At 75.0% G+C, this 40,404-nt stretch carries 34 protein-coding genes; 22 read left to right on the plus strand and 12 right to left on the minus strand.

Annotation, left to right across the window (positions count from 1 at the left end; genetic code table 11):
• Positions 1-189 precede the first annotated feature (189 nt).
• From ACFU0Y_RS03160 to ACFU0Y_RS03175, 4 genes are all read left to right on the plus strand, one after another.
• Complete coding sequence (locus ACFU0Y_RS03160) at positions 190-453, plus strand: type B 50S ribosomal protein L31 (RefSeq protein ID WP_380212992.1); 264 nt, start codon at positions 190-192, stop codon at positions 451-453.
• A gap of 134 nt (positions 454-587) precedes the next feature.
• On the plus strand, positions 588-1,652 hold the full coding sequence (locus tag ACFU0Y_RS03165) for a biotin/lipoate A/B protein ligase family protein (protein WP_380212993.1): 1,065 nt from the start codon (positions 588-590) through the stop codon (positions 1,650-1,652).
• A 122-nt stretch (positions 1,653-1,774) separates the two neighbouring features.
• The gene (locus ACFU0Y_RS03170) at positions 1,775-2,851 is read left to right on the plus strand and encodes an LCP family protein (protein ID WP_380212994.1); all 1,077 of its coding nucleotides are present in this window, start codon (positions 1,775-1,777) and stop codon (positions 2,849-2,851) included.
• Positions 2,852-2,952: 101 nt separating this feature from the next.
• Positions 2,953-4,722 (plus strand): glycosyltransferase family 4 protein, encoded by a 1,770-nt coding sequence (locus ACFU0Y_RS03175; RefSeq protein WP_380212995.1) that lies wholly within the window; start codon positions 2,953-2,955, stop codon positions 4,720-4,722.
• Positions 4,723-4,735: 13 nt separating this feature from the next.
• Here the strand turns inward: ACFU0Y_RS03175 and ACFU0Y_RS03180 are convergent, their stop codons facing one another.
• The 3 genes from ACFU0Y_RS03180 to ACFU0Y_RS03190 form a co-directional block, all read right to left on the minus strand.
• Positions 4,736-5,626 (minus strand): oxygenase MpaB family protein, encoded by an 891-nt coding sequence (locus tag ACFU0Y_RS03180; RefSeq protein WP_380213025.1) that lies wholly within the window; start codon positions 5,624-5,626, stop codon positions 4,736-4,738.
• Between the two features lie 132 nt (positions 5,627-5,758).
• On the minus strand, positions 5,759-6,424 hold the full coding sequence (locus tag ACFU0Y_RS03185) for a hypothetical protein (protein WP_380212996.1): 666 nt from the start codon (positions 6,422-6,424) through the stop codon (positions 5,759-5,761).
• 182 nt (positions 6,425-6,606) lie between these two features.
• Positions 6,607-7,308 carry an SDR family oxidoreductase gene (locus tag ACFU0Y_RS03190; RefSeq protein WP_380212997.1) on the minus strand — a complete coding sequence of 234 codons (702 nt, stop codon included), beginning with the start codon at positions 7,306-7,308 and terminating at the stop codon, positions 6,607-6,609.
• Between the two features lie 220 nt (positions 7,309-7,528).
• Here ACFU0Y_RS03190 and ACFU0Y_RS03195 point away from each other — a divergent pair, with 220 nt between their 5' ends.
• Complete coding sequence (locus ACFU0Y_RS03195; RefSeq protein ID WP_380212998.1) at positions 7,529-8,923, plus strand: aldehyde dehydrogenase family protein; 1,395 nt, start codon at positions 7,529-7,531, stop codon at positions 8,921-8,923.
• A 493-nt stretch (positions 8,924-9,416) separates the two neighbouring features.
• On the opposite strand, the gene ACFU0Y_RS03200 is transcribed toward ACFU0Y_RS03195, so the two are convergent.
• The 3 genes from ACFU0Y_RS03200 to ACFU0Y_RS03210 form a co-directional block, all read right to left on the minus strand.
• A complete protein-coding gene (locus ACFU0Y_RS03200; protein ID WP_380212999.1) occupies positions 9,417-10,178 on the minus strand; it encodes a BTAD domain-containing putative transcriptional regulator in 762 nt (253 codons plus the stop codon).
• Positions 10,179-10,331: 153 nt separating this feature from the next.
• Positions 10,332-12,014 carry an ABC1 kinase family protein gene (locus tag ACFU0Y_RS03205; RefSeq protein ID WP_380213000.1) on the minus strand — a complete coding sequence of 561 codons (1,683 nt, stop codon included), beginning with the start codon at positions 12,012-12,014 and terminating at the stop codon, positions 10,332-10,334.
• Positions 12,011-13,165, minus strand: coding sequence for a hypothetical protein (locus ACFU0Y_RS03210; protein WP_380213001.1), 1,155 nt, complete (start codon positions 13,163-13,165; stop codon positions 12,011-12,013). Before ACFU0Y_RS03210 ends, ACFU0Y_RS03205 begins: the two co-directional genes overlap by 4 nt.
• A 192-nt stretch (positions 13,166-13,357) precedes the next feature.
• On the opposite strand from ACFU0Y_RS03210, the gene ACFU0Y_RS03215 reads away from it, so the two are divergent.
• Together ACFU0Y_RS03215 and ACFU0Y_RS03220 are read left to right on the plus strand one after the other, a co-directional pair.
• Positions 13,358-14,782 (plus strand): hypothetical protein, encoded by a 1,425-nt coding sequence (locus tag ACFU0Y_RS03215; protein ID WP_380213002.1) that lies wholly within the window; start codon positions 13,358-13,360, stop codon positions 14,780-14,782.
• A 66-nt stretch (positions 14,783-14,848) separates the two neighbouring features.
• A complete protein-coding gene (locus ACFU0Y_RS03220; RefSeq protein ID WP_380213003.1) occupies positions 14,849-15,052 on the plus strand; it encodes a hypothetical protein in 204 nt (67 codons plus the stop codon).
• A gap of 104 nt (positions 15,053-15,156) precedes the next feature.
• On the opposite strand, the gene pepN is transcribed toward ACFU0Y_RS03220, so the two are convergent.
• Positions 15,157-17,781 carry an aminopeptidase N gene (gene pepN, locus ACFU0Y_RS03225; protein ID WP_380213004.1) on the minus strand — a complete coding sequence of 875 codons (2,625 nt, stop codon included), beginning with the start codon at positions 17,779-17,781 and terminating at the stop codon, positions 15,157-15,159.
• Between the two features lie 144 nt (positions 17,782-17,925).
• Between pepN and ACFU0Y_RS03230 the strand changes: the two genes are divergently transcribed.
• The gene (locus ACFU0Y_RS03230; protein ID WP_380213005.1) at positions 17,926-18,384 is read left to right on the plus strand and encodes a DUF2243 domain-containing protein; all 459 of its coding nucleotides are present in this window, start codon (positions 17,926-17,928) and stop codon (positions 18,382-18,384) included.
• Entirely contained in the window at positions 18,381-19,166 is a 786-nt protein-coding gene (locus tag ACFU0Y_RS03235) for a cytochrome c oxidase assembly protein (RefSeq protein ID WP_380213006.1), read from the plus strand. The genes ACFU0Y_RS03230 and ACFU0Y_RS03235 overlap by 4 nt, the downstream gene beginning before the upstream one ends.
• Here the strand turns inward: ACFU0Y_RS03235 and ACFU0Y_RS03240 are convergent.
• Complete coding sequence (locus ACFU0Y_RS03240) at positions 19,064-19,450, minus strand: hypothetical protein (protein ID WP_380213007.1); 387 nt, start codon at positions 19,448-19,450, stop codon at positions 19,064-19,066. The two genes, ACFU0Y_RS03235 and ACFU0Y_RS03240, sit on opposite strands and share 103 nt — an antisense overlap.
• Positions 19,447-19,818: a hypothetical protein gene (locus ACFU0Y_RS03245; protein ID WP_380213008.1), complete on the minus strand. Its 372-nt coding sequence runs from the start codon at positions 19,816-19,818 to the stop codon at positions 19,447-19,449. Before ACFU0Y_RS03245 ends, ACFU0Y_RS03240 begins: the two co-directional genes overlap by 4 nt.
• Before the next feature lie 176 nt (positions 19,819-19,994).
• Here ACFU0Y_RS03245 and ACFU0Y_RS03250 point away from each other — a divergent pair, with 176 nt between their 5' ends.
• The 9 genes from ACFU0Y_RS03250 (at position 19,995) to ACFU0Y_RS03290 (ending at position 31,743) form a co-directional block, all read left to right on the plus strand.
• Positions 19,995-20,978 carry a polysaccharide pyruvyl transferase family protein gene (locus ACFU0Y_RS03250; protein ID WP_380213009.1) on the plus strand — a complete coding sequence of 328 codons (984 nt, stop codon included), beginning with the start codon at positions 19,995-19,997 and terminating at the stop codon, positions 20,976-20,978.
• Between the two features lie 48 nt (positions 20,979-21,026).
• The gene (locus tag ACFU0Y_RS03255) at positions 21,027-22,664 is read left to right on the plus strand and encodes a carbamoyltransferase (RefSeq protein ID WP_380213010.1); all 1,638 of its coding nucleotides are present in this window, start codon (positions 21,027-21,029) and stop codon (positions 22,662-22,664) included.
• Positions 22,661-24,307 (plus strand): HAD-IIIA family hydrolase, encoded by a 1,647-nt coding sequence (locus tag ACFU0Y_RS03260; RefSeq protein WP_380213011.1) that lies wholly within the window; start codon positions 22,661-22,663, stop codon positions 24,305-24,307. The genes ACFU0Y_RS03255 and ACFU0Y_RS03260 overlap by 4 nt, the downstream gene beginning before the upstream one ends.
• 2 nt (positions 24,308-24,309) lie before the next feature.
• The gene (locus ACFU0Y_RS03265) at positions 24,310-25,428 is read left to right on the plus strand and encodes a glycosyltransferase family 9 protein (RefSeq protein WP_380213012.1); all 1,119 of its coding nucleotides are present in this window, start codon (positions 24,310-24,312) and stop codon (positions 25,426-25,428) included.
• On the plus strand, positions 25,416-26,375 hold the full coding sequence (locus ACFU0Y_RS03270) for a glycosyltransferase (RefSeq protein WP_380213013.1): 960 nt from the start codon (positions 25,416-25,418) through the stop codon (positions 26,373-26,375). Before ACFU0Y_RS03265 ends, ACFU0Y_RS03270 begins: the two co-directional genes overlap by 13 nt.
• A complete protein-coding gene (locus tag ACFU0Y_RS03275; protein ID WP_380213014.1) occupies positions 26,372-28,222 on the plus strand; it encodes a glycosyltransferase in 1,851 nt (616 codons plus the stop codon). The genes ACFU0Y_RS03270 and ACFU0Y_RS03275 overlap by 4 nt, the downstream gene beginning before the upstream one ends.
• Positions 28,219-29,631, plus strand: a complete 1,413-nt coding sequence (locus ACFU0Y_RS03280; protein WP_380213015.1) for a PfkB family carbohydrate kinase — start codon at positions 28,219-28,221, stop codon at positions 29,629-29,631. The genes ACFU0Y_RS03275 and ACFU0Y_RS03280 overlap by 4 nt, the downstream gene beginning before the upstream one ends.
• Positions 29,621-30,664, plus strand: coding sequence for a glycosyltransferase family 9 protein (locus tag ACFU0Y_RS03285; RefSeq protein ID WP_380213016.1), 1,044 nt, complete (start codon positions 29,621-29,623; stop codon positions 30,662-30,664). The genes ACFU0Y_RS03280 and ACFU0Y_RS03285 overlap by 11 nt, the downstream gene beginning before the upstream one ends.
• A gap of 68 nt (positions 30,665-30,732) precedes the next feature.
• Positions 30,733-31,743 carry a UDP-glucuronic acid decarboxylase family protein gene (locus ACFU0Y_RS03290; RefSeq protein WP_380213017.1) on the plus strand — a complete coding sequence of 337 codons (1,011 nt, stop codon included), beginning with the start codon at positions 30,733-30,735 and terminating at the stop codon, positions 31,741-31,743.
• 84 nt (positions 31,744-31,827) lie between these two features.
• Here ACFU0Y_RS03290 and ACFU0Y_RS03295 read toward each other — a convergent pair whose 3' ends face one another.
• Together ACFU0Y_RS03295 and ACFU0Y_RS03300 are read right to left on the minus strand one after the other, a co-directional pair.
• Positions 31,828-32,754, minus strand: a complete 927-nt coding sequence (locus ACFU0Y_RS03295; protein ID WP_380213018.1) for a glycosyltransferase family 2 protein — start codon at positions 32,752-32,754, stop codon at positions 31,828-31,830.
• The gene (locus tag ACFU0Y_RS03300) at positions 32,751-33,641 is read right to left on the minus strand and encodes a glycosyltransferase family 2 protein (protein WP_380213019.1); all 891 of its coding nucleotides are present in this window, start codon (positions 33,639-33,641) and stop codon (positions 32,751-32,753) included. The genes ACFU0Y_RS03295 and ACFU0Y_RS03300 overlap by 4 nt, the downstream gene beginning before the upstream one ends.
• A gap of 228 nt (positions 33,642-33,869) precedes the next feature.
• On the opposite strand from ACFU0Y_RS03300, the gene ACFU0Y_RS03305 reads away from it, so the two are divergent.
• From ACFU0Y_RS03305 to ACFU0Y_RS03315, 3 genes are read left to right on the plus strand one after another with little or no spacing between them, the layout of a single operon-like run.
• Positions 33,870-35,555 carry a circularly permuted type 2 ATP-grasp protein gene (locus tag ACFU0Y_RS03305; protein ID WP_380213020.1) on the plus strand — a complete coding sequence of 562 codons (1,686 nt, stop codon included), beginning with the start codon at positions 33,870-33,872 and terminating at the stop codon, positions 35,553-35,555.
• Positions 35,549-36,475 carry an alpha-E domain-containing protein gene (locus tag ACFU0Y_RS03310; protein ID WP_380213021.1) on the plus strand — a complete coding sequence of 309 codons (927 nt, stop codon included), beginning with the start codon at positions 35,549-35,551 and terminating at the stop codon, positions 36,473-36,475. The genes ACFU0Y_RS03305 and ACFU0Y_RS03310 overlap by 7 nt, the downstream gene beginning before the upstream one ends.
• Positions 36,472-37,326, plus strand: a complete 855-nt coding sequence (locus ACFU0Y_RS03315; RefSeq protein WP_380213022.1) for a transglutaminase N-terminal domain-containing protein — start codon at positions 36,472-36,474, stop codon at positions 37,324-37,326. Before ACFU0Y_RS03310 ends, ACFU0Y_RS03315 begins: the two co-directional genes overlap by 4 nt.
• Positions 37,327-37,382: 56 nt before the next feature.
• Here ACFU0Y_RS03315 and glgC read toward each other — a convergent pair whose 3' ends face one another.
• Entirely contained in the window at positions 37,383-38,627 is a 1,245-nt protein-coding gene (glgC, locus tag ACFU0Y_RS03320; RefSeq protein ID WP_380213023.1) for a glucose-1-phosphate adenylyltransferase, read from the minus strand.
• Between the two features lie 212 nt (positions 38,628-38,839).
• Between glgC and glgA the strand changes: the two genes are divergently transcribed.
• Positions 38,840-40,033 carry a glycogen synthase gene (gene glgA / locus ACFU0Y_RS03325; RefSeq protein ID WP_380213024.1) on the plus strand — a complete coding sequence of 398 codons (1,194 nt, stop codon included), beginning with the start codon at positions 38,840-38,842 and terminating at the stop codon, positions 40,031-40,033.
• Positions 40,034-40,404: the final 371 nt, after the last annotated feature.

The raw sequence follows: 40,404 nt of genomic DNA on the forward strand, positions 1-40,404 counted from the left end.
GCGCGCGCCGGGCCCTCCGAGCGGCGGCACCGCGCGTGAACTCTTCCCCGGAATCCGGTACGCTGGACCGCTGGTGCCCGATGCCCCCGCCCTGCTCGGACCGCGCGGACGGACGACGACGGCGCACCGCCCACCGAGCGAAACCGTGGCTGGCAAAATCCAGGCACCGACGACGAAGGTTTGAACCCCATGAAGACTGACATCCACCCGGACTACCACCCGGTCCTCTTCCGCGACCTGGCCTCCGGCAAGACGATCCTGACCCGGTCCACCGCGACCTCGCAGAAGACGGAGACGTGGGAGGACGGCAACGAGTACCCGATCATCGAGGTCGAGATCTCCTCGGAGTCCCACCCGTTCTACACCGGCAAGCAGCGCATCATGGACTCCGCCGGCCGCGTGGAGCGCTTCAACGCCCGCTTCAAGAACTTCGGCGGCAAGACCAGCAGCTGACAGCCCGTCCCGTTCGCGGGGCCCCGCAGCACCGCCCGCAGGCCCGGACCGCATCGGTCCGGGCCTGCGGCGTGCCCGCGGGTCCCCGCGTAGGCTGACCCGGGACCACCAGCACGGACGAGGGAAGGACACGGATGGCGCAGGAGCGGCGGCACGGGGAGTTCAAGGTGCAGGGCGGCAAGCTCGTGGTCGCGGACCTGGGCGTGGTCGACGGCCGGCTGGCCGACGTCTCCGTCAACGGGGACTTCTTCCTCGAGCCCGACGAGGCCCTCGAGGACATCAACGCCGCGCTGACCGGGCTCAGCGAGCACGCCTCCCAGCAGGAGATCGTCGCGGCCGTCGAGGCCGCCCTCGCACCCGGGGTGGTGCTGTTCGGCTTCTCCCCGCAGGCGATCGCCACCGCGGTCCGCCGGGCCCTGGCCCACGCCACCACGTGGGAGGACCACGTGTGGGAGGTCATCCCGCCCAGGGTGCGGCCCACCCTGGAGAACCTGGCGCTGGACGAGGTCCTCGCCCGCGAGGTGGGTGCGGGCCGGCGCCCGCCCGCGCTGCGGCTGTGGGACTGGGAGGAGCCGTCCGTGGTGATCGGCTCCTTCCAGTCCCTGCGCAACGAGGTGGACGCGGACGGCGCCCGGCGGCACGGCATCTCCGTGGTCCGGCGGGTCTCCGGGGGCGGGGCCATGTTCATGGAGGCGGGCAACTGCATCACCTACTCGCTGTACCTGCCGCAGACCCTCGTCGACGGCCTCAGCTTCTCGGAGTCCTACCCGTTCCTCGACCAGTGGGTCATGCAGGCGTTCCAGCAGATGGGCCTCGAGGCGTTCTACGTCCCGCTCAACGACATCGCCACCGAGCACGGCAAGATCGGCGGCGCCGCCCAGAAGCGCTTCGCGGGGGGCGGCATGGTCCACCACGTGACCATGAGCTACGACATCGACGCGCAGAAGATGACCGAGGTCCTGCGGATCGGCAAGGAGAAGCTCTCGGACAAGGGGCACCGCTCGGCCAAGAAGCGCGTGGACCCGTTGCGCCGGCAGACCGGCATGGCCCGCGCCGACGTGGTGGACAAGCTCATGGAGGTCTTCGCGGAACGCTACGGGGCCGTGCCCGGCGAGGTCCGCGACGCCGAGCTCGCCGCCGCCCGGGAGCTCGTCGCCACGAAGTTCGCCACCCCGGGGTGGATCGCCCGCGTGCCCTGAGCCGCCCGTCCACGGGGCCTGTCCCGGCGCTCCCAGCCGGCTCCGAGCGGCCTCCGAGGCACGGCGGCCTAGCATGAGCGGCAGTCCGCCGCCCCGCCCGCCCCACCGAACGGGAGCCTCCCATGTCCGTCCACGACGACGACCACCGCCACGTCGGCCACGGCACGTACCACGGCGCCGACCGCAGCACCGGGCGCCCGGGCGCCGTCCCGCGGCGCCGGCACCCGTTCCGGCGCGTCCTCCTGGTGCTCCTCGGCCTCGTGCTCGTCCTCGCCCTGGCGGCCGGGCTGTTCGTCTGGAACCTGGGGCGGACCTTCGACGCCCGGCGGCAGGTCCTCGAGGACGCGTTCCCGGCCGAGAGCGAGCGGCCCGCCGCCGGCTCGGCCCAGGACCGGGGCACCACCGTGCTGCTCCTGGGCGCGGACAGCCAGCCCGGCGGGCGGGCCGACGTGGGCGTCGCGGGGGAGCGGGCCGACACCATCATGCTGGTGCACGTGCCCGAGGACGGCGGGGAGGCCTTCGTCGTGTCCGTCCTGCGGGACACGTGGGTGCCGATCCCCGGGGTGGGGGAGGCCAAGATCAACGCGGCGCTCGATCTCGGTGGGGTCCCGCTGATGGTCCGCACGGTCGAGGATCTCGTGGGCACCCGGATCGACCAGGTCGCCGAGGTGGACTTCGCCGGCTTCCAGGCCCTCACCGACGCCCTGGGCGGGGTCACGATCGACGTGCCCCAGGACTTCGTGTCCAACGAGGGCATGACCTTCGAGCAGGGCCCCGAGCACATGGGCGGGGAACGGGCACTCGAGTTCGTCCGGGAGCGCAAGGCCTTCGAGGACGGGGACTTCCAGCGGGTGGAGAACCAGCGCAGCTACGTGCAGGCGGTGCTCCAGCGGCTGCTCGGTCCCCGGACGCTGCTGAATCCCGTCCGGCTGCACACCGTGGTCAGCGACTTCTCGCCGTACCTGACGGTCAGCGAGGGACTCGACGCCGCGTGGATCGCCGGGCTGACCCCCGACCTGGCCGGTCTCTCGGCCGGCGACCTGCGGATGTCCACGGCGCCCGACCTCGGCCTCGGCGTGTCCGCGGACGGGCAGTCCGTCGTGGTGCCCGACCTCGAGGCGATGGCCGGCATCGGCGCGGCGGTCTCTGCCGACGATCTCGGCGGATATCTTGCTACGCTGAACCCTGACGATCAGTAGTTCCCCGCCGGTCCCCCGATCCGGCCCGGAACGACTTCCCCCGCCCGCAGCACGCCCCGCGATCGACCGGGACGGCCCCTCTTGACCCCCGCGAGAAGGCCATGCCGCACACCCCCCGCCCCTTCAGTCCGGACGACGAGCCCGAGGCCTTCTGGCTGCCCGCGGCCCGCGCCCTTCCCACCGGCGCGGCGCGTCCCGCCGCGCGCGCCCTGCTCCGCAGCCCCTGGCCCGAGGCCGGTGCCGCCGTGGCCCGCGCCCTGGGCCCGGACCCCCGCGCGGAGCGGCAGCTCGAGAACCGGCTCCGCCGGGCCGGCCGCGGACGCCCCGCACCGGCCGCGGCCCGCCGGCTCGCGGAGGCGGCCCTGTCCGCAGGACGCATGGCCGAGGCGGACCGGTTCCTGGCGCAGGTGCCGCCCGGCACGAAGGACCTCGCGGGCACGAGAGCCCGCCGGCACCGCCAGGTCGGGCGGATCTCCGAGGCCGTGGTCGAGCTGCGGCGCGCCGTGGCCGCCGGCCGGGCCACCCCGGGGGAACGGCACCGGCTGGTGCACTACGCGGACGAGCTGCGGCTGCTCTCCGGCTGGCGGCCGGCACTCACCCCCGTGGTGGGCTACGGCCCGGAGCCCACGTCCGTGCTGCACGTGCTGGCCGGGACCCCCGCGCGCACCCGCAGCCGCCGCGCCCCGCGCCGCCACTCCCTGCTCTCCGCGACCGTGGCCCAGGGCTGGACCGTGACCGCCGTGACGCGCCCCGGACCCGCGCTGCCCGACGCCCGGCCGCACGGGCCGGCCGCCGAGGTCCTCGACGGCGTGGCGTACCACCGGATCCTGGCTCCGCACCGCGCGCTCCTGCCCACGGCACAGCTCCAGCAGGAGGCCCAGGCGCTGCTCGAGCTCGCGCTGCGCGCCCGGCCCGCGGTGCTGCACACCACGAGCCGGCCCGGCAACGCCCTCGTGACCCGCGCGGTGGCGGAGGCCCTGGGGATCCCGTGGGTCTACGAGGTGCGCGAGCTGCCCGCCGACCGGTGGGCGTCCGCCCGGCCCGCCGAGGCCGCCACGAGCGAGCGCCACCGGCTCGACTGCGCCCGCGAGGCCGAGCTCCTCACCGCCGCGGCCGACGTCGTGACCACGAGCCGCGCCATGGCCGAGCGGGTGCGGACCCTGACCCGCACCCTGCCCGCCGGCCCGGTGCCCGTCCGCGTGGCCCCTGCCGCCGTGGACGGACCGTATCTGGCCGACCCCCGCCCCCTGCGGGAGGCGCGGCGGGTCCTCGGCCTGCCCGAGTCGGCCCGGGTGGTCGGGGCCGTCGCGGACCTGGTGGAGCACGAGGGGCTCGACGACCTCCTGCGCGCGGCGGCCCTGGTGCTGCCGGACGTCCCGGAGCTGCTCGTGGTCCTCGTGGGCGACGGACCGGCGCGGCGGGAGCTCGAGGAGCTGGCCGCGGAGCTCGGGCTGGCCGGCCGGGTCCGCTTCGCGGGACGGGTGCCGGACGAGCAGGTCGTGCAGTACCACCAGGCCTTCGACGTGTTCGTGGTCGCCCGCAAGGACCGTCCGGTCACGCGCTCCGCGGCGCCGACCGAGTCCGTGGAGGCCATGGCCACGGGCACCCCCGTGGTCGCCTCCCGGCTGCCCGTGCTCGCGGAGACCGTGGCCGACGGCATCACGGGGATGCTCACGCCGCCGGAGGAGCCGGAGATCCTCGCCACGGTGCTGCGGATGATGCTCGATTGCCCGGCGGTCCGCCGGTGCCTGGGCGTGGAGGGCCGGCGCCGGGTGGTGCCCGGACGGACGTGGCACGGCGTGGCCTCGGCCGCCGCCGAGGCCTACGACCACGTCACCGGTCGCGCCCGGTCCGACGAGGCGTCGGCCTGAGCACGGTGGGGGCTCAGAGCCGGCCGAGGCGCGCGAGCCGGCGGCGTGCGGCCGCCTCGCTCGGTCCGGTCTCGCCGAGGGCCTTGCCGACCACCGCGAGGGTGAGCCCGGCGGCGCCCCGCACCGGCAGGGGGACCGGGCCCAGCCGGGGGCGCCCGAGGCCGAGCAGCTCCAGCCGGTCCTCGGGCAAGGAGTCCACGACGGCGGCGAACAGGGCGCGGTAGCCCGGCAGCAGCACCGGGTCCAGGGGCGGACGGCGCAGGAACACCACGACCTCGTCCACCCGGGGACCTCCGCTGAGCTGCGGGCCGAAGGACCGGAGGCGCTCGTCGAGCTCGGCCTCGGAGCGCGGCGGCCGCTCCACGCCCATCAGCCGGCCGGCCACGGCCCACTCCCGCACGTAGGCGTCCGGCCCGCCGGGGATGGGTCCGCCCCACCGCTGGTGGCAGCGCAGGAAGGCGTCGGTGAACGCCAGGTGGACCCACTCGGCGAGGTCGGGGTCGTTCGCACAGTACGGGCGCCGCACGCCGTCGGCCCCGGTGTAGCTGCCGCGCACGCTCTCGTGGATCCGGCGGACGTGCGCCGAGGCCCGTCGCGCGGCGGCGGTGTCCCCGTAGGTGACGGTGAAGATCCACCGGATGGTCCCGGCCAGGCGGCCCAGCGGGTCGTGGCGGTAGTCGGAGTGCTCGACGACGCCGGCCAGGGCCCCGGGGTGCAGCGCCTGGGTGAGCAGGGCGCGCACGCCGGCGGGGATGGTGGTCATCGACCCGTGCACCGCCCACACGGCCGAGCCCGGCCGGAAGTGCCCGGCGTCCTGGCCGTCGGCCAGGGCCAGCTCCCACTCCGGCACGTGGTCCGCCTGCCCGGCGAACGTCGTGCGCAGCCTGTCCTGCAGCGGCGCCATCAGCCCCACGTCGCGCTCCTCCCGTCCCGGGTGCTCGGTCGCGACCAGCATGGCCGCCGCCTCCGACATCCGCTCAGCGGCTCCGAGCGCGGGGGCCGCGCCGGCGGGCGGCTCCGGTCAGCGCCGCTCCGGTCAGGACGGCTCCGCGCCGGCCAGAGCCGTGAGGGGCGCGCCCTCGAGGAAGCGCACCAGGCCGGGCGAACGGGTCACCACCGTCTCCTGGTAGCGGCCCGGCAGCTCGGGGTCCTTGCCGATGACCAGCTGCTCGACGTCGTCGAGGAACATCCCCAGCGTCCCGCGCAGCAGCTCCAGCACGGCGTCGTCGCGGAGCATGTCCCGGACGGCGCCGGGCACCCGGAGGATGCGGGTGCCGTCGAGCACCAGGTCGGCGAAGTCCGGGGTGTCGCCCTCCGACCAGCGGGCGGTGCCGGCGGCCGCGACCGCCCCGACCGCCTCGACGGCGAGGGTCACGACGATCGTGGCCTCCGTCAGCGCCGCCTGGGCGGCCTCGTCGCGGCGCCGGACGCGGGGCCTGCGCCAGCGGTTCGGTCGCGCGGGGCCGACCACCAGGTACTCCAGCTGCAGCTTGCCCCGGCAGTCCTCCAGGAAGGAGACGGTGACGGTCTCGGCGGGGGACTCGTCCCGGACGGCGGCGTAGGCCCCGCGCAGGAGGTCCTGCAGGTCGGTCGAGCCCCGGCCGAGGGTGCGCGCCGAGAGGCTCACGGGCCGGCCGTGGTCGTCGAGGCAGCGGACGGTGATCGGCACGCGGGCCACCGTGGTGTCGGGAGGGGATTCCACGCTGACGTCGGGCCTTCCTGCTGGATCGGGGAGTGCTCCTCATTCTAGATGCGCACGCATCGTACCGCTCCGGCACACCGCGTCCACCGTTGTGGGGACGGGAGCGCTCCCACCAGCGGCGACGGCCGGCCGGGCGGGTGCGCGCACCCTCCCGGCCGGCCGTTCCCCGGCTCCGGCGCGGCTCAGGGCCAGGAGCCCTCCTCGGCGTGGGCGACGAACAGCTCGCGGACCTCACACCCGCGGGGCTGGGCGAGGGCGAACAGGACGGCGTTCGCGACGTTCTCCGGGTCGTTGAGCTGGGAGTCGTCCTGGGGCTTGTACTGCTCGTCCCGGTCGTCGAAGAAGCGAGTCTTCATGCCGCCGGGGATGAGCTGGGTGACGCCGACCTCGCCCTTGAGCTCAGCGGCCAGGGCCTGGCTGAAGCCCAGCACGCCAAACTTCGACGCGCAGTACGCCGTGGCGTCCGAGACGCCCTTGAGCGCGAGGGTCGAGGCCACCGTGACCACACGGCCACCCGACTCCCGCAGCGCGGGCAGCGCCGCGCGCACCGTGGAGACGGTGCCGAACAGGTTGACCTGCACGACCTTCTCCCACTCGGTGCTCGCCACGTCCTCGAGCCGGCCGCAGCGGTCGATGCCGGCCGCGGTGACCACCGCGTCCAGGCCGCCTGCCGCCTCCGCAGCCCGGCGCACCGTCTCGGTCACCGCCGCGGTGTCCGCGACGTCGACCTCGTAGGCGGTCACCCCGGTGAGCGCGCTGATGTCCCGGTCCAGGACGATGGGGGTGCCGCCGTTCTCGCGGACGGCCTCCGCCACGGCGGCGCCGAGCCCGGAGGCACCGCCGGTGATCAGCACCCGGCCGGGGTTGGTGGACTGGAAACTCATGCAACTTCCTCTCTGCTGGACACGGCCGCGCCCGCGGCCGGTGCCGCGGGCGGGCGTGCTGCTCCTGGTGGGAACAGGGGCAGGCCCCGCGGATGCGGCGGCCTGGTCACTGCTACGGTAACCGGTCCCGGCCGGTTCATCAGTATGCTCATCAGGACGGCCCGGGGGTGTCCGCCCGCACCCGCCCGGGAGACGCCCGCCCGAACGGAGAAGGAGTTCCATGACCACCGCAGCACCCGCCACCGCCCCGAGGACCGAGCTCACCGTGCTGGACCCCCGGGACGGGTCCACGGTCGGCACCGTGGCCGCGGCCACGGAGGAGGAGGTCCGCGCCGCGGTCGCCGCCGCCCGCGGCGCCGCCCGGGACTGGGCGCGGACCGCCCCCGAGGAGCGGGGGCAGGCCCTGCGCGCCGCCGCGGACCGCCTGGCCGAGCACGCCCAGGAGCTGGCCGAGCTCAACGCCCGCGAGACCGGCAAGCCCGTGGGGGAGTCCCTGGGCGGGGTCATGGCCGGGGTCGGCACGCTGCGCCAGTACGCGGAGCTCGCCCCGGTGCACCGGGGCCACAGCCTGCGCGGCAGCGTGCTGGCGGCCGACTACACCGTCGCGGAGCCGCGCGGCGTCGTCGTCGCCCTCACGCCCTGGAACGACCCCGTGGCCGTGGCCGCCGGCCTGCTGGGCGCGGCGGTCGTCACCGGAAACACCGTGGTCCACAAGCCCAGCGAGCGCTGCCCGCACGTCGGGGCCCGGCTCGGGGAGATCCTCGCGGCGGCGCTGCCCGCGGGCGTGCTCGGCACCGTCACCGGCGGCGCCGCCGTGGGCGAGCTGCTCACGGCGCTGCCCGGCGTCGACGTCCTCGCCCACGTCGGCTCCACCGCCACCGGGGAGGCCGTCGCCCGCGCCGCGGTGGGCACCGGCGCCCACGTGATCCGGGAGAACGGCGGCAACGACGCCCTCGTGGTCGACGACGACGTGGACCCGGCCTGGGCCGCGGCGCAGGCGGCCCTGGGGGCCTTCGCCAACTCGGGACAGATCTGCGTGGCCGTCGAGCGGATCTACGTCCACCGCGGCATCGCCGAGCCCTTCCTCGAGGCCCTGGCCGAGGAGGCGCGCCGGCGCAACACCGACGGCGCCCTCGCCCCGCTGGTCGACGAGCGGATGCGCGCGGAGGTCCACCGCCAGGTCGCCGACAGTGTCGCCCAGGGGGCGGTCGTGCTCGAGGGCGCCGAGGTCCCCGAGGGCCCCGGCGCGCACTACCCGGCCACCGTGCTGCGCGGGTGCACCCCCGGGATGACCGTGATGACCGAGGAGACGTTCGGGCCCGTGGCACCGGTCCAGGTGGTCGACAGCTTCGACGAGGGGCTCCGGCTGGCCGCCGAGGACCGCTACGGGCTGGCCGCGACCGTGCTGACCGGACGGATCGCCCACGCCCAGCGTGCCGTGGCCGAGCTGCCGGTGGGCACGCTGAAGGTCAACAACGTCTTCGGCGGCGCCCCGGGTGGTGCCGCGCAGCCGCGCCGGGCCTCCGGGGCGGGCTTCGGCTACGGCCCGGAGCTCCTGGACGAGATGACGCAGGTCAAGGTGGTGCACCTCGAGATGCCGCCCGCCGCAGGCTGAGCCCGACAGGTCCCGTCACGGTCCGTCCTGGGCGCCGGCCGCTCTGGCACGGCGCTGTGAGCGGCGCTCAGAATGAGCCGTGGACCTGCGCCCACGGTCACGTGCGCTGACCGGAATCCTCGTGCTCATCGGGGCCGCGGTGGGCAGCGTCTGGGGAGTGCTGCCGCTGCCACCGTGTCGCTGGGAGCGGCTCCGCTGCTGGCCCAGGGGGCTGTGGCTTCTCCTCATGGCCCTGCGCCCGGGCCATGCCCAGATGCTCGACCTCTGGTAGCCAGCAGACTGAGCGGGAGCGGAGCGGCCTCGATCCGCGTTCTCGACATCAGTCACGGTCCGGAGGGGGACCGGGGTGCCGCGCTCGGCCGCCCGGTGTCGGCGTCGGTGGAGACCGCACCGCCGATGCAGCGGTCGTCGGTCTGACAGAACTCCACTGACCGTGCGCGCCTTCTCTCCAGCCTGCCGGCGTGAGCCGATGCCGCTGCAGCGGCCCCACCAGTCAGGACCGTTGCAGTGCGGAGACCATGCCGGTGATCCGTGCCGAGGGCAGCGTCCCGAGCTCGTGGGCGAGCGTGGTCTGGAAACACCGGAACGCGTGCAGAGCCGCCGCTTCGTTGTCGAGCGCCAGGTGCCCCTGGACGAGGATCCGGACCGCGCTCTCCCGCAGCGGATCCAGGTCCCGGACCGTCTGGGCCAGGGTCAGCGCCCGGTAGACGTCGCGCCGATCCAGGGCGGCTTGCGCGAGCTGTTCCAGGGCGTTGGCGTACAGGCCGCGCAAACGCTCCTGCTCGGCCAGGACCCAGTCGTCGTACCATCCGGGCAACAGCTCCACCCGGGATCGGTCGATGCACCACCGGTCGTCCGGGATCGGAGCGGTCAAAGGGCCCGCCAGGAAGTCCAGCAGCCGGTGGAGATCCACGTCGACCGATGTGGCCAGGGCCAGGTCGTGGCCGCGGACGGCGATGAGTCCTGGAAGCCGGCGGGAGATGGTGAAGACCGAGGCACGCAGGCTGCCCATGGCATGGGCCTCTGTGCACTCGGGCCACAGGAGTCCGCCGAGGAAGTGCCGTGACCTCTCGCCGTGCACCGCGAGGGCGGCCAGCAGACGCTGCTGCCGGTGCCCCAGAAGAACGGCCGTGCCGCCGACCGACAGATCCCAGCCGCCCAGCAGGCGCAGACGTGTGACGTGCTTCTCGTGGTGCATGGCCGGTCCCCCTGCTGAGTGGCTGCCCGCGGTGAAGAGGTCGATGACTGTCAGCATCGAATGCGGACAGTGGCATGTCAAAGAAATGACATAGATCTTCGCCGGAGGTCCGTACGGCAACGATTGAGCATCGTCCCACGTCGTCACGTCATGGCGCCCACCGGGTCGGCAGAACTCGGCGCTTCCCGCGAGCACCTGGACGCGCCGGGTTCAGAAGCGGCGGCGGACCCGGATGGTGTTGGCCAGGCGCCGGACCTTGGGCACGTTCGTGGAGAGCACCAGGTAGCCGGTGAGGGTGCCCACGGTGGTCGCCCCGCCGGCGATGAGCGGGACGTGGAACCTCCGCCACCGCTCCGGGTCGGAGGCGAGGATGTGGGCCATGCCGTTGATGGACGCGGCGATCACCGCCCCGGCCACCACCTGGTGGCCGATCTTCTCGCCGCGCTTGAGCAGCGGCTCGAACTCGTCGGCGCGCAGGTGGACGTCGAAGCCGCCGCGCTCCAGGACCACGATCAGCCGCCGCAGGTACTCGGGGGCCTCGACGCCCATCTGCACCGCGTCCTGCAGGATGTCGCGCACCCGCTTGGCGAGGATCTCGGGGGAGAGCCGGTGCAGCACGAACCGCTGCGCGTACGGGGTGAGGACGGTGACGAGGTCGAAGTCGGGGTCCAGGCCGGTGCCCACGGACTCCGCGGTGACGAGCATCCGCAGGAACAGGGCGGACTCGCGCGGCAGGTGCATCCGGTAGCGGCGCAGCATCCCGATGAGGTCGCCCATCAGGTGGCCCACCCGCACCTGGTGCAGGGGCTTGTTCGCGTAGCGGCGCAGCATGATCGCCACGTCCCGCTCGAGCTCCTTCTTGTTGACGTCCTGCTCCTGCGAGGTCAGCCCGAGCAGCCCCGCGGCGATCCGTCGCGGGTTCTCCTGCACCACCCCGAGCATCAGGGTCACCAGGTGGTCCCGGAAGTCGTCGGTGAGGGTGCCCATCATGCCGAAGTCGATGATGCCGATCCGCCCGCCCGTCTCCACGAAGAGGTTGCCGGGGTGCGGGTCCGCGTGGAAGAAGCCGTGCTCGAAGATCATCCGGCAGATGGCCTCGGTCGAGTCCACGGCCAGCAGGTGCCGGTCGAGCCCGGCGTCCTCGAGCGCGGGGTAGTCGTTGATCTTGATGCCCCGGATCCGCTCCATCGTCAGGATCCGGGAGGTCGAGGCCTCCCAGAAGATCTCCGGGATGTGCACGCGGGGGTCGCCCCGGAAGTTCTCGGCCATCCGCTGGGCGTTGCGGGCCTCCGTGAGGTAGTCGAGCTCGTCCCGGAGGGACTGGGCGAACTCGTCCGCGAGCCCCTCGAGGTCGAAGTGCTGCACCGCCGGCCAGTAGGTGGACATCAGCTTGGCCAGCTCCGAGAGGATCTCGAGGTCGCGGTTGACCTCCTCGACGACGCCGGGGCGGCGCACCTTCACGATGACGTCCACGCCCTTGTAGACGGCCGCGTGGGCCTGGCCGATCGAGCCGGTGGCGAGGGGCACCGGGTCGATCTCGGCGAGGATCTCCTCCGCCGCGGAGTCCGGCTCCGACTCGATCATGGCCCGGATCCGCTCCGGGGGCACCGGCGGCGAGTTGTCCTGCAGCCGCGTCAGCTCCTGCACGTACCGCGGCGGCAGCAGGTCCGGCCGGGTCGAGACCACCTGGCCCAGCTTCACGAAGGTGGGGCCGAGCTCCTCGAGCGCCTGCCGCAGGTGGACGGGCTGGCTGTAGAGCTTGTCGGGGTCGATGAGCCGGACCCGGGCCAGCGGCGCGCGCCACTCCTCCTTGATCCCGCCGAGGGCGAAGCCGAAGCCGTGCTTGGAGAGGACCTCGAGGATCTGGAGGAAGCGCTCGCGGCGGCTGATCATCGGCGGGCCGCTCCGGTGCTCATCCGGGCCAGGTAGAAGGACATGAACCCGGTGGCGACGGCCACGATGAAGCTCAGCGCGCTCACCAGCGGCTCGATGCCGAGGAAGACCACGCACACGGCGCCCAGGGCCACGGTCAGGACGAGCAGCACCCACACGGCCACGTGCACCCGCCCGAGCACGCCGGCCCCCGGGCCGGCGGAGGAGCGCTGGGCGGACACGTCGTCGTCCTGCGGGGCGCGCTCGGCGCCGGAGGCCGCGGCGGACACCGCCAGGCCCTTGCGCCACTTCTTCGCGTTGCGCGAGCGGTCGGCCTCGGCCGGGACGTAGGCGTCGGGCACGGCGAAGCTGCCGCCGGGCGGCAGGAGCTCGGGGACGTCGTTGGGCAGCTGCTCGAACCACTCCGCAGGGATGTCCTCCGGACGCGCGGCCTGGAGCGTCATCGAGACCTCGAAGGCCGAGCCCCGGATGGTGCCCCACACGGCCGTCAGCCTGTCCCGCTGGAAGGCGTGGTCGATGATCGGGATGAACTGCTGGGACATCTGGGTGGAGAGCCGGCCCACCTGACGGCGCTCGTAGAGCACGTCCACGATGTCCAGGGTCTGCCCGTGGTGGTTGCGGACCTTGTTGGTCTCCAGGGTCAGCATCACGCGGCCCTCCCCGGACGGCGGGATGACGCTGTGCAGGTACTCGGCGAACTCCTGCTCGTCCAGGACCTTGATCGACGGGCCCTGCGGGAGCACCGCGGCCTGCGCCGGGGGCGTGTTGAGCGGGAACAGCAGGTCGGGGGCCGCGATCGACAGCCGCGCCGTGGCGTCGACCTCCGCCTGCCCGTCCTGGCGCAGGACCGTGGCCTCCAGCTTCAGCGGCGCCACCGGGGTGTACCCGGAGGCGATGACCCGCGCCAGGTAGGGCCAGTACCGCTGCGCGTCCTGCTGGGCGAGGTGCCCGATCTTGTTGGGCCCGATCCGCACCGAGACCGTGTGCGGGTCGAAGGGGTTGTCCGGTTCCGGGACCAGCGCCGCGTTGCCCGTCCAGGTGCGCAGCTTGCCGAAGGACAGACCGCCGAACACCCGCATGATCTCGGTGTCGTAGAAGTTCTCCGTGACGATCTCCAGAGAGCCGCGGTCGTTGAGCGCGTAGTCGGTCATGGTCTCCCTCGATGGAGGCGGGGCATCAAGTCGTCAATAGCTTCTCACGATTCCCCCGGCACCCGGTCCACCGCCGGGCCGCTGCGGTGTCCGCGCTGACTGGTGCAATGATGACCGATCAGGACACCGGGCGGGCCCCGGTGGAACGCCCCGGGACGAGAGCCGGCCCGGGCCCGCAGAGGAGGCGCACGGATGCCCGAGGGCCAGGTCCCCCCGCCCGAGCCCGGCCGCCCGGCGGTGGACGTCGACGTGCTGCGCACGCTGTTCCTCAGCCCCGCGGACTGGATCCACCGCCGCGTGGAGTCCGTGCTCCTGAGCCCCGACGGCGTCACCCGCCGGAAGGTCTCCCTCGACGTCGACCTCGCCGCGCGCGCCCCCTGGCCGACCGACGCCGCCGGCCGGCTGCTGGTGCCGGTGACCATCCAGGCCAAGCAGCCCCTGCGCAACTTCGACGCCGTCTGCCAGGGCGATCCCGTCCCGGTGCTCAGCACGGAGGACAACGGCGCGCTCGCCGAGCTGCTGCTGCGCGGGCTGATCCCGGAGCAGCTGCCGCCGGCGGAGGCGGCCGTGCTGGCGGAGGACCTCGTGCCGGCGATCGTGCACGCCCCGGAGCTGCTCGTGGAGGACGCGCTGGACGGCTTCTGGGCCTACTGCGAGCACCTGCGCGAGGTGGTGCAGGAGCTCGTCGAGCGCGGGCGGCTGCCGGTGGAGGACGCCGAGCACTGGGAGGCCGACCTCGCCCTGTTCACCACGGTGGCCGACCAGCTGGCCCGCGGCTTCCTGCTGACCTTCGCGCTGCCCGCGGAGTTCGCGGGGCGCCGGCTCGTGCTCAAGTACGCGATGGACGAGCAGTACGCCGCCGGCCGCCGGCCGCGCGCCCGGGACCGGCTGCGGCACTGCTGGATGCCCTGGGTGGGCCGGGTGGGCCTGCACGACCTCGCCTCCTGCCGCAGCTTCCACCTGGAGCTGACGGTGCCCGCGGAGGTCCGGCTGCACGAGTTCACGGTCCTCTCGCACGAGGGCGGCCGCACCGGCGGCCCGGGGGGTTCGCACCGGGCGGTGGACCGGGTGCTCGCCGAGGACCGCACCGTGCGGCGGTGGCCCGGGGCGGTGCGCGGCCATCTGGCGCTGCGGCCGACGTCCCGCTTCGACGACGCCTTCTGCGAGATGGTGATCCTGCCGGCACGGCAGGGGATCACGGCGTTCGCCTCGGTGGCGGTCAGTCTCATCACGGCGGTCCTGCTGCTCGTGGGGCTCGTGGCCACCGGGCGGGAGCACGTCCTGGGCCCCGGCTGGCAGGTGCCCTCCGCGGCGGCCTCGATCGTGATGTCCGTGGTGGCGGTGCTGCTGTCCTGGATCAACCGGCAGCCGGAGCACGACCTCTCGGTGCGCGTGATGCGCCCCCTGCGCTACGCGCTCAACCTGGAGGCCCTGGTCATGCTGATGCTCGCCGGCGCGGCCTCGGTTCCGCTCACCCCGGGCGCCGCCGCGGCGTACTGGTCGGTGCTCGTGCTGCTGCACGTGCTGTCCCTCGTGCTCGTGGCGCGCACCTGGTGGGTGCGGCGGTCCGTGGACCGGGGCTGGTACACCTCCCGGGCCCGGCGGCACGGCCGATGACCGGCGGCGCTCTGTTCAGTGCGGCGGCGGCCTCCTACACTGGAGAGGTCACGGAAAGGATCCACCATGGCCTATGACGCCCGGACCGGCCCGCAGGCGCCCCAGCCGCGCCGCGAGCACCGCAACGACTCCAAGGTGAACCTGCTGCAGATGGGCAACTCGTCGATGTCGCTCGGCCAGAGCCTCGACCGCCGGGTCTTCAAGTCCAACGAGGACGCCCAGCGCGCCGTCGACCGCGTGCTGCGCCGCTCGGGGCGCCCCGCGACCTGACGCCGCGTCCTCCCCGGGGCCGCGATCCCGGTCCCGTCCCGCGAGTCCTTCCGATGCCCCCGGCCCCGGCCGGGGGCATCGCCGCTGCCGGGGGCGGGAGGGTCTCAGGCGCGCGCCGCCGCCTGCGCCCGCAGCGCCCGCAGCAGGTGGTCCCGCTCCTCGACCAGGATCCGGCGCAGGGCCGCGGGCGCCCCGGCGTGGTTGCTCAGCCACAGCTCCGTGCGGGCGAGCACCGGGTGGTGCTCGGGGTCGTGGCCCGGCTCGAGGTCGGCGCCCGCCGGGTAGAGGCCGGCCACGATGCGGGTGGCCATCCCGATGGACCGGCGCGCCCACACCTCCGCCAGCATCGCGAAGTACTGCTCGCGGTAGGGCTCCAGCAGCTCGGCCGGGCCCAGCCGGAAGCCCTCGATCGTGGCGCTCAGCAGGTCGTTGGACAGCTCGTCACCGGTGATCGCCTCCCACGCCTCGGTCTTCGCCCGGGGGAGCGGGCGGGCGGCGCGGGTGCGGGCCCAGCCCACCTGCCCCGTGCGGGTCCGGTCCGCGGCGCGCTCCCGCTCCAGGGCGGCGTCCAGCCCGGGGTCCTCGCCGCGGCCGGTGGCCGCGAGCGCCGTCCACAGCGCCCAGCGCAGATCCGGGCCCAGTCGCAGCCCGGGCAGGGCGTCCCGCCCGCCGAGCAGGTCGCGCAGCCATCCGGCGTGGCTCCCGTCGCGGCGGGCCGTGCGGGCGGTGAGCCGGGCGAGGGCCAGCTGCCGGTCGCTGCCGGGGTCGGCCCGGCGCAGCTCCCGCACGGCGGCGTCGAGCAGCCGCCCCCGCAGCCGGTCCCGCCGGGCGGCCGGGGTGAAGCGCTCGACGGCCTCCACGGCGTGGTCCACGGCGGTGACGAACATCCCGGTCCGCGGTTCGGCGAAGCCGTGGTCGAGGACGGCGCCCACCCAGTCCCCCGGGTCGAGCTCGGCGTCCCGGGTGGCGTTCCACAGCCCCGACCACAGCTGGGCGCGGGCCATGTCGTCCTCCACGGAGGACAGGGAGCTCAGGGCCGTGGTCAGCGAGAGGGGGTCCAGGCGGGTCTTGGCGTAGGTGAGGTCCTCGTCGTTGACCACCAGCAGCGGCGCGGTCGAGCCCACGAGCTCGGGGACCTCCACGCAGGACTCCGCGGGCAGGTCCACGCTGACCGTCCCGGTGCGCACCAGGACGTCCCCGGGCCCGCGCTCGTAGCCGCCCAGCAGCAGCCGGTGCGGGCGCAGCACCCCGGCCCCCGGGTCCTGGAGCAGCGCCGCGAAGCGCACGGCGCCGTCCTCGTCCCGGGCCAGGTCCAGGGTCAGGGAGCTGACGCCGGAGGTGCCCAGCCAGGCCTCCGCCCAACCGCGCACGTCCCGCCCGGAGGCCTCCTCGAGCACGGCCAGGAAGTCCTCCAGGGTGGTGGAGCCGTAGGCGTGGCGGCGGAAGTAGGCGCGGCAGGCCTCGACGAACGGGCCGTAGCCCACGAACGCGACGAGCTGCTTGAGCACGGCGGCGCCCTTGGCGTAGGTGATGCCGTCGAAGTTCTGCCGGGCGGCCTCCAGGTCCTGGACGTCGGCGACCACCGGGTGGGTGGTGGGCAGCTGGTCCTGCCGGTAGGCCCAGGCCTTCCGGCGGTCCGCGAACGCGATCCAGGCCTCCTCGAAATCCGTGGCCTGCACGGACGCGTGCGCCCCCATGAACTCGGCGAAGGACTCCTTGAGCCACAGGTCGTCCCACCAGGTCATGGTGACGAGGTCCCCGAACCACATGTGGGACATCTCGTGCATCAGGGTGTTCGCCCGCCCCTGGTGCTGGGCGCGGGTGGCCCCGTCCGGGAACAGGTACTCCTCGGTGAAGGTCACCAGCCCGGGGTTCTCCATGGCGCCCAGATTGTACTCGGGCACGAACGCCTGTTCGTACTTGCCGAACGGGTACGGGTAGCCGAACAGCTCCGTGAAGAACGTCAGGCCCTGCCGGGTGAGGTCGAACAGCTCCCGGGCCCCGGTGGCCGCGTCCAGGTGCTCCGCCAGCGAGGCGCGGCAGTACAGGGCCAGCGGCACGGACATGCGGCTGCCGTCCTCGAAGGAGTGCCGCCACTCGCCCGCGACCCGGTGGTACGGACCCGCCAGCACCGTGGTGATGTACGTGGAGATCCGCTCCGTGGCGGCGAACTCGTGGCGCGCGGCCCCGGGCCGCTCGGCCTCCGGAGCGGGGGACACGGCCATGCGCACCCCGTTGGAGGAGACCTGCCAGTCCTCCGGGGCCAGCACCGTGAACCGGAAGGACGCCTTGAGGTCGGGCTGCTCGAAGTTCGCGAAGACCCGGCGGGCGTCCGCCGGCTCGTACTGCGTGTACAGGTAGACCCGGCCGTCGGCCGGGTCCGCGAACCGGTGCATCCCCTCGCCCGAGCGGGAGTACAGCCCCCGCCCGGCCACCCGGACCTCGTTGGCCGCCTCCAGCGACGGCAGGCGGATCCGCGCGCCCTCGACGACGTCGTCCGGGTCCAGCGCCCGGCCGTTGACCGTCACCGACTCCACGGAGTGCCCGATGAAGTCCAGGAACGTCTGGGCGCCCTCCTCGGCGCCGAAGCGCACGGTGGTCACGGACCGGAACGAGTCCTCCTCCGGGTCCGGCGCGGTGGACAGGTCCAGCAGGACGTCGTAGCTCTCCACGGAGACGAGCTCGGAGCGGTCGGCGGTCTCGCGGCGGGTCAGGTTGTCGTTGCGCACCGTGCCATTGAACCACCCGGGCCACCCGGGCCTCCCGGTCCCCGAGTACCCGGCGGTCCCGGTCCCTGGACACCCGGCCGTGCCCCCGTAGGCTGGACGGCGACCCGCCCGCCCGTCCGCACGAGCCGCCCGCAGGAGGAGCCCATGGCCGACCAGGACCGCCGGACCCTGCTCTCCGGGGCGCTGCTCGGGGCGGGCGTCGCCGCCTCCGTGGTGGACCTCGCCGTCTTCCACCTGCTCCTGCACTGGCACCACTTCTACGACCTGTCCACCACCGGGGTGGCCCTCGCGTCCGACGGAATCTTCCACGCCTTCGGCTGGTTCGTCACCGTGGGCTCCCTCTTCCTGCTGGCCGACATCCGGCGTCGCGGCACCGTCTCCTGGGGTCGCTGGAGCGGGGCGCTGCTCGCCGGCCTCGGCGCGTTCCAGCTCTTCGACGGCGTGGTCCTGCACAAGGTGCTCCGGATCCACCAGATCCGCTACGACGTGGACCTGCTGGTCTACGACGCCACCTGGATCGGCGCGGCCGTGCTCGCGCTCGCCGCGGGCCTGGTGCTGCTGCGCCGGGCCCGCCCCGCCGGCCCCGCCCGCCCGGGGCGATGACGCACCACCACGGCACCACCGGGTGGGCCCTGCTCGAGGGGGCCGTGCTGGTCCTGCTCGCCCTGGCCGCCGTCGGCTGGGCGGCGGGCCTGTGGGCGGCACGGCACCGCGGCCCGTGGCCGGTGCACCGGACGGTGCTGTGGTTCGCGGGCCTGCTTTGCGCCGGAACGGCGCTCGTCGGTCCCCTGGCGCAGGCCGCGCGCACCGGCTTCACCGCCCACATGGCCGGGCACCTGCTGCTGGGGATGCTCGCCCCGCTGCTGCTGGTGCTCGCCGCCCCCGTGACCCTCGCGCTGCGCGCCCTGCCCGTGGCCCGGGCCCGGGCCGTGTCGCGGGCGCTGCGCCGGCCGCCCGTCCGGGCGGTGGCGCACCCGGTGACGGCCGGCGCGCTCAACGCGGGCGGGCTCTGGGTGCTCTACGGCACGGGGCTGTACGGCCAGCTGCACGCCTCCGTGGCCGTGCACGCGGCGGTGCACCTGCACGTGCTCCTCGCGGGCTGCGTGTTCACGGCGGCCGTGGCCGGGGTGGACCCGAATCCGCACCGGGGCTCCTTCCGGCTGCGCGCGGCGGTGCTGGTCGGCTTCGTGGCGGCCCACTCGGCGCTCGCCAAGCACCTGTACGGGCATCCCCCGGACGGGGTGGAGGCGTCCGACGCCCGCGCGGGCGCCCAGCTCATGTACTACGGCGGGGACGTGGTGGACGTGGCGCTCATCGTGGTGCTGTTCGCGCAGTGGTACGCCGCTCGCGGGCCGCGGGAGCGCGCCGCCCGGCCGGTGGCCTGAGCGGACCGGGTCACGCCCCCGGGGTCCGGGTCCCGGCGGGCCTCCAGCTCGGCCACGAGCTCCTCGTGGCGGTCCTGGGTGACGGGGTGCGGGCCGTCGGGGTTCACCAGGTACTCGTGCTCCAGCTGGCACACGATCCTGCTGTGCAGCACCTGCAGGTCCACGAGGGACAGCGCGGAGAGCTCCGCGGGGAAGTCGCCGTCCGGTCCCAGGCACGTGTCGCAGTCCCGGTGCCCTCCGTCGCCGGTGTCCGGCCGGGACGGGACGACGTCGACGCCGCTCACGCCGCCACCCCGCCCAGCCCGGCGCCGCTCCACGGCGCGGGGGCCGGTGGCTGCGGCCGGGGGCCCGGGCCGGGCGGCTCGGCGAGGCCGAACGGCACCGGCCGGGTGAGGACCTGCACGGCGTCCCCCGGCTCCGCACCGGGTCCGAGGTCGAGGGACCACCGCAGCAGCTCCAGGCCGCCCGGGTCGACGTGCTGGGCTCCCGTGAGGTCCACGGTCACGGCCGCACCCGGGAACAGGGCGCGGGCCCGGCCGACGAGCGGGCCCAGGGCCCGGTGGTTGCGCTCGGTGAGATCGCCGGTGACGACGAGGCGCACGCGGCGGGAGTCCAGCTCGATGCGCACGACGACGGACAGGGAGTGTTCCATGCGGGGTCCTTCTACGACAGGACGTCACGGCCGGCTGCTCGACCCGTGCCCAGAAGCATAGACCTCCGTGACCCGGGTCACCAGTGACCGTGCCGAGTCGTTATCGGGCGTGAGGGTGCGCACAGTCGGCCCCGGGAGCGGGCGCGCGGACGGATCCGGCCGGTAGCGTCGGGGCCATGCGCTCACTCGTGGTCGGTTGGTCCAGCGTCCTGCACGGCGAGGCGACGGCCGGCGACGTCCTCGCCATGGAGGCCGTCGCCGACGCCCTCGGCACGGCGGGAGTTCCGCACGACGTCGCCTGGAGCGCGGTCATGTGCCCGCCCGGCGGCCTGCGCCTCGAGCACGTCCGGCCGGAGTCCTACTCCCACCTGCTGTTCGTGTGCGGGCCCGCGACCGGTCGCTCGATCGCCGAGCTGCACGAGCGGTTCGCCCACTGCCGTCGGATCGCCGTCGGCGTCAGCGTCCTCGACCCCGAGGACCCGGTGACGGCCGGGTTCCACCGGGTGATCGCCCGCGACCGCCCCGGTGCCGACGCCCGCCGGGACCTCGCGGCCCGGGTCGAGCCCCGGCTCGCGCCCGTCCTGGGCGTCTACCTCACCTCCGGCCAGCACGAGTACGGGGCCCGGCGCCGGCACGAGGGCGTCCGGACCGGGCTGGAGCGGTGGCTGGGCGGGCTCGACGCCGCCCGGCTGCCGCTGGACACCCGGCTGGACCCGCGGGACTGGCGGCTGCCCGCCACCGCGGCGCAGGCGGGTGCGGTGATCGCCCGCCTCGACACGGTGGTGAGCATGCGCATGCACGGTCTCGTCCTGGCGCTGCGGGCGGGGGTGCCCGTGCTCGCCGTCGACCCCGTGGCGGGCGGCGGGAAGGTCACCGCGCAGGCGCGCGCCTGGGACTGGCCGGCCGTGGTGGGCGCGGACGGGCTCACCCCGGACCGGCTCGACGAGCTGCTGCGCTGGTGCCTGTCGCCGGCGGGGCGCGCGGCGGCCGAGGAGCGGGCGGCGATGGCCCCGAGCGGCTTCGAGCAGCTCGACGAGCTCCTCGGGGAGCTGCTCGCGGACCTGTCCCGCGAGCCGGGCCGGGACCCCGACGGCGAGTTCGACCGGGAGCTCGGCGCGGAGCTGGCCCAGGCGGCGGAGACCGGGCGGTACGGCGCCTGACACGGCCCTAGATCAGTCGCCTGATCATTTTGTGCCATACTCCGATCCATGAACTACCTGGGCATCAACGCGATCTTTCACGACCCCGCGGCGGCTCTCGTCGTGGACGGCCGAGTGGTGGCGGCGGCGGAGGAGGAGCGCTTCTCCCGCCGCAAGCACGGCAAGCGTCCCGTCCCGTTCTCGGCGTGGGAGCTGCCCGAGCAGGCGATGCGCTGGTGCCTCGCCGAGGCCGGTTTGACGGCCGCGGACCTGGACGCCGTCGGCTACTCCTTCGACCCGGCGACTGCCGTCGAGATGCCGGACGACCCGTACGACCCGGTGCGCGTGGACTACGCCCGGCGCGCACCCGGGTTCCTCGCCGAGGCCCTGCCCGGCCTGGACCGCGACAAGGTCCGCTTCGTGGAGCACCACGTGGCCCACGCCGCCTCCGCCGGTCTCGCGGCCCCCACCCGCACGAGCAGCGTCCTGGTGGTCGACGGCCGCGGCGAGGCGCACTCCCACCTGGCCGGACGCTACCGGGACGGCGAGCTGGAGATCCTGCACCGCCAGGCGCTGCCGGAGTCCCTCGGCCTGCTCTACGAGTCCCTTACCGACCACCTCGGCTTCCTGCGCTCCAGCGACGAGTTCAAGGTCATGGCCCTGGCCTCCTACGGCGAGCCCCGGTTCCTGCCCGAGCTGCGCGAGATCGTCCGCGCCACGGGCGACGGCGGCTTCCGCGCCCAGGCGCCCGACTGGAGCCGCTTCGCGCCCCGCCGGATCGACGACGGCACCTGGGGCGGCGACCACGCCGACCTCGCGGCCTCGGTCCAGGCCGTGGTCGAGGAGGTCCTGGTGGAGCTCGCCACCTGGCTGCACGGGCAGACCGGGGACCGCGTGCTCACCATGGCCGGCGGCACGGCCCTCAACTGCGTGGCCAACTCCCGGATCTGGCGCGAGACGCCCTTCGAGGAGGTCTGGGTCCAGCCCGCCTCCGGGGACTCCGGGACCGCGCTCGGCGCCGCCCTGCACCTGGCCCAGGAGGCCGGGGACCTCGGCGCGCCCCAGCCCACCGCGGCCCTCGGGCGCAGCTGGTCCGCCGAGGAGCTCGCGCAGTGGCTGCGCACGGCGAAGGTGCCCTTCACCACCCCGGACGACCTCGCCGGCGAGGTCGCCGACATCCTCGCCGACAACGGTGTGATCGCCTGGTTCGACGGCCGCAGCGAGTTCGGGCCCCGCGCGCTGGGCCGCCGCTCCCTGCTGGCGAACCCGATGCACCCCGACAACCTCGAGCGGCTCAACGATGTCAAGGGCCGGGAGCAGTTCCGGCCGGTGGCGCCCATGGTCCTCGAGGAGCGCGCCGCGGAGATCTTCGCCGGCGGCCCGATGCCCAGCCCCTTCATGCTCTTCGTCCACGACGTGGCCCCCGAGTGGCGCGAGCGGATCCCCACCGTCACCCACGTGGACGGCACCGCCCGGATCCAGACGGTCACCGACGAGGACAACGCCGGGATCGCGGCGCTGCTGCGGGCCTTCGACGAGCGCACGGGCGTGCCCGTCGTCGTCAACACCTCGCTCAACACCGCCGGCCGGCCCATGGTCGACGACCCGCGCGACGCCCTCGAGCTGTTCGGCTCCGCCCCGGTGGCGGCGCTCGTGCTCGGTCCGCACCTGGTCCGTCGTGCCTCCTTCTTCCAGGAGGTCAAGTGACGGCCGCGCCCACGACCTATGCCGTGGTCGTCCCCTCGGTGGGGCGGCCGACCCTCCAGTGGCTGCTCGACACGCTCGCCGCCCAGGACGTCGACGCGGAGCACCCCGGCCCGCTCGAGGTCGTCGTGGTCGACGACCGGCGCGGGGACGTGGAACCGCTGCGGCTCGGCGTGCCCGACACCGTGGCCTGGAGCGTGCGCACCGTCCGCGGCTACGGGCGCGGTCCGGCCGCCGCCCGCAACCGGGGCTGGCGGGCCGCCCGCCGCTCCGGGGCGCAGTGGATCGCGTTCCTCGACGACGACGTGGAGCTGCCGGCCGGCTGGGCCCGGCGCCTGGCCGAGGACCTCGCCGCGTGCGGGCCCGGCACCGGAGCGACCCAGGGACGCATCGACGTCCCCCTCCCCGCCTCCCGCCGGCCCACCGACTGGGAGCGCAACACCGCGTCCCTCGAGGACGCCGACTGGGCGACCGCGGACATGGCCTACCGCACGGCCGCCCTCGAGGCCGTCTCCGGCTTCGACGAGCGCTTCCCCCGGGCCTACCGCGAGGACGCGGACCTGGCGCTGCGCGTGCGCCGGGCCGGATGGCAGCTGGTGCGCGGGCAGCGCCGGATCACGCACCCCGTGCGCCCGGCCGACGACCTCGTGAGCCTGCGCGTGCAGGCCGGCAACGCCGACGACGCCCTGATGCGCCGGCTGCACGGGCCCGACTGGCGCCGGGCGGCCGAGGCCCCGCCCGGCGGCTTCCGCCGGCACGCCGCGACGGTCGCCGCCCTGGGCTGCGCGGGGGCGGGCGCCGCGGCGGCGCTCACCGCCACTGCCCTGGGCCACCGGCCCGCCCGGAGCGCCGCGCTGGCCGTGGCCGGCGCCGGCGCCGCGGCGTGGGGCGGGCTGACCGGACGGTTCGTGCTGCTGCGCACGCTCCCGGGACCCCGGCCGGGCGACCCCGAGTTCCTGCCCGAGCTCAGCCGCATGGCCCGCACGAGCGTCACGATCCCCGTCGCCGCGGTGCGGCACAAGGTCCGCGGCTGGTGGCGGCACCGCCGGACCGGACCGTGGCCCGTGCCCGTGCGGGCGGTGCTCTTCGACCGGGACGGCACCCTGGTGCACGACGTGCCCTACAACGGCGACCCCGACGCGGTCGAACTCGTCCCCGGGGCCCGGGAGGCGGTCGACGCCGTGCGCGCGGCCGGCATGCGGGTCGGCGTGGTGTCCAACCAGTCCGGCATCGGCCGCGGCCTGCTGACCCGCGAGCAGGTGGACGCCGTCAACGCCCGGGTGAGCGAGCTGCTCGGCCCCTTCGACGCCTGGCAGCTGTGCCCGCACGCCCCGGAGCAAGACTGCGCGTGCCGCAAGCCCCGGCCCGGCATGGTGCTCGCGGCCGCCGCCGCGCTGGGCGTGGACCCCTCCGAGTGCGTGCTGATCGGCGACATCGGCGCCGACGTGGAGGCCGCCCAGGCCGCCGGCGCGCGCAGCGTCCTGGTCCCCACGGCGGTCACCCGCGAGGAGGAGGTGGCCGCCGCCCCGGCCGTGGCCGCGACGCTGCGCGAGGCCGTCGCCGCCGTGCTGGCGCCCGCCGCGGAGGGGACGGCCGCCCGGCCCGGCGTCCGCCGCGCACCCGTCGCGGCCGGGGCCCGGAGCTGAGCATGGGCCGCACCCTCGCCGTCCGCCTCGACTCGGACGGGGACGTCCTGCTGACCGGGCCCGCCGTGCGCGCCCTCGCCCGGCTCGGGAGCCCGGTGGACCTGCTGGCCTCGCCGGCCGGCGCCGCCGCCGCCGGGCTGCTGCCGGACGTGGCCGAGGTCCTGGAGTATTCGGCGCCGTGGTCCGGTTTCCGGCCCCCGCCCGTGGACCCGGCGGCCACCACGGCCCTGGTGGCGGATCTCGCCGCCCGCGGCTACGACCTCGCCGTGGTCTTCACGTCCTACCACCAGAGCCCCCTGCCCATGGCGCTGCTGGCCCGGCTGGCCGGGATCGACCGGGTGGTGGCCACCAGCGAGGACTACCCGGGATCGCTGCTCGACGTCCGGCACCGCCGCGCGGACCCGCCCGGCGGCGGTCACGAGGTCGAGGCGGCCCTGGAGCTCGCCGTCGCGGCCGGGGCCCCCGAGCCGGCCCCCGCCGACCGGCGCCTGGCCGTGCGGCGACCGCTGCCGGGACTGCCGGCCGAGCTGTCCGCGCTGCCCGGCGGGTTCGTGGTGCTGCACCCCGGCGCCTCGGTCCCCTCCCGCGGGCTCACCCCCGAGCACGCCGGGGCCCTCGCCGCGGAGCTCGCCGCGGCCGGGCGCACCGTGGTCCTCACCGGCGGGCCGGGGGAGCGCGAGCTCACCGCGGCGGCCCGCGCGGCCGCCCGGGCCGCCGCCCCGCGCGGCGCGGCCCCGCACGGGGCCGTGCTGGACCTCGCCGGCCGGACCGATCTGCCGGGCCTGGCCGCCGTCCTGGACGCCGCCGCCTGCGTGGTGGTCGGCAACACCGGTCCCGCCCATCTCGCCGCCGCCGTGGGCACCCCGGTGGTCTCCCTCTTCTCGCCGGTGGTGCCGGCCGAGCGGTGGGCGCCCTGGGGGGTGCCCGTGGTGCTGCTCGGTGACCAGGGTGCGGCCTGCCGCGGCTCCCGGGCCCGCGACTGCCCCGTCCCCGGTCACCCGTGCCTGTCCTCCGTGCCCCCGGCCGCCGTGCTCGCGGCCGTCGAGGAGCTCGCCGACGGCGCCCCGGGGGCGCCCGCCCCTGTTCCCGAACCGGAAGGAGGACCCGGGTGCGCATCCTGACCTGGCACGTCCACGGATCGTGGACGACATCGTTCGTGCACGGTCCCCACACCTATCTGCTGCCGGTCGTCGCCGACCGGGGCCCCGACGGCCGCGGCCGCGCCGAGACCTGGGACTGGCCGACGGCCGCCGTGGAGCGCACGCCGGAGCAGCTGGCCGACGAGGAGTTCGACGTGGTCCTCCTCCAGCGCCCCCACGAGTTTGAGCTGCTCGAGCGGTGGACCGGGCGCCGGGCCGGGACCGACGTTCCGGCGGTCTACGTGGAGCACGACACCCCGCGCGGTCCGGCGGTGGCCACCCGCCACCCCCTCGCCGAGCGCTCCGACGTGCCGGTGGTCCACGTGACGCACTTCAACCGGTTGATGTGGGACAACGGGGACGCGCCCACCGAGGTCGTGGAGCACGGCGTGCTCGACCCCGGCCCGCTCTACACCGGGCGCCGCGAGAGCCTGGCCGCCGTGGTCAACGAGCCCGTCCGGCGCGGGCGGGTCGCGGGCACGGACCTGCTCACCGCGCTGGCCCGGGAGCTGCCCGTGGAGGTCTACGGCATGGGGATGGACCGCCTCGCGGAGCACGCGCCCCACATGGCCGGGCGGCTGCACGAGAACTATCCTCAGGAGCAGCTGCACGCGGCGCTCGGCGAGCACCGGGCCTACTACCACCCCTACCGGTGGACGAGCCTGGGGCTCGCGCTGCTGGAGGCCATGACCATCGGGATGCCGGTGCTGGGCCTGTCCGCCACCGAGGCGCCCCGGGCGGTGCCGCCGGGGGCGGGGCTGCTCTCCAACGACCCGGAGGCGCTGGCCGCGCAGGCCCGGCACTGGCTGAACGACCCCGACGCGGCGGCCGCCGCGGGCACCGCCGCCCGCGAGCACGCCCTGGAACACTACGGAGCGGACCGCTTCCTGGCGGAGTGGGACCGCGTCCTGGAGAAGGTGACAGCATGAGAATCGCAATGGTCTCCGAGCACGCCAGCCCGCTGGCCGCGCTCGGCGGGGTCGACGCCGGAGGGCAGAACGTCTACGTGGCCGCCCTCGCCGCGGGCCTGGGCCGGCTGGGCCACGACGTCGTCGTCTACACCCGCCGTGACGCCGCCGGCCTGCCGGACGAGGTCGAGCTCGCCCCCGGCGCGCGCGTGGTGCACGTCCCGGCCGGGCCGCCGAGCCTCCTGCCCAAGGACGACCTCGCCCCGTACATGGACGAGTTCGGGCGCTGGCTGGCCCGCGACTGGTCCCGCCGCGGTGTCCCCGATCTCGTGCACGCGCACTTCTGGATGTCCGGGATCGCGGCCCGCCGCGCCGCCGCGACCCTGCAGATCCCGGTGGTGCAGACGTTCCACGCCCTCGGCGCCGTCAAGCGCCGGCACCAGGGCGCGGCCGACACCAGCCCCACCGGCCGGCTCGCGTCCGAGAACGAGATCGTGGCGGCGGCCGACCTCGTGCTCGCCACCTGCCGCGACGAGCAGGCGGAGCTGCTGGCCCTCGGCGGGGACCCCTCGCGGATCGACGTGGTCCCGTGCGGCGTGGACCTCGACGCCTTCGTCCCCGCTGCGCCGCCCGCCGGCGGGCGGGCGCCCCGGATCGTGGCGCTCGGCCGGCTCGTCGAGCGCAAGGGCGTGGACGTCGTGGTCCGCGCCCTCGCCGAGCTGCCGGACGCGGAGCTCGTCGTGGCCGGCGGGCCCGACCGCGACGCGCTGGACCGGGACCCCGAGGCCCTCCGGCTGCGGGCGCTGGCCCGGGAGCTGGGTGTCGCCGAGCGCGTGCAGCTGCTCGGCCGCGTGGACCACGACGACGCCGCCGCACTGCTCGCCACCGCGGACGTCGTGGCGTGCACCCCCTGGTACGAGCCCTTCGGCATGGTGCCGCTCGAGGCCATGGCGTGCGCCCGCCCCGTGGTGGGCAGCGCCGTGGGCGGTCTGCTCGACAGCATCGAGGACGGCGTGACGGGCCTGCACGTCCCCCCGCGGGACGTCGCCGGCACCGCGGCCGCCCTGCGCACCCTGCTGGCGGACCCCGAGCTGGCGGCCCGCATGGGCCGCGCCGGCCGCGAGCGCGTGGAGCGCCTGTTCGGCTGGCGGCACGTGGCCCGGGAGACCGAGCGCTCCTACGCCCGCGTCGTCGCCCGGCACCGCCGGGAGCACCCGTCCCTGCTCGGGCAGACCGAGCGGTGGCTCGGCGCGCACCTGGACGAGCTGGCCGTCGCCGCGCGCGAGGCCGCCCAGCACGCCGACGTGGTCGACCGCTGGGGCGCCCGGCTGGCCGGGCTGCTGACCGACGGCGGGCGCGTGCTGGCCGTGGGCAACGGCGGCAGCGCCGCCGAGGCCCAGCACTTCACCGCGGAGCTCGTCGGCCGCTTCGTCGACGACCGGCGGCCGCTGTCGGCCGTGTGCCTGTCCGCGGAGACCTCGAGCCTGACCGCCATCGTCAACGACTACGGCGCGGAGGAGGTGTTCGCACGGCAGGTCCAGGCCCACGGGCGGGCGGGCGACGTGCTCGTCGTGCTCTCCACCAGCGGCCGCAGCCCCAACGTCCTGGCCGCCGCCGAGCGGGCGCGCGAGCACGGCCTGCACGTCTGGGCGCTGACCGGACCCGGCCCCAATCCGCTGACCGAGCGGGCCGACGAGTCCCTGACCGTGGCCGCGCCCAGCACCTCGGTGATCCAGGAGGTCCACCTCATGCTGCTGCACGCCGTCTGCGCGGCCGTCGACGCCCGGCTGGCGCCGGCCGCCGGGCCCGCGGAGCCCGCCGCGACCGGGACGCCGGCCAGGACGGCCGTCCGGGCGGGGGTCGCGTGAACGCCCCGCGCGTCGTGGTGGTCGGGGACGCCCTCCTGGACCGGGACGTCTCCGGCACCTCCACCCGCCTGAGCCCCGACGCCCCGGTGCCCGTCGTCGACGTCGGGGACGTGTTCGCCAGCCCCGGCGGGGCCGGCCTCGCCGCGCTGCTGTGCGCCGAGCCGCCGGCCGTCGGGGCCGTGCCGGCCGACGTCACGGTGACCCTGCTCGCGCCGGTCGCCGACGACGCCGCCGGACGGGAGCTGGCCGGCGCCCTGGGCGAGGTCGCCCTGGAGCGTCTGGGCCACGAGGGCGGCACCCGCACCAAGACCCGCATCCGCAGCTCGGGGCAGACCCTCGTGCGCGTGGACGAGGGCGGTCCCGGCACCCCGGTCGGGGTCGCCGCCGAGCACGTGGCCGCCGTCCTGGCCGGGGCGGACGCCGTCCTGGTCTCCGACTACGGGGGAGGCGTCACCCGCGACCCCGCCGTGCGGGCCGCCCTCGAGGAGCACGCCCGGACCGGCGTGGTGGTGTGGGACCCCCATCCGCGCGGCGGGTCACCGGTGCCCGGCTGCACGCTCGTCACCCCGAACGCCGCCGAGGCCGCGGCCGCTCTCGACGACGCCGCCCCCGGTTCCCCCCGGGACCTCGCGGGCGCGCTGCGCCGGCACTGGGCGGCGCGTGCCGTCGCCGTGACGGCCGGGGCAGACGGGGCGTACCTGGCCACGGCGGCGGGCACCGAGCTGGTGCCCGCGGCACCCGTGCAGAACACCGACCCCTGCGGGGCGGGGGACCGGTTCGCCTCCGCGGCCGCCCTCGCCCTGGCCGGCGGCACCCACGTGACGGCCGCCGTGGAGACCGCGGTGGAGGCCGCCGGCCAGTGGGTCGCCGCCGGCGGCGCGGCCACCTACCGCACCCGCCGCGCCGCCGGCGTGCACGCCCGCCCGGCGCTGCACCCCGGCGCGGACCGGCTGCCCCGCGAGGTGCAGGAGCTGCTCGGCGAGGTCCGCGGCCGCGGCGGGACCGTCGTGGCCACCGGCGGCTGCTTCGACGTCCTGCACGCCGGGCACATCGCCTCCCTGGACGCCGCGCGCCGGCTCGGCGACGCCCTGGTGGTGCTGCTGAACTCGGACGACTCCGTGCGCCGGCTCAAGGGCCCGGGCCGGCCCGTGGTCGGCGAGGCGGACCGCGCCCGCGTGCTGGGCGCCCTGCGCAGCGTGGACGCGGTGGTCGTGTTCGACGAGGACGACCCCCGCGCCGCCCTGAACCTGCTCCGCCCCGACGTCTGGGTCAAGGGCGGGGACTACACCCCCGAGCAGCTGCCCGAGGCCGTCGACGTGCGCGGCTGGGGCGGCCGCGTCACCGTGCTGCCCTATCTCTCGGGACGCTCCACCACGGCCATCCTGCAGAAGGCCGGCCGTGAGCGCTGAGCCCCTCACCGGCACCGGAGCCGGCACCTCGACCGGCACGGCTGACGGCGCGTCCGCCGGTCCGGACCGGTGGGTCGTGGACCCCGCCGGCATCGGCCCGGGGGACGTGCTCGTGCTGCGGGCCCTCGGCCTCGGGGACGCCCTGACGGCCGTGGCCCCGCTGCGGGGCGTGCGCCGGATGCTGCCGGGCCACCGCGTCCTGCTCGCCGCGCCCGCGGCCGTGGGCACCTGGCTGGCCGGGCTCGGCGCAGTCGACGGCGTGCTCCCGGTCCCCGGGCTCGTGCCCCTGCCGCCGACCCCCGGCGGGCACGTGGCCGTGAACCTGCACGGGCGCGGACCGCGCAGCCACGAGCTGCTCCTCGCGTCCCGCCCCGAGCGGCTCGTCGGCTTCGCCGCCCCGGAGGCCGGCCACGACGGCCCGGTGTGGCGGGCCGACGAGCACGAGGTGCGGCGCTGGTGCCGTCTGGTGACCGACGCCGGCGGTCCGTGCGGGCCCGAGGACCTGCGCCTGCGCGCGCACCGCCCCGCGCCCCGGGACGCCCCCGTCCTGATCCATCCCGGTGCGGCCTCCGGGGCCCGGCGGTGGCCCGCCGAGCGCTGGCGGGAGGTCGCCGCGGCCCTGGCCGCGGACGGGCACCGGGTCCTGGTGACCGGCTCCCCGGCCGAGGCCGGGCTCGCCGCCGCCGTGGTGGCCGGGGTCGGCGGCGCGGAGAACGTGTGCGGGACGCTGGACCTGGACGGTCTGACCCGCACCGTCGGGTCGGCCGCCGTGGTGCTCAGCGCCGACACCGGCGTGGCCCACGTGGCCACCGCCCAGGCCGTGCGCTCCGTGGTGCTCTTCGGCCCCACGCCCCCGGCCTGGTGGGGACCCGCCGTGGACCCCGACCTGCACACCGTGCTGTGGCACGGCGACCCGGCCGGCCGGTCGTGGGGCGACCCCCACGCCGACCGGCTCGACGAGCGGCTGGCCGCCGTCGAGCCGGACGAGGTCCTGGCCGCGGCCCGCGCGCAGCTGGCCGCCTCCCGCACCTGACCGGCCTGGTCCCCGTCCTGCCGAAACCCTGTACTCGAGATTCCTGTCGTTCGACCCCGAGGAGCACCGTGAACGCCACGCCGACCGCGACCCCCGCTGCGGGCGCCGCCCGTCCGATCCGCCGCGCCGTCGTGACCGGGGGGACCGGCTTCCTGGGCAGCCACCTCTGCACCGAGCTGCGCCGCCGGGAGGTGGAGGTGGTGTGCCTGGACAACTTCCTCACGGGCTCCGCGGCGAACATCGAGCACCTCGTGGGCGACCCCGGCTTCCGGCTCGTCCAGTGCGACGTCACCGACTACGTGCACGTGCCCGGGGACGTGGACCTGGTCCTGCACTTCGCGTCCCCGGCGTCCCCGATCGACTACCTCAAGCTGCCCATCCACACCCTGAAGGTCGGCTCGATCGGCACCCACCACGCCCTGGGCCTGGCCAAGGACAAGGGCGCGCGGTTCGTGCTCGCGTCCACCTCGGAGGTCTACGGCGACCCGCAGGTGCACCCGCAGCCCGAGAGCTACTGGGGCCACGTCAACCCGGTGGGCCCGCGGGGGGTCTACGACGAGGCCAAGCGCTTCGCCGAGGCCCTGACCGTCGCCTACCGCGCCGAGCACGGTGTGGACACCGCCATCGTGCGGATCTTCAACACCTTCGGCCCCCGGATGCGGCCCTTCGACGGCCGCGCGATCCCCACGTTCATCCGGCAGGCCCTGGCCGGGGAGCCCCTCACCGTGGCCGGGGACGGCGCCCAGACCCGCTCGGTCTGCTACGTCTCCGACCTGGTCCGCGGCATCCTGGCCCTGGCCGACAGCGGGCACAGCGGCCCCATGAACATCGGCAACCCGCACGAGCTGTCCGTGCTGCAGATCGCCCGCGACGTCATCGCCGCGACCGGCTCCGCCTCGGAGCTGGAGTTCGTCGAGCGCCCCGTGGACGACCCGATGGTGCGCCGCCCCGACACCACGCTCGCCACCGAGGTCCTCGGCTGGGCCCCGGAGGTCCCCTGGGCGGCGGGTCTGGAGCGCACGGTCGCGTGGTTCCGGGAGGGGGCCGGTCTCCCGCAGGCCGCCCAGCGCGCCCGCTGACCGGGGTCCGCCGGCCGATCCGGGCCGCGGCACCGGTTCGCGGGTCCGGGCCGTGCGGTGCCGCGGGCCCGGCGCACCGGCCGCTCAGCTGACGTAGCGGCGCGCGGCGCTGCCGCGCTGGGACTCCTCCAGCGCCAGGAAGCGGCGCTCGACGTGCTCGGGCAGGGGCCGCCGCTCGCGCAGCACCCAGGGGGCCCCGCGCAGGGCGTCGAGCAGCGCCAGGGCCGTGACCCGGTCCCGCGGGGCGGCGCCCACCACGTCCCGGGTCCGGCGCAGGGCCGCGCGCAGCGGGCGGCGCAGCCAGATGAACCAGAGCGTGTTGCGCAGGCCGTGGCGGCGCCGCAGGTGCGGGTCGCGGACGGTGGAGGCCTGGTGGTGGACCACGACGTCGGGCAGGTGCACGAGCTCCCAGCCCGCGGTCGCGAGGTCCGCCGCCAGCAGCTCCTCCTCGCCGCCGAGCCACAGCCGCTCGCTGAACCCGCCCACCTCGCGGAACGCCGTCCGGCGCACCACGGACGCCCCGGCCAGGAAGCTGCCGAGGGCCGGGCCGGGCATCCAGCCGGGGCCCTCGACCGGCGAGTGCAGCAGCTCCGCGTTGATCGGGTCCTCCCGCGATCCGGGTTCCACGAGGATCCTGCCGGTGACCACGCCCAGCCGCGGATGGGCCTCGAGCACGTCGGCCGCCCGGCGCAGGGAGCCGGCCTCCCACCAGGTGTCGTCGTCGCAGAAGGCCACGAACGGCGTGCTCACGCGCTCCAGGGCCACGTTGCGGCCCACGGCGCCCAGGTTGACGGGACTCGCGACGAGCTCCGCCCAGGGGTGCCGCTCGCGGATCGCGTCCGCGGTGCCGTCCTCCGAGCCGTTGTCGACGACCACCACTCGGGGCCGTTCCGGGAGCTCCCGCAGGCGGGTCAGGGCCAGCAGGGCCTCGTCCCGGCGGTTGTAGGTGATCATCACGACCGCCACGCGCTCGTCGGGGCCGGTCGTGGGGTCGGGGGCGGGGTCGGTCACAGGCTCTCCTCCGGGGCGGCGGGGTCGGTGGGGTCGGGGCCGTGCAGCAGCGCGAGCGCGGCCTCCGTGGTCGGGGACACCCGGTGCCGTTCTCGCAGCGCGGCCGGGACGCGGGGGAGCGCGCCGAGCAGGCCGCGGCGTCCCGGGCGGCCGCCGCGCAGCGTCGCCCCCAGCTCGCGCGCCACGGCCCGCAGGGGCCGGCGCATCAGCGCGGTGAGCAGGCGGCTGCGGACGAGACCGGTCTGCCGGCGCTCGTCCGAGCCCCGGTGCGGCGACGGGTGGTGGTGGGCGCGGATCTCCGGCACGTAGGACAGCCGCCACCCGGCGTCGAAGAGGTCGAGAGCGAGGCGCTCCTCCTCGCCGGGGAAGCGCACGACGTCGTCGAAGCCCCCCGCCGCCAGGAACGCCGAGCGGCGCACGATGGCCCCGCAGCCCACGAAGCCGAGCAGCGCCGGACCGGGGGAGCCGGTCGGGATGCCCAGCGCAGAGGCGGCCAGCACCGCGTTGAGCGGGTCCGGGCGCTCCTCGGGGCCCACGGCGATGGACCCGGCGATCAGTCCCAGCCGGGGGTGGGCGTCGAAGACGGCCGCGGCGCGGGCCAGCGCCCCGGGGGCCCACCACGAGTCGTCGTCGGCGAAGGCCACGTAGGGGGTGCGGGCGAGCCGGACGCCGACCGTCCGGGCCACGGCTCCGACGTTGCGGGGCAGCTCCACCACCAGCACGTGGGGGTGGGCGGCGCGCACCGCGTCGGCGGAGCCGTCCGTGGAGGCGTTGTCCACGACGACGACGGGCCCCTCGTGGCGGCCCAGGTGCGCCACGAGCTCCTCCCGGCGGTTGCGGGTGGCCACGACCACCGTGACGCGGTGCTGGGGATCCGGGGCGCCCATCGTGTCCTTCCGTCGGGTCCGTCCGTGTCGTGGTGCCGGACGCGGCCGTGTGCCCGCCACCGGCGGACACGCCTCCCCATCGTAGGGCCCGGTCCTGCCCGTGCCCTGGACGTGGCCCGTGACACAATCGGGGAAACGGCCCGACGTCGGGTTACCGCCGCGAAATACGCCCCGTCCATACTGCCGGTACTGCCCGTCCCGACCCCGAAAGGCATGTGATCGCCCGACATGTCCGACCTGTTCGAGAACTACGCCGCCGACATGGCCGTGGCCGCGGCCTACGACGAGATGTACACCGCGGACCGGCAGGTCCGTCCCGGCTACGACCGGATCGGCGGGGTCCTCGACGACCTGTCGCTCAGCGACGTCAACACCCGCGCGGACTCGATGGCCAGGTCCTTCCTGGACCGTGGCGTGACCTTCGACTTCGCGGGGGAGGAGCGCCCCTTCCCGCTGGACATCGTGCCCCGCGTGATCACCGCCGACGAGTGGGACGTGATCGAGCGCGGCGTGAAGCAGCGGGTCCGGGCCCTGGAGTGCTTCCTCGACGACGTCTACGGCGAGCAGCGGGTCGTGGCCGACGGGGTCGTGCCGAAGGCGCTGATCACCTCCTCCGCCCACTTCCACCGGTCCGTGTGGGGCTTCCGGCCCGCGGGCGGCGTGCGGATCCACGTGGCGGGCATCGACGTGGTGCGGGACCAGCAGGGCGTGTTCCGGGTCCTGGAGGACAACGTGCGCGTGCCCTCCGGGGTGTCCTACGTCATCGAGAACCGGCGGGCCATGACCAAGGGCCTGCCGGAGGCCTTCATGTCCCAGCCCATCCGGGCCGTGGAGGCCTATCCCCGGCACCTCTACAAGGCCCTGCGGGCCACGGCCCCGGAGGCCGCCGAGGACCCCACCGTGGTGGTCCTGACCCCGGGCGTGTTCAACTCCGCCTACTTCGAGCACACCCTGCTGGCCGGGCTCATGGGGGTGGAGCTCGTGGAGGGCCGCGACCTCGTGGTCCGCGGCGACAAGGTGTACATGCGGACCACCGACGGCGAGCAGCGCGTGGACGTGATCTACAAGCGGATCGACGACGAGTTCCTCGACCCCCTGCACTTCCGCTCCGACTCCGTACTGGGCTGCTCCGGGCTGGTCAACGCCGCGCGGGCCGGGAACGTGACCATCGCCAACGCCATCGGCAACGGCGTGGCCGACGACAAGCTCACCTACTCCTACGTCCCCGACCTGATCCGGTACTACCTCGACGAGGAGCCGGTGCTGCCCAACGTGGACACGTACCGGCTGGAGGAGGACGAGGCCCGCGCCTGGGTCCTGGAGCACCTGGACGAGCTGGTGGTCAAGCCCGTGGACGGCTCCGGCGGCAAGGGCCTGGTCATCGGCCCCCAGGCCACCGCGGCCGAGCTCGAGGAGCTGCGCGCCAAGGTGCTGGCGGACCCGCGCGGATGGATCGCCCAGCCGGTGCTGCAGCTGTCCACCGTGCCGACGTTCGCGGACGGGGAGTTCAGCCCCCGGCACGTGGACCTGCGGCCCTTCGCGGTCAACAGCGGCGACGAGGTGTACGTGCTGCCCGGCGGGCTGACCCGGGTGGCCATGCAGAAGGGCTCGCTCATCGTGAACTCCTCGCAGGGCGGCGGTTCGAAGGACACGTGGGTGCTCGGTCAGCCGCAGACCCAGGACCTCGACCCCGGTCAGGCCCCGCCCCCGGACGTCGACTCCTCGGTGCACACGTGGCCGGTCTCCGCGTCCTGGCAGGACGAGGCCGACAGCGGCCAGCAGCAGCAGCAGCAGCAGTCCGCGGGCGGTCCGGCCGCCGGGCCCGCCGCTCCGAGCACCACCCCGACCACGACTCCGTCCGCCACCGCGGACACCACCGCGACGACCCGCACCGGGAAGGGGCCCACGTGCTGAGCCGCATCGCCGAGTCACTGTTCTGGATCGGCCGCTACGTCGAGCGTGCCGACGGCGTGGCCCGGATCCTCGACGTCCACCTGGAGCGCATCACCCAGCTGCCCGTCGGCGAGCAGGAGGCCGAGGTGCGCCGCATCATGGCGGTGATGGGCGTGGAGCCCGGGGACGGCGACTACAGCGTCCGGTCGATGATCCACGAGCTCGCGTGGAACAGGGACTGCCTGACCTCCATCTCGGGCTCCCTGCACGCGGCCCGCGAGAACGCCCGCCGCGCCCGGGAGACCGTGTCCTCGGCGATGTGGGAGTCGCTCAACTCCACCTACTACGGTCTCGGCCAGCACCGCCGCGACGTCGTCGGCACCTTCCGGGTCTGCCACTGGACCATCGAGCGGATGGCCACCGTGCGCGGGCAGACCCAGATGACCATGTCCCACGACGAGTCCTGGATGTTCCTGTCCCTGGGCGCGGCGATCGAGCGGGCGGACATGACGTCCCGGCTGCTGTGGACCCGGTCGACGTCCACCTCCGGGATGTCGTGGGTGTCGATCCTGCACTGCGCCGGGGGGTACGAGGCGTTCCTGCGCACCCGCTACGGCACGTTCAGCGACGAGTCCGCGACCGAGTTCCTGCTCCTGGACCGGCTCTTCCCGCGCTCGATCCTGCACGCGCTCACCACGGCCGAGGAGATCCTCGTGGGCCTGGAGCCCGGTCTGCAGCGGGTCGGGTTCAAGGACGACGCCCGCCGCATCATCGGCGAGGCGCGCACGGCCCTGGAGTTCCACCACGCGGAGGACCTCATCGCGGTGCTGCCCGAGCACCTGAACAACGTCCAGGCCGCGTGCGCGAGGGCGTCGGAGGCCGTGAGCACCAAGTACTTCTCGCACGCCGTCGAGGCGTCCTGGTTCGGAGGCATGCTGTGACCCGGCTCAAGATCGACCACGTGACCCGCTACGACTACAACGACAACGTCTCCAAGTCCTACAACGAGGCCCGCATGACGCCCCTGTCCGACGACGAGCAGATCGTGCTCGAGGCGGAGCTGACGCTGAGCCCGGGGACCGCCACGGTCAGCAACTACCGGGACTACTGGGGCACCCGGGTCGCGGCCTTCGACATCCAGGGCCGGCACCGCCACCTCGAGGTCCGCTCCTCGGCCACCGTGGAGGTGCACCGGCGCCCCGGCGACGAGGTCGCCGACGGGCTGAGCTGGGACGAGCTGGCCACCCCGGAGGTCCTCGACGCGGTCTCCGACTTCGTGCCCCAGACCCCGCTCACCCGGCTCGGCCCGGAACTGGAGAAGGTCGCGGAGGCGATCCGCAAGGAGGCGGCCGACCCGGCCGCGGCGGCCGCGGCGATCTTCCGCGGCATCGCCTCGCACATGCAGTACGTGCCGGGGGTCACCGGCGTCCACACGGACGCGGAGGCCGCCTGGCGGGAGGCCAAGGGCGTGTGCCAGGACCTCGCGCACGTGGCCATCGGCATGATGCGGCACATCGGGATCCCCGCCCGCTACGTCTCCGGCTACCTGCACCCGGACTACGAGGCGGGCGTCGGCGCGACCGTGCCGGGGGAGTCCCACGCGTGGGTGGAGTGGTGGAACGACCGCTGGTACGCCTACGACCCCACGAACCACACCCGGCTCACCGACTTCCACGTCACCGTGGCCCGGGGCCGGGACTACACCGACGTCACCCCCCTGAAGGGCATGGTCACCGGCGGCGGCGGCACCTCGGGGCTGCAGGTCCAGGTCGAGGTCACGCAGACCGCATGACGACGGCGGGGCCGTCCACCGTTGCGGGTGGGCGGCCCCGCCGTGAGGGGGCAGGCCTAGCGCTCGAACCGGTAGTTCTTCGGGGCGACCGTCAGCCCGGACGGCGTCACCGTCAGGCCACGGGCCCGGTCCTGCTCCGCGTCCACGCCGACCCTCATGCCCGGGGGCACCACCACGTTCTTGTCGAGGATGCACCGGTCGACCACGGCCCCCTCGCCGATCTGGACGTTGGGCATCAGCACCGACTGGTTGACGGTGGCGTCGTTGTGGACCAGCACCTTCGGGGAGAGGACCGACTCGGTCACGCGTCCGCCGGTGACCAGGACGCCGCGCGAGAGGATCGAGTCCGTCGCGATGCCGCCCTCCCCGTGCGGACCGCGCACGAGCTTCGCCGGCGGGGCCTGCATCTCGTTGGTGTAGAGCGGCCAGGCGTAGTTGTACAGGTTGAAGACGGGCAGCGGACGGATCAGGTCCATGTGCGAGTCGTAGTACGAGTCCAGCGTGCCGACGTCGCGCCAGTACTGCCGGTCCCGTTCCGTGGAGCCCGGGACGTCGTTGTTCGTGAAGTCGTAGACGGCGGCCTCGCCGCGGTCCGCGAACCACGGCATGATGTCCCCGCCCATGTCGTGGCTGGTGTCCTCCTTCGCCTCGTCGGCGCGCAGGGCCTCGACGAGCGCGTCGGTGTCGAAGACGTAGTTGCCCATCGAGGCGAAGAACGCGTTCGGGTCGTCGGGCAGGGGTGCCGTGCTCTGCGGCTTCTCCACGAAGCGGGTGATCCTCGTGACGTCGTCGGGGTCCGTCTCGATGACGCCGAAGGACGTCACCATCTCCATCGGCTGGCGCACGCCCGCCACGGTGGCGCGGGCCCCCGACTCGATGTGGAAGTCCACCATCGCCGAGAAGTCCATCCGGTACACGTGGTCCGCGCCGACCACCACGACGATGTCCGGCTTCTCGTCCTCGATGAGGTTCATCGACTGGAAGATCGCGTTGGCGGAGCCCAGGAACCACTCCTTGCCGCGCCGCTGCTGCGCCGGGACGGTGACCACGTAGTTGCCCAGCTGGGCGGACAGCCGCCAGGTCTGGGTGACGTGCTGGTCCAGGGAGTGAGACTTGTACTGCGTGAGCACCACGACCTGCAGGTAGCCGGAGTTCACGATGTTGGACAGCGCGAAGTCGATGAGCCGGTACCCGCCCGCGAAGGGCACCGCGGGCTTGGCTCGGTCCTCGGTGAGAGGCATCAGGCGCTTGCCCTCGCCTCCGGCCAGGACGATCGCGAGTACCTTCTTACGGTGGGGCATGGGAACCTCTCTGACTTCTTCGGCAATCGGGCGCAACGTCTCCGCCTCGCGGTGCGGAACCACTCGACAGGCGCCTTCATTGTGTCTTAACAGCCGCGAAGGGGAGTGACCGGCCGCACAGGAGTCCTGATGTGTCACCCGCGACGGCGTGCTCGGGCCGCGGCCGGGGATTTCCCGTGGCGGTGCGCCGTTCCTGCAGTACGCTCGGAACCGTGCGAGTAGATATCTTGTCCAAGGAGTTCCCGCCCGAGATCTACGGCGGCGCCGGAGTCCACGTGTCCGAGCTCTCGCGGGTCCTGGCCCCGCTCGTCGACCTGAGGGTGCGGTGCTTCGGTGCTCCGCGGGAGCCCCGGGTCAACGGCGTCGAGGTCCAGTCGTATCCCGTGCCCGCGGATCTGGCCGAGGCCAACGCCGCGATCCAGACGCTGGGGGTGGACCTCGCCATGATCGGCGACATCGCCGGCGCGGACCTGGTGCACTCCCACACCTGGTACGCCAACATGGGCGGGCACCTCGCCTCGCTGATGTACGGCATCCCCCACGTCCTCTCCGCGCACTCCCTCGAGCCCCTGCGCCCGTGGAAGGCCGAGCAGCTCGGTGGCGGGTACGCCGTGTCCTCGTTCGTGGAGAAGACCGCCTACGAGGCGGCCGCGGCCATCATCGCCGTCTCCGATGGCATGCGGCAGGACATCCTCCGCTCCTACCCGGACGTGGACCCCGACCGGGTCCGGACCGTCCACAACGGCATCGACGTCAGCCAGTGGGTCCGCGACGAGGGCACCGACGTGCTCGAGTCCTACGGCATCGACCCGGGCAAGCCCTCCGTGGCGTTCGTGGGCCGCGTCACCCGGCAGAAGGGCGTGCCGTTCCTGCTGCGCGCGGCGGCGCGGCTGCCCGACGACGTCCAGCTCGTGCTGTGCGCCGGCGCCGCCGACACCCCGGAGCTCGGTGCGGAGGTCAACGCGCTCATCGACGAGCTGAAGGCCACCCGGTCCGGGGTGGTGCTCATCGAGAAGATGCTGCCGCGCCGCGAGATCGTCCAGATCCTCTCCGGCGCCACGGCCTTCGCCTGCCCGTCGGTGTACGAGCCGCTCGGCATCGTCAACCTCGAGGCGATGGCCTGCGGGACCGCCGTGGTGGCCTCCGCCACGGGCGGCATCCCCGAGGTCGTCGTCGACGGGGAGACGGGCCGGCTGGTCGCCATCGAGCAGGCCCAGGACGGCACCGGCACGCCGATCGATCCCGAGAAGTTCGTGGCCGACTTCGCCGCCGCCCTGACCGAGGTCGTCTCCGACCCCGTGCGCGCCCGGGAGATGGGCGCCGCCGGCCGGCGCCGTGCCGAGGAGCACTTCGCGTGGGAGTCCATCGCCGAGCGGACCCTGGAGGTCTACCGCTCCGTGCTGTGAGTCGTGGCGGTGCCGTCCGTGCCGTGGAAGTGGCGGCGGCCACCGTGGACCCGTGGGAGCACGGGGCGGCGGCGGCCGCCGCCGGCGCAGGTGAGGGGGGTCCCCGGCCACCTCGAGGACCGTCGGCGCCGGCGGGGCCGGGGGCACCCCAGCAGTGCGAACGCGGGCCTCGAGAGAGCATCGTCCCAGGTCAGCTGGAGAATCCTGGTGATGCTCGGGTTCTATTCAACCGCATGCGGACGCGTGGCGGAAGACGTGGGCACGGTGCTCCACCGCTTTGTCCCGGTGTTCCGCCCGCCTCCCGCCGGGTCCCGGGGCGGCGCCCCCCCAAGTGGTCGGCGGGCGCGGCTGTGGTTCCGTGTTTTGTGTTG

This window comes from Kocuria sp. NPDC057446, assembly GCF_042802875.1.
GTDB lineage: Bacteria > Actinomycetota > Actinomycetes > Actinomycetales > Micrococcaceae > Kocuria.

Coding starts and splice junctions, on each gene's coding strand:
- ACFU0Y_RS03245 (WP_380213008.1), bottom strand. CDS start 19,818: ATGGAACACTCCCTGTCCGTCGTCGTGCGCATCGAGCTGGACTCCCGC.
- ACFU0Y_RS03265 (WP_380213012.1), top strand. CDS start 24,310: ATGGGCCGCACCCTCGCCGTCCGCCTCGACTCGGACGGGGACGTCCTG.
- ACFU0Y_RS03175 (WP_380212995.1), top strand. CDS start 2,953: ATGCCGCACACCCCCCGCCCCTTCAGTCCGGACGACGAGCCCGAGGCC.
- ACFU0Y_RS03215 (WP_380213002.1), top strand. CDS start 13,358: ATGCCCGAGGGCCAGGTCCCCCCGCCCGAGCCCGGCCGCCCGGCGGTG.
- ACFU0Y_RS03190 (WP_380212997.1), bottom strand. CDS start 7,308: ATGAGTTTCCAGTCCACCAACCCCGGCCGGGTGCTGATCACCGGCGGT.
- ACFU0Y_RS03205 (WP_380213000.1), bottom strand. CDS start 12,014: ATGATCAGCCGCCGCGAGCGCTTCCTCCAGATCCTCGAGGTCCTCTCC.
- ACFU0Y_RS03235 (WP_380213006.1), top strand. CDS start 18,381: ATGACGCACCACCACGGCACCACCGGGTGGGCCCTGCTCGAGGGGGCC.
- ACFU0Y_RS03160 (WP_380212992.1), top strand. CDS start 190: ATGAAGACTGACATCCACCCGGACTACCACCCGGTCCTCTTCCGCGAC.
- ACFU0Y_RS03165 (WP_380212993.1), top strand. CDS start 588: ATGGCGCAGGAGCGGCGGCACGGGGAGTTCAAGGTGCAGGGCGGCAAG.
- ACFU0Y_RS03275 (WP_380213014.1), top strand. CDS start 26,372: ATGAGAATCGCAATGGTCTCCGAGCACGCCAGCCCGCTGGCCGCGCTC.
- ACFU0Y_RS03250 (WP_380213009.1), top strand. CDS start 19,995: ATGCGCTCACTCGTGGTCGGTTGGTCCAGCGTCCTGCACGGCGAGGCG.
- ACFU0Y_RS03195 (WP_380212998.1), top strand. CDS start 7,529: ATGACCACCGCAGCACCCGCCACCGCCCCGAGGACCGAGCTCACCGTG.
- ACFU0Y_RS03305 (WP_380213020.1), top strand. CDS start 33,870: ATGTCCGACCTGTTCGAGAACTACGCCGCCGACATGGCCGTGGCCGCG.
- glgC (WP_380213023.1), bottom strand. CDS start 38,627: ATGCCCCACCGTAAGAAGGTACTCGCGATCGTCCTGGCCGGAGGCGAG.
- ACFU0Y_RS03210 (WP_380213001.1), bottom strand. CDS start 13,165: ATGACCGACTACGCGCTCAACGACCGCGGCTCTCTGGAGATCGTCACG.
- ACFU0Y_RS03170 (WP_380212994.1), top strand. CDS start 1,775: ATGTCCGTCCACGACGACGACCACCGCCACGTCGGCCACGGCACGTAC.
- ACFU0Y_RS03255 (WP_380213010.1), top strand. CDS start 21,027: ATGAACTACCTGGGCATCAACGCGATCTTTCACGACCCCGCGGCGGCT.
- ACFU0Y_RS03180 (WP_380213025.1), bottom strand. CDS start 5,626: ATGGCGCCGCTGCAGGACAGGCTGCGCACGACGTTCGCCGGGCAGGCG.
- ACFU0Y_RS03300 (WP_380213019.1), bottom strand. CDS start 33,641: ATGGGCGCCCCGGATCCCCAGCACCGCGTCACGGTGGTCGTGGCCACC.
- ACFU0Y_RS03230 (WP_380213005.1), top strand. CDS start 17,926: ATGGCCGACCAGGACCGCCGGACCCTGCTCTCCGGGGCGCTGCTCGGG.
- ACFU0Y_RS03220 (WP_380213003.1), top strand. CDS start 14,849: ATGGCCTATGACGCCCGGACCGGCCCGCAGGCGCCCCAGCCGCGCCGC.
- ACFU0Y_RS03200 (WP_380212999.1), bottom strand. CDS start 10,178: ATGCTGACAGTCATCGACCTCTTCACCGCGGGCAGCCACTCAGCAGGG.